39 protein-coding genes are annotated in these 57,671 nt (G+C 56.1%); 23 read left to right on the top strand and 16 right to left on the bottom strand.

The features are described 5' to 3' along the window. Nucleotides 1-68: 68 nt before the first annotated feature. The 3 genes from RE6C_RS14185 to RE6C_RS14175 form a co-directional block, all read right to left on the bottom strand. A complete protein-coding gene (locus RE6C_RS14185; protein ID WP_008657575.1) occupies nt 69-1,748 on the bottom strand; it encodes a GH3 auxin-responsive promoter family protein in 1,680 nt (559 codons plus the stop codon). A gap of 357 nt (nt 1,749-2,105) precedes the next feature. Continuing rightward, entirely contained in the window at nt 2,106-2,477 is a 372-nt protein-coding gene (locus RE6C_RS14180) for a DUF3127 domain-containing protein (protein WP_008657574.1), read from the bottom strand. Between the two features lie 138 nt (nt 2,478-2,615). Beyond that, complete coding sequence (locus RE6C_RS14175) at nt 2,616-4,109, bottom strand: sensor histidine kinase (protein ID WP_236618204.1); 1,494 nt, start codon at nt 4,107-4,109, stop codon at nt 2,616-2,618. Between the two features lie 500 nt (nt 4,110-4,609). Here RE6C_RS14175 and glmS point away from each other — a divergent pair, with 500 nt between their 5' ends. The 18 genes from glmS to RE6C_RS14070 all read left to right on the top strand — a co-directional run bounded on the left by glmS (nt 4,610) and on the right by RE6C_RS14070 (nt 26,976). Then, the gene (glmS, locus tag RE6C_RS14165) at nt 4,610-6,463 is read left to right on the top strand and encodes a glutamine--fructose-6-phosphate transaminase (isomerizing) (RefSeq protein ID WP_008657571.1); all 1,854 of its coding nucleotides are present in this window, start codon (nt 4,610-4,612) and stop codon (nt 6,461-6,463) included. Nucleotides 6,464-6,586: 123 nt separating this feature from the next. Beyond that, nucleotides 6,587-6,784, top strand: coding sequence for a hypothetical protein (locus tag RE6C_RS14160; RefSeq protein ID WP_007328386.1), 198 nt, complete (start codon nt 6,587-6,589; stop codon nt 6,782-6,784). 170 nt (nt 6,785-6,954) lie between these two features. Next, nucleotides 6,955-8,412 (top strand): 3-isopropylmalate dehydratase large subunit, encoded by a 1,458-nt coding sequence (leuC, locus tag RE6C_RS14155; protein WP_008657569.1) that lies wholly within the window; start codon nt 6,955-6,957, stop codon nt 8,410-8,412. A 172-nt stretch (nt 8,413-8,584) separates the two neighbouring features. Then, nucleotides 8,585-9,175, top strand: coding sequence for a 3-isopropylmalate dehydratase small subunit (gene leuD, locus RE6C_RS14150; RefSeq protein WP_008657568.1), 591 nt, complete (start codon nt 8,585-8,587; stop codon nt 9,173-9,175). A gap of 101 nt (nt 9,176-9,276) precedes the next feature. Continuing rightward, nucleotides 9,277-9,882 (top strand): hypothetical protein, encoded by a 606-nt coding sequence (locus tag RE6C_RS14145; protein ID WP_008657567.1) that lies wholly within the window; start codon nt 9,277-9,279, stop codon nt 9,880-9,882. Nucleotides 9,883-9,991: 109 nt separating this feature from the next. Then, nucleotides 9,992-10,897 (top strand): orotidine-5'-phosphate decarboxylase, encoded by a 906-nt coding sequence (gene pyrF, locus RE6C_RS14140; RefSeq protein ID WP_008657566.1) that lies wholly within the window; start codon nt 9,992-9,994, stop codon nt 10,895-10,897. A gap of 467 nt (nt 10,898-11,364) precedes the next feature. Continuing rightward, entirely contained in the window at nt 11,365-12,069 is a 705-nt protein-coding gene (locus RE6C_RS14130) for a cytochrome c3 family protein (protein ID WP_008657564.1), read from the top strand. Nucleotides 12,070-12,139: 70 nt separating this feature from the next. Beyond that, entirely contained in the window at nt 12,140-15,538 is a 3,399-nt protein-coding gene (locus tag RE6C_RS14125; RefSeq protein ID WP_008657563.1) for a TAT-variant-translocated molybdopterin oxidoreductase, read from the top strand. A gap of 61 nt (nt 15,539-15,599) precedes the next feature. Beyond that, complete coding sequence (gene nrfD / locus RE6C_RS14120; protein WP_008657562.1) at nt 15,600-17,021, top strand: NrfD/PsrC family molybdoenzyme membrane anchor subunit; 1,422 nt, start codon at nt 15,600-15,602, stop codon at nt 17,019-17,021. Nucleotides 17,022-17,104: 83 nt separating this feature from the next. Further along, the gene (locus tag RE6C_RS14115; RefSeq protein ID WP_008657560.1) at nt 17,105-18,637 is read left to right on the top strand and encodes a quinol:electron acceptor oxidoreductase subunit ActD; all 1,533 of its coding nucleotides are present in this window, start codon (nt 17,105-17,107) and stop codon (nt 18,635-18,637) included. Between the two features lie 120 nt (nt 18,638-18,757). Further along, the gene (locus tag RE6C_RS14110; RefSeq protein WP_008657558.1) at nt 18,758-19,999 is read left to right on the top strand and encodes a hypothetical protein; all 1,242 of its coding nucleotides are present in this window, start codon (nt 18,758-18,760) and stop codon (nt 19,997-19,999) included. Nucleotides 20,000-20,071: 72 nt separating this feature from the next. Next, nucleotides 20,072-20,368 carry a hypothetical protein gene (locus RE6C_RS14105; RefSeq protein WP_008657557.1) on the top strand — a complete coding sequence of 99 codons (297 nt, stop codon included), beginning with the start codon at nt 20,072-20,074 and terminating at the stop codon, nt 20,366-20,368. A 40-nt stretch (nt 20,369-20,408) separates the two neighbouring features. Next, nucleotides 20,409-21,425, top strand: a complete 1,017-nt coding sequence (locus RE6C_RS14100; RefSeq protein WP_039962081.1) for an SCO family protein — start codon at nt 20,409-20,411, stop codon at nt 21,423-21,425. Between the two features lie 67 nt (nt 21,426-21,492). After that, nucleotides 21,493-22,674, top strand: coding sequence for a cytochrome c oxidase subunit II (locus tag RE6C_RS14095; RefSeq protein ID WP_008657553.1), 1,182 nt, complete (start codon nt 21,493-21,495; stop codon nt 22,672-22,674). 100 nt (nt 22,675-22,774) lie between these two features. After that, nucleotides 22,775-24,517: a cytochrome c oxidase subunit I gene (locus tag RE6C_RS14090; RefSeq protein WP_008657552.1), complete on the top strand. Its 1,743-nt coding sequence runs from the start codon at nt 22,775-22,777 to the stop codon at nt 24,515-24,517. 134 nt (nt 24,518-24,651) lie between these two features. Continuing rightward, nucleotides 24,652-25,944, top strand: a complete 1,293-nt coding sequence (locus tag RE6C_RS14080; RefSeq protein ID WP_008657551.1) for a cytochrome c oxidase subunit 3 — start codon at nt 24,652-24,654, stop codon at nt 25,942-25,944. A gap of 62 nt (nt 25,945-26,006) precedes the next feature. Further along, nucleotides 26,007-26,393 carry a cytochrome C oxidase subunit IV family protein gene (locus tag RE6C_RS14075; RefSeq protein WP_008657549.1) on the top strand — a complete coding sequence of 129 codons (387 nt, stop codon included), beginning with the start codon at nt 26,007-26,009 and terminating at the stop codon, nt 26,391-26,393. 271 nt (nt 26,394-26,664) lie between these two features. Next, nucleotides 26,665-26,976, top strand: a complete 312-nt coding sequence (locus RE6C_RS14070) for a hypothetical protein (RefSeq protein ID WP_052034967.1) — start codon at nt 26,665-26,667, stop codon at nt 26,974-26,976. A gap of 11 nt (nt 26,977-26,987) precedes the next feature. On the opposite strand, the gene kdsB is transcribed toward RE6C_RS14070, so the two are convergent. Further along, nucleotides 26,988-27,740: a 3-deoxy-manno-octulosonate cytidylyltransferase gene (gene kdsB, locus RE6C_RS14065; RefSeq protein WP_008657546.1), complete on the bottom strand. Its 753-nt coding sequence runs from the start codon at nt 27,738-27,740 to the stop codon at nt 26,988-26,990. A gap of 251 nt (nt 27,741-27,991) precedes the next feature. Here kdsB and RE6C_RS14055 point away from each other — a divergent pair, with 251 nt between their 5' ends. Further along, a complete protein-coding gene (locus tag RE6C_RS14055) occupies nt 27,992-29,698 on the top strand; it encodes a permease (RefSeq protein WP_236618202.1) in 1,707 nt (568 codons plus the stop codon). A 51-nt stretch (nt 29,699-29,749) separates the two neighbouring features. Here RE6C_RS14055 and RE6C_RS14050 read toward each other — a convergent pair whose 3' ends face one another. Then, complete coding sequence (locus tag RE6C_RS14050; protein ID WP_236618201.1) at nt 29,750-30,568, bottom strand: protein kinase family protein; 819 nt, start codon at nt 30,566-30,568, stop codon at nt 29,750-29,752. Nucleotides 30,569-31,038: 470 nt separating this feature from the next. Between RE6C_RS14050 and RE6C_RS14045 the strand changes: the two genes are divergently transcribed. Beyond that, the gene (locus tag RE6C_RS14045) at nt 31,039-36,204 is read left to right on the top strand and encodes an Ig-like domain-containing protein (RefSeq protein ID WP_008657542.1); all 5,166 of its coding nucleotides are present in this window, start codon (nt 31,039-31,041) and stop codon (nt 36,202-36,204) included. A 174-nt stretch (nt 36,205-36,378) separates the two neighbouring features. On the opposite strand, the gene RE6C_RS14040 is transcribed toward RE6C_RS14045, so the two are convergent. From RE6C_RS14040 to RE6C_RS14025, 3 genes are all read right to left on the bottom strand, one after another. Then, complete coding sequence (locus tag RE6C_RS14040) at nt 36,379-37,743, bottom strand: DUF11 domain-containing protein (protein ID WP_008657538.1); 1,365 nt, start codon at nt 37,741-37,743, stop codon at nt 36,379-36,381. Next, a complete protein-coding gene (locus tag RE6C_RS14035; RefSeq protein WP_008657537.1) occupies nt 37,740-38,525 on the bottom strand; it encodes a hypothetical protein in 786 nt (261 codons plus the stop codon). Before RE6C_RS14035 ends, RE6C_RS14040 begins: the two co-directional genes overlap by 4 nt. A 261-nt stretch (nt 38,526-38,786) precedes the next feature. Then, complete coding sequence (locus tag RE6C_RS14025; RefSeq protein ID WP_039962080.1) at nt 38,787-40,142, bottom strand: hypothetical protein; 1,356 nt, start codon at nt 40,140-40,142, stop codon at nt 38,787-38,789. A 306-nt stretch (nt 40,143-40,448) separates the two neighbouring features. Here RE6C_RS14025 and RE6C_RS14015 point away from each other — a divergent pair, with 306 nt between their 5' ends. Together RE6C_RS14015 and RE6C_RS14010 are read left to right on the top strand one after the other, a co-directional pair. Continuing rightward, a complete protein-coding gene (locus RE6C_RS14015; RefSeq protein ID WP_039962069.1) occupies nt 40,449-41,681 on the top strand; it encodes a hypothetical protein in 1,233 nt (410 codons plus the stop codon). Continuing rightward, on the top strand, nt 41,681-42,748 hold the full coding sequence (locus tag RE6C_RS14010) for a UbiA family prenyltransferase (protein ID WP_008657526.1): 1,068 nt from the start codon (nt 41,681-41,683) through the stop codon (nt 42,746-42,748). The genes RE6C_RS14015 and RE6C_RS14010 overlap by 1 nt, the downstream gene beginning before the upstream one ends. A 230-nt stretch (nt 42,749-42,978) precedes the next feature. Here the strand turns inward: RE6C_RS14010 and RE6C_RS31685 are convergent, their stop codons facing one another. From RE6C_RS31685 to RE6C_RS13970, 8 genes are all read right to left on the bottom strand, one after another. Next, a complete protein-coding gene (locus RE6C_RS31685) occupies nt 42,979-43,557 on the bottom strand; it encodes a hypothetical protein (RefSeq protein WP_144054770.1) in 579 nt (192 codons plus the stop codon). A gap of 670 nt (nt 43,558-44,227) precedes the next feature. Then, entirely contained in the window at nt 44,228-46,021 is a 1,794-nt protein-coding gene (locus RE6C_RS14000) for a DNA-methyltransferase (RefSeq protein ID WP_236618199.1), read from the bottom strand. Nucleotides 46,022-46,053: 32 nt separating this feature from the next. Continuing rightward, nucleotides 46,054-48,057: a hypothetical protein gene (locus RE6C_RS13995; RefSeq protein ID WP_008657517.1), complete on the bottom strand. Its 2,004-nt coding sequence runs from the start codon at nt 48,055-48,057 to the stop codon at nt 46,054-46,056. Next, nucleotides 48,054-48,575 (bottom strand): RNA polymerase sigma factor, encoded by a 522-nt coding sequence (locus RE6C_RS13990; RefSeq protein ID WP_007328193.1) that lies wholly within the window; start codon nt 48,573-48,575, stop codon nt 48,054-48,056. Before RE6C_RS13990 ends, RE6C_RS13995 begins: the two co-directional genes overlap by 4 nt. A gap of 19 nt (nt 48,576-48,594) precedes the next feature. Further along, nucleotides 48,595-49,863, bottom strand: coding sequence for a DUF1501 domain-containing protein (locus RE6C_RS13985; protein WP_008657513.1), 1,269 nt, complete (start codon nt 49,861-49,863; stop codon nt 48,595-48,597). 116 nt (nt 49,864-49,979) lie between these two features. After that, a complete protein-coding gene (locus tag RE6C_RS13980) occupies nt 49,980-51,590 on the bottom strand; it encodes a DUF1549 domain-containing protein (protein WP_039962078.1) in 1,611 nt (536 codons plus the stop codon). Nucleotides 51,591-52,145: 555 nt separating this feature from the next. After that, entirely contained in the window at nt 52,146-53,180 is a 1,035-nt protein-coding gene (locus RE6C_RS13975) for an SMP-30/gluconolactonase/LRE family protein (RefSeq protein WP_039962077.1), read from the bottom strand. A gap of 164 nt (nt 53,181-53,344) precedes the next feature. Beyond that, complete coding sequence (locus RE6C_RS13970) at nt 53,345-56,035, bottom strand: hypothetical protein (RefSeq protein WP_008657509.1); 2,691 nt, start codon at nt 56,033-56,035, stop codon at nt 53,345-53,347. 262 nt (nt 56,036-56,297) lie between these two features. Between RE6C_RS13970 and purM the strand changes: the two genes are divergently transcribed. Beyond that, nucleotides 56,298-57,377: a phosphoribosylformylglycinamidine cyclo-ligase gene (gene purM / locus RE6C_RS13965; protein WP_008657501.1), complete on the top strand. Its 1,080-nt coding sequence runs from the start codon at nt 56,298-56,300 to the stop codon at nt 57,375-57,377. Nucleotides 57,378-57,671: the final 294 nt, after the last annotated feature.

The raw sequence follows: 57,671 nt of genomic DNA, 5'->3' as shown, positions 1-57,671 counted from the left end.
CGCCGGAACCCAGGTGTCTCGACGCGGCGACATCCCGTGAATTCGGTTGTCATGTCCGGTGCGAACGATCAGCTGGGTGGCGTCGAATCCAGCTTGCTGAGGCTTTGCAAAAAGTTTGGGTCGTTGGTCAAGCACGGGTGCTTGTACTCCTCGAAGTTGCCTCGCTTGGACGTTTTGCTGGCCCTCAGTTTTTCCCATGTTCCCGCGGGAACGCGAGTGACTTGGATTGGTTCGATGCGTCCGCTGGCACACTTGTCCGCGTACTCGCAATTGACTTGTGACAGTTGGTTTTGCAATTCCTGGCCGATGCGTTCGCAAAGGTTTGGCAAAGAAGAGTCGTCGAGCACCAAGTTGTATCGAGGTCGTTCGCCAAGCGTGGGTGCGAGCGTGAAAGTGCAGGAGGGAGCGTTGATGGATTGCAGGGTTTGTTGCATCGCCTGCATGACTTGGTGTTCGCTTAGCTTTTCACCGGTGAAGCTGCAGAAGTTCTTGCCCTTGTTAAGGAACGAGAGCATGGGAGTTTGACCACAGAAACCATCGCATCGAACGAGGTCATGGATGTCATACCGATACAGACCGCTGGCCGTCGTCAGCACGATGAAGTAGTTCTCGCCCTCGGTCAGGTCGGATGCTTCCAGCACGTTGGGTGTGCTGCTATCGCGTTCTGATTCAGGAATGAATTCGAAATGGTGGCTGCTGTAGTCGAGCATGCCGGAGGGTGAGCCGTTTTGCAGCGGCACGGTCATGCGACCTTCGCTGGCCGACAGCCCGTGATCTCGAACGGCGACGTCGCCGTAGTATTCCGGCAACTGATTCAGATAGAGTCCAACCGAGCCTCCGGTCCAAACGGCCAGCAACGTGAGGTCCGGCCAAGCGTCTTTGGGATAGAGGTGACCGGTGCGGTCGACGATTTGCTGCAGTTGTCTAGCGCGGCGGGGGTTGGGACGCAATCGCGATCGAAGTTGTTGGCGGATCGCGTCTGGGATGGGCTGATTGCCTGTGAGTGTCCCGTCATGGATATCACGAATCAAGGTTTCTTTCATTGCGTCGGCGAACTTGGCGACTTCCACCAAAGTGCTGGGGTTCGCCGTCACAATTTTTCCGACACGATCGCAAGCGAGGCTAAGTCGCAAAGCGGTGTAGTGTTTGGCCAAATGTTCCGTGATTTGAATGACGCAGGCGGGCAGCACAAACAGCGAGCCGATGTAGAACGGCCGCGTCTCCGCCGCCAGTCCGCTGATGTTGCCGCAGGGAGCACCCGACGGTGTTTGGGTGACGTTCCAGTGGCTTGAGAACTGCAGTGATTTCATCTGCAGCAGATGTGGGTAGTCGCGGTAAACGCCCGTGCCCCAGTACTGCCAGCCGGCTTTGTATTGGCGATAGAAATCCTCTGTCACCGGAATCATCTTTGGGTGATCGGTCGTCCCGGATGTCGTCGCGAACATGACGACCTTGGTGTTCTCTGGGAACAACGCCGTCGTCTCGCCCTGGATGACTCGGTCGACATAGGGTCGAGCCGCTTCGTAGCCCGCGATTGGAACTCGACGGCGGAAGTCTTCGAGAGTTCGGATTTCGGAAAAGCCGTGGTCGCGTCCGAAGGCGGTGTCCGCGTTCAGGCGGATGCGACACAGCAAGTTTTCTCGCTGAAGTTCGCGAGCCCGTTCCGCATTGGAAAGATAACGTTGCAGTCGACCGATCTTGTATCGCAGCATCGAACGCCGCAGCAGCGTCATTGGATGAGGTGACATGATGAACGGATTCCCTGCGGTTGAATTGAAACAGGCGACTCAGACAAACATCGAGCATCCAACATTCGTTCGGCGTGAAGAATTCAGGGCCGAGGGCGATTCCGTAGAGGGGGGGCCAGCCGAACGCGGTTGCCGCGATGAGCGGACGCGATTGGGCAAGACGAGTCGTCTGGAGACTGTTTTTAGTCCCCCAGATGACTGGTGCCAAGTTGATTGCAGTGCAGTCAATTCGATTTGCGTGCGATCGCGGGGATGCTCGCATTCGGCTCTGAAGCGACCGCCGACGCAAAAAGCCCGCAAACACAATTGTTTTGCGAGCTTTTCGGATCGTTTTCCAGTCGAGAACCAGCAATCGGTTCAGAACGGAGCTTCGTCGTCGACTTCGTTGAAGGCGTCATTGGCCGCGTCCGCGCCTGCTCCCGCGTTTCCGCCGGAAGCACCGACGACTTTGTATGACAAAGCTTCGACGCTGACGAAGTATTTGACTTCGCTTTGCGGATCTCGCTGCCATTTTCGGCCGTTCAACCGGTACGCAACTTCGATTTCGTCGCCCATGTTCATCTCGTCAACGCTGTCGCAAGCGTCGCGGGTGAATTCGATGGGGATGTAGTTGCTGAAGCTACCTTTGTCTTGTTCGAGAACCACCAATCGTTTGCGAAACCCTTTTTGACCGTAGGTCTTGGTTTCTTCGATCACGTTCACAACGCCTCGAACTGTTGAATCACTCATCTAGCTACTCGCCCGCATGTTTCTCGCAAAATCGTCTGCTCCGTCCAAAACCGACGGGAGCAATCACAGCGGCGAAGTGTAAACGTTGATCGCAAACGGCTAAAGGTCCTAAACCGTCACATGAAGCGACGATGAACGTCAGGCCCGCGGTCGCAGAGAGGCGGCTTGGCTTCGAAGGCGAATCGATTGCGCCTTCATTCTCTCGCTCATCCTGCGAAGTTCTTCGTCGAGCCGAGCGGCTGCGACGGGAGAAAACGAGATTTCAGGCGTTCCCAAGCGAACGGAATCGACATCGGGAATGGTTCCGGCAGCCTCCGCGAGTGAGCGGGTGGTCATTGCGTCGATTAACAAACACTGAAGGCTGCGCTCCTGGACCGGCACGATCGACGGTTCGCTCCATTGGAGTTGTGTCGCTGGGGCGACGCGTTGCGACATCATTTCGATTTGTTGCATCCGAGTTGGCATGCTGTGGTGATCCGCATCCAGGGCGCAGACCCAGCTTCTTCGAGAAGTTCGGTAGGCCAGTTCAAATGGGCTGAGGTTGTACTGCAGTGTTTCGTCGAAACGATCAGCCATCTCCATCGTGCATTCGACGTCCGCGGTCACTCGCCCCAGGGCCAAGCGATCGGCGCGGACGGGACGAATGTCATCGGATTGCAATTGGATCTCATGCCAGGACGAAGTGTGCGGCTTGCTTTCAATCCGTACACGATTGCCACCACGAAGTTCGCGTTCGATCGCCTCCGATTCGTCAGATTTCCATTGTTGGATCGTTTGTGGACGTGAACGTGGGCCTCGTCTTTCAGCACGGAATCGTGCGAAACTGGTGGCAATACCGGCCGGAGTTGCCAGCGGCGTCTCGAACACCGCGTCGGTGCCGCTTCCTAGTCGGCTTCGCAGTGTCAGCGTGGAATAGTGCAGCGATGCCATTTGTCGCGAAATCAGCAATCCGAGGCCTTCGCCACCCAGATCGGAAGCGATCCGGTGCGTGCCGCTGAGTTGTTGCAAACGTTGCGGTGAAATTCCTCGACCGCGATCGATCACTGACCAGACCGCGACTCCGCGGCTCAAATCGTCTTCCACCCGGACCAAAATAGGCGAACCAGGCTTGCTGGCGCGTGCCGCGTTGACGATCAGATTGGTGAGCAGACGTGAAAGGATGGTTGAGTCGACCAGCGTGTCAGAAGAGCTCGGTTCAGCACCGTCCCAGTGCAGGTCGATTTGTTTGTCGCTCAGTAGCGAACGGGTGGTCAAAGTCACTGCTTCGCGAATTGCGGTTCGTTTGGTGGCAACGCGGCGGACCCGAGGTGTGCCGGATCGTAAACGTTCAGCTCGAGACAACTCTCCGATCAGCGAATCGATATATTCGCACTGAGTCATCGCTGCTTGTAGAAATTCGACCTGAGACGGAGTCACGTCACCAAGGCTGCCGTCACGAATGACTTCCATCGTGGCCGCGATGCCGGCCAAGGGCGATTTCAGGTCGTGTGCCGTTTCGCTCAGCAATCGGACCGCGGCACCAAGTGGATCGGCTGGTGAATCCATCCCGGTTGCGGGAGCTCTTCGCTGCGGGCGACGAGTGGATCGGCGGGACCGGTCGGTTGTCGGGCGTGATTTGCTGGATTGGGGCATGGTGGCGGTCTTTTGTTCACGGCGGGGCAGTCTTGCGTTTGCAACTAGGCGTATCTCGCTGTGGGGCAGAGAAGACAGTGGCCTGTTAAAGATCGACCGAATTGTCTGGACCGTTCGTCAAATTGACATCAAGTTGCAAGGTGAGACAATTTGCTGAGTGGATTGCACCATCGCGATGTGTTGTTCCCGAAAGAGGCGTTGCCAGGGAAAAAGCTGTTTTGCGAGCCGCATGGCTCCCGCGGATCTGGCAAGATGAATCGATTGATTGGGTTGTTTGCGTTCGATGGAATCATCCAAATCCCTGGCAGCCAAAGGGTTGGATCGAATGTGCCGCAAAAGCCGAATAAAGACCTGTGCCGGTGAATTCTGGCCAAACCAGAGGTTCCGTTCTCGGCGGGCAACGCGAATGCGGCTGGTCGTCTCTTGACGTCGGCCACGGTTGCGCGGGACACAACAAGAATCGTGGACCCCTTTTCTGTCATTCGGTAGCGGCAAGAGTCATGTGTGGAATTGTTGGATACGTCGGTGCGGACCAAGCAGCTGAATTCCTGATCGATGGACTTCGCCGATTGGAATACCGAGGCTACGACAGTGCGGGTGTCGCCATTCACGGCGGCGGCGACATCTCAATCACACGATCGGTCGGTCGGATTCAGGCGTTGGCCGATCGCTTGGGGACGCCAACCGAGGGCACCTTGGGGCTCGGTCACACCCGGTGGGCCACGCACGGTCCGGCCACCGAAGAAAACGCTCACCCGCACATCGGCGGAACCGGCGAAGTCGTGCTGGCCCACAACGGAGTCATCGAGAATTTTCAGGTGCTCAAAGATGAATTGATCGCGAAGGGGTATCAATTCAAATCGGCGACCGATAGCGAAGTGATTGCACACTTGGTCGCGGAAGGTTTGAAGAGCACACCGGCCGATCCGACTCAGCCGAACATGCGCTACGTCACCGCGGTGCAGTGGGCGATCGCTCAGCTGCGCGGCACTTATGGTTTGGCTGTCGCTTTTCGCGAAAAACCGGGGTTGTTGATCGCGGCTCGGTTCGGCAGCCCGTTGGTGTTGGGCGTTGGGCGTGGCGAGTATTTCGTGGCCAGCGACGCATCGCCGATTGCCGGTCGCACTGACCGCATCGTCTATCTCGCCGATCATCAGATCGCCGTCTTGACCGCTGATGGATTCACGGTGCTTCATCGCGACAGCGGCAAGGTGCGAGTGAACATTCAGCCGTTGGCCGAAGACACCGGCGAAGTCAGCATGAACGGCTATGAGCACTACATGCTCAAGGAAATTCATGAGCAGCCTGATTCGCTTCGCAACGCGATGCGTGGCCGTTTGAACGACGAAGATGCGACGGCGGTCTTTGGTGGATTGAACCTGACGCCTCAGCAACTTCGGGGTGTTGAGCGGATCATCTTGACCGGTTGCGGAACCAGTTGGCACTCGGCTCTGGTCGGCGAATACATGATCGAGGAATTCGCACGAATTCCCGTTTGTGTGGAATACGCCAGCGAGCTGCGGTACCGGAACCCGCCAATCGAGAACAACACCTTGGTCTTTGGGATCACCCAGAGTGGCGAGACGGCCGACACGCTCGCGGCTCTGAACGAGACCAAACGGAAGGGGCACCGGACGTTGGCGTTGTGCAACGTCGTCGGCAGTTCAATCGCCCAGGCGGCAGACGGCGGGGTTTACCTTCACGCCGGCCCAGAAATTGGCGTGGCCAGTACCAAGGCATATTCCAGTCAGTGCTGTGTGCTGGCGATGTTGTCGCTCTACTTTGGCCGCATGCGTCACATGAGTTTCGAATCCGGCGGCCGGATCATCGAAGAGTTGCGGCGTTTGCCTGCGGCGGTGGAGCAAGCGTTGACCTGCGATTCTGAAGTTCGCCGGATTGCATCGAAGTATGCGGAAGCCTCCAACGTCTTGTACCTCGGACGCCGTTACAACTTCCCGACGGCCCTCGAGGGGGCTCTGAAGCTGAAAGAAATCAGCTACATCCACGCCGAAGGCTACCCGGCGGCGGAGATGAAACACGGCCCGATCGCGCTGGTGGACAAAGATACCCCCAGCGTTTTCATCATGCCACGCGGAACGACTTACGACAAAGTCATGTCCAACATGGAAGAGGTCAAGGCTCGCGGAGGCCCCGTGATTGCCGTCGCCAGCCACGAAGAGGCTCAGATTCGCCGGATCGCCGACGAGGTCATTATGATTCCGGAAGTCCCCGAATTCCTGCAGCCAATTGTTTCGGCCATTCCTCTTCAATTGCTGTCCTACCATATTGCCGTTTTGAGGGGTTGTGACGTTGATAAGCCCCGTAACTTGGCGAAAAGTGTGACGGTTGAGTAAATTTCACGGTCAAGCGATTTCACATCCCAACTAGGGTTTCACTAACCAGAACATTGCTCCTAGTCTCATTGGCGGCGGTTCTGACTTCATTCCTTTTAACACTTGCAGCGGAGTTCTCCTGAGATGAACGATCGGGGTTTGAGCTACAACTCACGCAAAGCACTCATGGTCCACATTGGCGAAACGGCGGGAGCCGAGATCGCGGATTTGATCAACAATCTCTTGGAAGAGGTGGACGAACTACGCCGAACCAAGGTCAGCATCACGCGAATCGTTCCTGGCCAGCAACCGGTTCAAGAATTCATCGAAGAACCCGTCTGATCCGAAGATCGGCCTCCACAGCGAGGTTGATCCTGGGCAAGGTGGGTGGTGGCCTAGGATCACAACTTCTGTCTCTGCTTTGAGTTGACAGGTTGCCCCTCAGTGTCGACAGTGTCGGGTTCCCGGGATTGAAATCCCAGTTTTCCCCACCCACGCTCGTCTCACGATCCATGTCTGACGCTTCTTCGACCGCTCCCAGCCAGGCGGGAGCCACTTCTCAATCCACCGGCAGCCGAACGTTGCTGGACAAAATTTGGGACCAGCATCTGGTTCACGCTCCCGAGTCCGGGCCCGCGATCATCTACATTGATCTGCACCTGGTCCATGAAGTGACCAGCCCCCAGGCGTTCGAGGGATTGCGGATCAACAACCGCCCCGTTCGTCGTCCCGAACGCACCATCGCGACCCCCGATCACAACGTTCCCACTTCCGATCGCAGTCTGCCAATCGCTGACCCGATCAGCCGCAAACAGATCGAAACGCTGCGAGAGAACTGCAAGGAGTTCGGCGTTCAGCTGTTCGACATCGATGACGTGCGCCAAGGAATCGTGCACGTGATCGGCCCCGAAAACGGTTACACCCAACCGGGCATGACAATCGTTTGTGGCGACTCTCACACCGCAACGCACGGCGCGTTTGGTTCGCTCGCGTTTGGCATCGGGACCAGCGAAGTCGAGCACGTTTTGGCGACGCAAACGCTTCTGCAGTTCAAGCCGAAGACGTTCGAACTTCGCGTCGATGGCGAATTGGCCCGCGGAGTGACCGCGAAGGACATGATCCTGTATCTGATTGGCCAAATCGGAACCGCGGGCGGAACAGGCTACGTCCTTGAGTTCACCGGAGACGCCGTTCGCAACCTGACGATGGAAGAGCGAATGACGGTCTGCAATATGTCGATCGAAGCCGGGGCTCGCGCCGGCATGATCGCTCCCGATCAAACCACGTTCGACTATCTGCGTGGGCGCCCAGAATGCCCCGCTGATTTTGATGCCGCGGTGGAAGCATGGAAGAAACTGCCATCGGACCCCGGTGCGGCTTACGATCGAAGCAATGTCTACAAGGGCTCGGACATCCGGCCTCAGGTGACCTGGGGAACCAACCCGGGTCAGGTTTGCAGTGTCGATTCGGTGGTGCCATCACCGGGTGACAGCACCGACGTCAACGTTCAGAAATCGACCGCTTCGGCGCTTCAGTACATGGATCTGAAGGCCGGCACGCCGATCACCGAAATCGAAATCAATCGAGTGTTCATTGGTTCTTGCACCAACGCCCGCATCGAAGATTTGCGAGCAGCAGCGGCCGTGATCAAGGGGCATCACTGCAGCGAGAAAGTCAACGCGATGATCGTGCCCGGCAGTGGCAGGGTGAAGTTGCAAGCCGAAGAAGAGGGTTTGCACAAGATCTTCACCGATGCGGGTTTCGATTGGCGAGAAGCCGGTTGCAGCATGTGTTTGGCGATGAACCCGGACAAATTGGCTCCGGGCGAACGTTGTGCCAGCACCAGCAATCGCAACTTCGAAGGTCGCCAAGGCAAAGGTGGCCGAACACACTTGGTCAGTCCCGCGATGGCTGCGGCGGCCGCGATCAACGGTCACTTCGTCGACATTCGCGATTGGGATTATCGCTGAGTTGCCAACCGGTGATTCAGCTCGACCATGAGCGGCTAGCGACACACTGCTAGCCTTTTGTTTTCTGTCTTCACGCCGGCACCGGGGCGAGCACCCCGCGGCGACTAAACCATCCCTTCATCGCTAACAGCTAAGAGCCAATCGCTCATAGCTGAAGCCGCAGGCTTCCATCATGCAAAACTTCACCGTACACCAAGGCGTTGTGGCAACGCTGGATCGTGCCAACGTTGACACCGATCAAATCATCCCCAAGCAATTCTTGAAACGCATCGAGCGAACCGGTTTCGGCCAGTTCTTGTTCTTCGACTGGCGATTCTTGGAAGATGGCGAGACCGAGAACCCTGAATTTGAGCTGAATCGCATCAACGTCAAAGGGGCGTCGATCTTGCTCACGCGTCAGAACTTCGGCAGCGGTAGCAGTCGCGAGCACGCCGTTTGGGCGCTCGATGACTATGGTTTTCGTGCCGTGATCGCTCCTTCGTTCGCGGACATCTTTTTCAACAACTGCTTCAAAAACGGCGTTCTGCCGATCGCGTTGTCCGAAGAAGACGTCGAAGAGTTGTTTCAGCGAGCCGAGAAGGGAAATCCCTACCAGTTGACCGTCGATTTGGAAAACCAGGTCATCACAGATGGCCAGGGCTTCGAGCGTTCGTTCGAAGTCGACGAAAGTCGCCGCCACAACATGCTGCACGGTCTCGATGACATCGCGCAAACGTTGTTGCACGAAGAGAAAATCACCGCTTTCGAAGAAGCCCGCGGCTAGGCATCGCCTTATCGATGCGTTGACGCGTTTCTCTCTTTCGCTCTCTCATTCACCTTCGGTAGACCGGAGGCGTTGAGAGTTCGAATCGCGGGAGAACGCAGATGCCTTGGAATGACATGGGAATGGCTCGTGAAGGTTTGTCGTTGATGGCATCCTTCTTTGCCGTCGCGTCGACCTTCTATTTCTGGTTGGTTCGTGCCAATCGCGAACGTGCCAAATTAGCCGCCTGCACCGTCACGGGTCTGCGTGGCACGATGTTGATGGCGATGGAGGACACCGCGACCTATCGGCGGGTGGCGCCTGGCGACAATGAAATCGTGCTGAAGTACTGGCTGAACTTGGCGATCGTGAACAACAGTTCCTTGCCCAACGCATTGTTGGGAATCAAGGTTTGGGTGAAGTTCATTGACGGCCGTTGGCATGCCATGGATGTCGCTTCGGCCGATCCGGAGGCGGATTTGTTCCCGCAGAATGTCGATCCTCTGACCACCGCCGGCATGAAGTTGACGCTGGCAACCAAATGTGAAGGCAGCATCGGCGGCGGTTTTCGCGAACGAGAGTGTGCCGCGGGCGATGCGTTGCCGGAGCTAGTGCCAGTGCGAGTCGAGTTGGAGGCTCTGCAGGGCCAGACCTTTGTTAGCGAATGGCTGGATGACGGGCGGTTGTTGCAGCGTACGACCGAGCAGTCTGGTTTGGCTGCTGCTTGATCGCCTTTGTGCGTCTTGGGTGAAAAGTCGCGGAAGCTGGGCCGACAGTTTGCCCGAAATCCGATAGCATTCCGATTGTTTGGATTCAGACTTCAACGGGGTGTAATTGATGACATTTGCCACGCAGCTCAATGCGGCAATCTTGCGGACCGGATCGGTGACTTGCGTGGGGTTGGACCCGCGATTGGAGCAGCTGCCCAAGCCGCTTCGAGAAAGCGTTTCCGAGAACCGCAAGGATTCCGTCGCGGCTGCCTACACGCAGTTTTGCTGTGAGATCATCGACGCGGTCGCGGGTTTGGTGCCCTGCGTGAAGCCTCAGGCGGCTTTTTTCGAGCAGCTCGGCCCGGCCGGGATGGTTTCGCTCGGCGAAGTCATTGCCCACGCGAATCGAGCCGGATTGATCGTTATCACGGATGGCAAGCGGAACGATATCGGCAGTACCGCAACGGCTTATGCGGACGCTTATTTGGGCAGTGCAGAACCAGAGCGATCGCCATGGGGAAGTGATGCGTTGACGGTCAGTCCCTATTTGGGACGAGACAGCCTGGAACCCTTTGTAGAGGTGTGTGACCGACGAGCGGCGGGCATCTTCGTTCTTGTGAAGACGTCAAATCCCGGCGGCGGCTACCTGCAGGATCTCAGCGTCGATGGAAAGACGATCTATCAGTCCGTGGCTGAGTTGGTCACCGAGCTGAACAAGTCTCGACTGGACGCCGATGGCTACGGGCCGGTTGGTGCGGTCGTGGGAGCGACTTACCCCGAACAGCTAGTTGAGCTGCGAAAAGCGATGCCGCATAGCATTCTGTTGGTGCCCGGGTTTGGGGCTCAGGGCGGATCGGCCGACGATGTGCGTGCGGCGATGGATTCCAATGGGGCCGGGGCAGTCGTGAACAGTTCGCGGCACATCATCTTCGCTCATAAACGGGAAGAGTTCTCGGTCGCTGCGGACGAAAGCAATTGGCAGGACGCGGTCCGAGCGGCAACCGTTCAGATGAATGAACAGCTGAAGGGCTAGGGGGGGAGACGCCGGGCGCCCCTGTTCGGCGAGAAGTTGGCTCCATCGCAGGGATAAGGGGCTCCTGCGTTCACCTCGTGCAGCGATGCTGCTCATCAATTCTGCGTAGCGGAAAGGCTGTCTCTGCGAGTTCCCGAGATTGCCTCATTGCCCCAGGTTTCGGTTTGGATGCTTGCGGAGAGTGCTGCGCAGATGCGTAGACGGGTGAGTCGGGCAGTCAATGGCCGATATTGTCGACCGAGGTTCGGTTTTTTGTGCGACACAATGTCGCTGATCGTTCGCTGGCCTTGCCCTCGCAGGTGTTTCCGACTGATAATCCCGGCCCGCGCTCGGAAGAGTTGCGCGGATGCTCTATTACTTTTTCTTGTCTCGTCAACGTTGCTCGGTCGTGTTGCACTCGGGGTGATCCCTCAGGTGAGAAATGCGGTTCGGGTTTGGTTTCCGTTGGCGTGTGATTTGGATCGATCATGAAACGTTTTTTGTTTCCACGTTGGGTCAATCCCTTCTTGGGCGTTCTAGGACTGGCCATTGTTGGCGGAGGCGTGTACGCCGCTGCCATGGGTGGATTGGTCACGGACCCTCAGACTCTCAACGTGGGCTATCAACCGACTCAACCGGTCCCATTTAGTCACGCGATTCACGCGGGACAGTTGAAAATGGATTGTCGGTATTGCCATAACACCGTTTTTGATGCCGCCCACGCTGCTGTGCCTCCAACGGCAACCTGCGTGAACTGTCACTCGCCTGCCGCTGAGAACGGTCAAACCGCTTTGGGTGCGGTTCACACCGACAAAGCCAGCTTGGCACCAATCCATGAAAGCTGGAAAACCGGCCGCAGCGTTGCTTGGAAGCGAATTCACAACCTGCCTGAATTCGTTTACTTCAATCACGCCGCACACGTGAATTCTGGCGTCAGTTGCGTTTCCTGCCACGGACGCATCGACCAAATGGAAGTCGTGTACCAACACGAGCAACTGTCGATGGCATGGTGTATCACTTGTCACCGCAACCCGAACGAACACCTGCGCCCGGTTGAGTTTGTCACGAAGCTCGATTGGAAAGCGGAAGACCACGATTGGGGTGAATTCGCCAACCAGGAAGAATTCGCGAAAGCCCATCGAGAAGAACACAACATCAATCCACAAGTCCATTGTGCGGTTTGTCACCGATAGTCCATCGAGAACAACTGGCCCGCTGAATTCGGCTGACTCACCGCAAACTGAACTGAGAAGACTTTCCTCCATGACCACTTCGACCCAAGACGCCGGTTTCGATTCCTCCGAAGCCTCCTCCTCGTCCGCTGCTGGCAAACCGCAGTACTGGCGAAGCTTGTCGGAATATCGTCAAGACGACAAGTTCGTCAACGATTTTCTGCATCGCGAATTTCCGGTCGCGGCGTCGGAATTCCCCGAGGGTGTGTCGCGTCGTCGATGGATGCAAATCATGGGTGCTTCGCTGGCCATGGCCGGCGCAGCTGGGTGTCGTTATCCAGAAGAACTGATTGCGCCATTTGTGCTGCGTCCCGCTGATCGGGTTCCAGGCGAAACGTATCAAGCAGCAACCAATTTCGAACTCGCCGGTGAGGTCCAGCATCTGCTGATCACTTGCGTTGACGGTCGCCCGATCAAAGCCGAGCCCAATACGACTCACCCCGCAGGCGGCGGAGCTGGAACTTACGCGCAAGCATGCGTCCTCGGGTTGTACGATCCGGATCGAGCCCGCGGCGAAGCCGGTGTGCCGATTCAGTTCGACAAAACTGAAAAGCGTCGCATCGAAACCGACTGGGACTCGTTTGCAAACTACGGTCAAGCGTTGCTGCGTTCGGTTGGCGATGGCCAGTCGGTCGCCGTGATGATGTCGCCAACGACCTCGCCCACCACGTTGCGAATGATCGGTGAGTTGCAAAAGAAATTGCCCGCCGCATCGGTTTGCGTCTACGACCCGATCGATGGTGGCTTGATGAACGAAGCCACCCAGCGTGTCTTCGGCAAACCAGCTGCTCAGAAGTTTGATTTCACCGAAGCGGAAGTCATCGTTTCGTTCCAGTCGGATTTCCTGGGCAATGATGCTGGAAGTCAAAACAATTCACGCACGTTCGCGGCCAAACGCGATCCGATGCAGGAAGAAACGAAGGGCGAGATGAGTCGTCTGTACGTCGCCGAAGGCGGGTACACGACCACCGGAGCCGCCGCCGATGTTCGCATCGCGATTCGTCCCAGCCAGATGAAGGCTGTGTTGGCGGAGCTCGGACGCCGTGTTGAAAAGGTGAAAGCCGGCGAAACACTGGGCGAACAGTACGACCTTGAAAACCTTCCCGAAGACGGTGCTGCGTACAACGAAATCGACGCCGCGGCTCGATTGGATCGATTCCTGAACGCAGCCGCAGCCGACTTGGCCGCCGCTGGCGACAAGGGAGTCGTGGTTGTCGGCGAAACATTGGGTGCCGACGCGATCGTCGCGGGCATCGATATGAACTCAAAACTCGGTTCGCTGAGTTCGATCCAAACCTTCCGTCCGATTGCCGGATCGGAACTGAAGAATCAGATCTCGCTCAAAGACGCGTATGGTCGAATCAACAGCGGCGATTTGAGCACGGTCCTGTTTGTTGACACGAACGTCGTTCATACCGCTCCTGGTGATTTGAACTTCGCCAAGGCTCTTGAGCGAGTCGAACACTCGATTTACTTGGGCATTTACGACGATGAGACCGCTGAGAAGTGCGGTTGGTCGTTGCCGATGAGCCACCCTCTGGAATCCTGGGGTGACTGCGTCGGAATCGATGGTCACTACGGCATTTGCCAACCACAAATCATGCCACTTCTCGGTGGTCGCTCCGTCGCAGAAGTCCTCGCGTTGATGCTGGGCCAAGAAGTGACCGACGGTGAGAAACTGGTCCGCCGCACCGCGGATTCGGTTTCCGGATCGGCTATCAGCGATCGTCAATGGCGAAAGCTGTTGCACGACGGTTTCTCAGAAGACGTCGTTGTTTCCGCTGAAGAAGTTTCCGCTGGCGACGTTTCGGTCGAGCTGCCAGGTGAACTTCCTGAGATCACACTGGACGTCGATCAAGACGACATCGAAGTGATCTTCACCGCATCGGAAGCTCTCTACGACGGGCGTTTCGCAAACAACGGTTGGTTGCAAGAACTGCCACAAGCCCTGACCAAGTTGGTTTGGGACAACGCGGCGGTCATGAGCCCTCGTACCGCGAAGAGTTTGGGAGTCAAACACGGTTTGATGGTCGCGATTCGTCGAGACGATGCTTCCGTTGAATTGCCCGTTTACGAAATGCCTGGCTGTGCACCCGGCGTGATCACCACCCAGATCGGCTACGGCCGGACTCGCGTGGGTGCCGTTGGCGGTTCGGACGAAATGGGAGTCGACCCAGTCGGCGTCAACGTTTCGCCAGTCCGGTTGACGGACTCGATGTTGTACGCTCACCCCGTCGAAGCTCGTCCTCGATACACCGAGTATGAATTGGTCACGACCCAGGATCACTGGGCGATTGATGAGCTTGGACGTGACGAAGCTGAAACCCGCAGTTTCAGCCTGATTCGCGAAGGCACCTTGGAGCTGCTCAAGAAGCTGCCTGAATTCACGGAAGCCAAGGGACCCCACGTCCCGAAAGTTGGCGAAGAAGGTTCGCTTTGGAAAGAACCGATCAACACGATCGAAGAAACCAAAGAAAAGATTCCCCAGTGGGGCATGTCGATTGACTTGACCAAGTGCTTGGGCTGCAACGGTTGCGTGATTGCGTGCCAAAGCGAAAACAATGTGCCAATCGTTGGAAAGGAACAAGTCGGCAACAGTCGTGAGATGCACTGGTTGCGGATTGACCGTTATTTCCAAGGCGATCCAGACGTCGCAGATGTCGTCCAAGAACCCGTCGCTTGTATGCATTGCGAAACCGCACCTTGCGAACAGGTTTGCCCTGTCGCGGCGACGGTTCACACCGACGAAGGTCTCAACGCGATGACCTACAACCGATGCATCGGGACTCGGTACTGCGGGAACAACTGTCCCTATAAGGTTCGCCGATTCAACTACTTCAATTACAACAAAGAAGTTGGTGTTGGCTACGGTATCGATGCTTACCCCGGATCAATCGAAAACGCCAACCGCAAATTGCAACAATTGGTGCTCAACCCCGATGTCACCGTTCGCGGTCGTGGGGTCATGGAAAAGTGCACCTACTGTGTTCAACGCATCGAGCACGCCAAGATCGATGCTCGCAAGGATGGCGGCCGTCCGGTTCGCGATGGCGAGATCGTCACCGCTTGCCAAGCTGCTTGCCCAACCAACGCGATCGAATTTGGCAACGTTGGGGATCCGGAATCCGCTGTTTCAATCGCAAAGGACGACCCTCGCAGTTATGGCATGTTGAGCCAGCTCAACGTCAAACCGCGAACGACTTACAAGGCTCGAATTCGCAACACTCCTTTCGCGTTGATGACTCGTTCGCAAATTGACGATTTGTCGCTCGAGAAACCGCATCACGGCCATGGCGAGCATGGTCACGATGCTCACGGCAGCGACGATCACGGCCATGGCGAAGGCGAACACGGTCATGACGATCACGCTCATGGCGAAGAAGAGCACACCAGGAACATGACTCGTCCGTTCCAGTTGCCAATCGTCTAGGGATTCACTCCCTGCCCCGCATTCCTACTCCGAAATCAACCCTCCTTTTTCAGCCCTTTCCATGTCTCTCGCAATCCCAAACGGACTGGATAATTCGAACGATCGGCCCGGTCAGCGTGCACCGCTGGTCCTAGGCGATACGAATTATCACTCGATCACCGAAGCGGTCTGCAAGATCGCCGAGCAACCGCCGTCTCGCGCGTGGGTGATCGGGTTTTTGGTATCCGTCCACTTGGCGACCATGTTGGGTTTGTGCATCGCATACCTGATTTACACCGGGGTTGGTGTTTGGGGTAACCGAGCGCCGATTTTCTGGGGTTGGCCGATTGTCAACTTCGTGTTCTGGGTCGGTATCGGTCACGCTGGAACGCTGATCAGTGCGATTTTGTATTTGTTCCGACAAGAGTGGCGAACAAGTATCAACCGGACCGCCGAGGCCATGACGATTTTCGCCGTTGTTTGTGCGGGCACGTTCCCGGGCATTCACGTCGGTCGAGCTTGGCTCGCATTTTGGTTGGCCCCTTACCCCAGTTTGAACCTTTGGATGTGGCCTCAATTCCGAAGTCCACTTTTGTGGGACGTTTTCGCGGTTTCGACCTACGCGACCGTTTCGTTGTTGTTTTGGTACATGGGGATGGTTCCCGACTTGGCAACCTTCCGTGACCGCAGCAAAAATCCTTTCCGACGTGCTGCCTACGGTGTTCTTGCACTCGGATGGAGTGGATCGTCGCGGCACTGGATGCGATACGAGAAGGCTTACGCCTTGCTCGCCGCTTTCGCTGCTCCGCTGGTTTTGTCGGTGCACACGATCGTGTCCTTTGACTTCGCGGTTTCGCAAGTTCCTGGCTGGCACACGACGATCTTCCCACCGTACTTCGTTGCCGGGGCTATCTTTTCCGGCTTCGCGATGGTGATCACGCTGATGGTCCCTGCTCGCTCGATCTTCAATATCGAAAAGTTGATCACGATCCGGCACTTGGAAAACATGTGCAAGATCATCCTGACGACCGGACTGATCGTCGGTTTGGCGTACGGAACCGAATTCTTCATCGCTTGGTTTGGCCAAGTCCCTGAGGAAAAATTCGCGTTCGTCAACCGAGCCTTCGGCCCCTACTGGTGGGCTTACTGGACGATGATCGCCTGCAACGTGATCTCGCCCAATATCTTTTGGTCGAAGAAGGCACGGACAACGCCTTGGATCATGTTCGTAGTCTCGATTTTCGTGAACATCGGGATGTGGTTCGAACGCTTCGTCATCACGATCACGAGTCTTTCGCGTGACTACTTGCCAAGTGCTTGGGCTTACTTCAGCCCAACGTGGGTCGATTGGTGCATGTTGATTGGCTCGTTTGGATTGTTCTTCACCCTGTTCCTGTTGTTCTGCCGATTGATGCCGATCGTCAACATGGCAGAAACCAAGGCGACACTCGCTAAAGAATTGCACATGGCTCATGCCGACCATTCGCACGAGGGCGACCACTGAGTTTGTTAGCCGCGTTCTCGCGGTCGACGCCTCTTTGACGTGCTGAATCCTGATCACTGAAAACTGTTCATTGAAATTTTCCCATGACTGAATCCCAACCCAAACCGCAGACGGTCGCCGACGACAAAAAGGTCCACGGTGTCGTCGCTGAATTCACGGATGTCGATTCGCTGTTGGCAGCCTGTCGTCGTGTTCGCGACGCGGGCTACACCAAGGCGGATGCGTTCACGCCGTTCCCGGTTCACGGGATCGACACGGCGCTGGGGATCAAACCAACCATTTTGCCGTGGATTGCTTTAGCGGCTGGTTTGAGCGGTACCACGATCGCACTGTTGATGCAGATCAGCTTGAATGGTCAAACCGACTTGTTCGAAGGCATTCAGTACCCATACATCATCTCGGGCAAGCCCTTCATCTCGTTGCCGGCCTTTATCCCGGTCACCTTTGAGTTGACGATTCTGCTCGCATCGTTCGGAACGTTCTTCGGCATGTGGGCGTTGAATGGCTTGCCGCGGTTCAGCAACCCGATGTTCACCAGTCCACGTTTTGATCGTGTGACCGACGACACGTTCTTCCTGTTCCTGGATGCCAAAGATTCGCGATTCGACGAAGCCGGAGCGAAAGCGTTGCTGGGTGAACTCGGTGGCGAATATGTCGAGCCGGTATTGGAAGACGATTCGTCCAAGGTCATTCCAAAGGGATTGTTGATCGCGTTGGCGACAGTAATTTGCCTTTCTTCGATTCCTGCACTGGCTGTATTGCGGATGCGGGTGACTAAAAGTAGTTCGCCTCGTTTCCACATCTTCCCCGACATGGACTTCTCGCCTTCGAAAGACGCGCAGCAAACGACGACTTTGTTTGCGGATGGTCGTGCGATGCGTCCTGATGTTCCGGGAACGGTTCGCCGTGGCGAGATGGATTGGGACTTGAACTTCAAGACCGGCATCGACATGGATAAATTGGCCAGCATCGATCCACCTCGAGCGGCCCAGTTGGTTGCCATGCAATCCGACGTCGCCGTGGATGGAGAAGACGAAGTGGTTTCAGAAGCCGGTGCCGACGAACCAGCGGAAGAACAGGACGGTGAAGCAGCCGAGGCATCCGAGCCAACTGCGGAAACGAGTGCGGCTCCCGTCACCGCTGACAACACACCTTGGTTGAGCGAGAACCCGCTTGAGCTGAGCGAAGAAGCTTTGGCTCGCGGCCAACAGCAATTCAATATTTACTGCTCGGTTTGCCACGGCATGAACGGTCGAGGAAACGGATTGGTCAATCGTCGTGCTCAGAAGATCTTGGCGACGACCTGGACGCCACCATCGAACATGCACGACCCGACGCTGTACTCGGACGTTTACCCCGACGGCAAGTTGTTCAGCACGATCACCAACGGTGTTCGCAAAATGCCGGGTTACGCGTCGCAAATCAAGGCGAAGGACCGCTGGGCAATCGTCGCGTACGTGCGAGCATTGCAGGTTAGTCAAAACGCATCGTTGGAAGACGTTCCTGAATCCGAACGAACAAAAATTGAAAGAGAACAGGCCGAAGTTCAGGCTCAATTGAAAGCCGCCGCGGAAGCCGAAGCAGCCAAGGCGGCAGAAGCCGCCAGTGCCGAGTAGTTGTTCCTGTGGTCGGCTGGCGGGGCACCGCTTTTGCCGAGAACAAAGAACGCCCGACGCCGGACAATCCGGCAACGAAAACAGTCATTTCATCACTTAGTCTCAGCCCTCACATTTCCCATGTCACATAAAGCGGTCGCTATCAAGCCTGCCGATGACCCGGCATTCCAACTTCCCGCCTCTTTGGCCGGGTTGTCGCTGCCCATGATCATCGGTGGCATCGTGGCACTGGTCGGCGGTGCGTTCTTCTCCAACTCTGCCATTGGCGGCCGATTTGGGATGTCATCGTACTTGGTGGCTTACATGTACTGTCTGACCCTCGCGATTGGGTCGCTGTTCTTCGTCTTGATCCAGCACCTCACGCGTGCGGGTTGGAGCGTTGTGGTTCGACGAGTTGCTGAGCTGATGATGATCATGGTCATCCCACTCGCTTTGTTGTTCATTCCCATCGCGGTCTCGGCATACACCGGTTCGCTGTACGCTTGGTCTGTCGAGGGATACCAAGCCGACCATGGAATTCCGGATGCAATTTGGAAAGAGAAATCGCTCTGGTTGAACCCGAATTGGTTTGTTTTTCGTTCGCTGATTTATTTGACCGTTTGGTGTGGAATCGCTGCGTGGTATTACCGCGGTAGCCAACGACAGGATGAAACCGGCGAAATCACGATTACCGAAAAGTTGCAGGCTCGCAGCGGTCCCGCTGTCATCGCATTCGCGTTTTGCACGTCATTTGCTGCTTTCGATTGGGTGATGAGCCTCGCTCCGATGTGGTTTTCGACCATGTTCGGCGTTTACATCTTCACCGGCAGCATTTTGTCCGCTCACTGTGCGATCTGCCTGTTCAGCTTTTTGCTGCAACGTGCTGGTGCGATGCGAGACGAAGTCACCGTGGAACACTATCACGACTTGGGCAAACTGATCTTCGGATTCATTTGCTTCTGGGGATACATCTCCTTCAGCCAATACATGCTGATCTGGTACGCCAACATTCCTGAAGAAACGCACTGGTTCTACACCCGTTCGACCGATGGATGGTTCAACGTTTCGGTCCTGCTGATGGTCCTTCACTGGGGCCTACCATTTGCCGGCACGATGAGCCGCCACGTTCGTCGCCGCCCTTGGTTGATCACAAGCTGGGCCGCTTACATTCTGGTTTTGCACCTGATTGATCTGTATTGGATCATCATGCCCGAAGCTGGCGTGGGGCTGGGCGGCGCAACCGGGATCATCGCGACGTTGGTCTGCGTGATCGGAATGGTCGCATTGATGTTGGGCCTGATGCTCAAATTGGCCGCCGGAACTCGTGTTGTTGCAGTTCGCGACCCTCGATTGGGTGAGTCGCTGGCATTCGAAAATTTCTAAACCGTTCTGCGTTTTGCGGCAATTTGCCGCTGGTCGGACACCACCCATCTCCTTTCTACTGAATCCTTACTCATGGCAGCCTACGACGACCTCAATGTCAAACGAATCGCGGTCATTAGCGTGATCTCGATCTTGGTCACTGCGGTTACCGTGTTAGCGGTCCAGGTCCTGTATTTCGCGATGGCAGACATTGTCGATGGACGAAAGGTTCAATCGGCTTCGTACACGCGGCAAAATGCGGTGCTGGCGGAGCAATCCGACGAAATTTCGCGTTATGGCGTGGATCCAGATACCGGGAATGTGACTATCCCCGTTGAAGACGCGATGAAAAAAATGGTCAAGGAAGCTGGCTCGCACGACGAAGCCTGAGATTTCCGATCCTCCCACCGTTCACTTGAAAACCACTTTGATGAAAACGCACTTCACCAGCCGAACGACCAGCCACTTGCCAGCGGCAAGTTGGATGCTCGGCGTTGCTTGGGTGGTGCTTTTGGTCGGTGGTGAATCGAAAACCTGGGCTCAACCCAGCACACGTGCGGACGACCAAGGTGCCGATGTTCTGTTGAACGACGGTATTCCGAAGGGAGTCGAGAACGTGACGGTCGAACAGCGTTTGGGCAACCAATTGCCCGGCGATATGAAGCTGATCGACTCGAAGGGACGCAAGTTGACGCTCAGTCACTACTTGGATGGAGAACGGCCATTGATTTTGACGCTGAACTACAGCAATTGCCCGATGCTTTGCAATGTTCAGCTCAACCAGTTGGCGCAGTCCCTCGACAAGATGGACGATTTGAAGATCGGTGAGGACTTCCAGTTGCTCAGCGTTAGCATTGATCCGACTGAAACCGATTTACGCCTTCGCGAAACCAAGCAGCGTTACGTTGAACAAGTGCCATCGCATTCGAAAGCCGATGAGGGATGGTCGTTCACGCGTACCACCCAAGCCAATGTGAAACGATTGGCCAAGGAAGTTGGTTTCTCGTACAAGTACAACCCTCGCACCAAAGAATACGCACACCCGGCGATGCTGGCGTTCGTCTCACCTGACGGTGTGATCACTCGGTACTCACTCGGCGTTGCGTTCCCACCTGATCAAATGAAGTTGGCATTGGTCGAGGCTGGCCAAGGCAACGTTGGTGACATCGTCGATCAGTTTGTGCTGTGGTGTTACAGCTACGACCCAAACGAAAACAGCTATGTGCCACAAGCTTGGAAGATGATGCGAGCGGGCGGCCTGATCACCATCACGTTGCTGGGACTTGCTCTGTTGCCTTACTGGCTGGGCCGGAAAGGTTCGCCATCGAATGCAGCTGGCGAAGAAACACACGACGGAAACGTCAGCTCGACCGCCGGTTCCGATGATGCGTCGGGATCAGCACCTTTGAAACCAACGCAGTGGCATTTGTCCGGAAATGCCGACTGACCATCGCTTGCGAATTTCGCGACACCAGACAACCGAATCCACTGCGACCTGAAAATCATTCACTCAAATGTTTCCTGCAATCGAATCGCTCGCTATGACGTTTCCAACTTTGTTGGCTGACACGAACGCGGACTTTTGGTTTCCCATCCAAGGTTCATCGTTCGCCGAAGAAGTTGATTGGGTTTACGACCTGATCCTATACATCAGCTTGGCATTCTTCGTGCCAATGATGGCGTTCATGGTTTGGTGCCTGTTCAAGTACATCAAGGCTCGCGGAACGAAGGCGGAAAGCCAAATTTCGCACCACACCACGCTGGAGCTGACTTGGTCGATCGGTCCTTCGGTGTTGTTGGTTTGGATGTTTGTCCAAGGCTCGATTTCGTTTTTGGACATGCGGACACCGCCGGAAGGTTCCTACGACATCGGCGTCCAAGCCTTCAAATGGGGGTGGACGATGGATTACGGGAACGGCACGTTCCATCCTGAATTGCACATCGTCAAGGATGAGCCGACCAAGCTTTCGATGCGAAGCACGGACGTCATTCACAGCCTGTTTGTCCCTGCGTTCCGGGCGAAGAAAGACATCGTGCCAGGCCGGTACAACTACATGTGGTTCAAACCCACAGTTGCCAGCGAAAAGATCAGCGACGAGGCACTCGCCAAGCTGAAAAAGCAAAACGAAGGAACCACCTGGGATTACGACAAAGTCCACACGATCCAGACCGAGGATGGCGAGCGAGAGCTACAAGTTACCCCAGAGGGTTACACGTTCTTCGATTTGTACTGCACCGAGTACTGCGGTAAGAACCACTCGGAAATGCAAACGGTTGTCGTGGTTCACGAAACACAAGCTGAACTCGAGGCATGGATCAAAGCGAACAGCAGTCGCGGTCCTATTCCGATGGAAGAGTGGGGCGAGTTGCTCTACGCCCGCCGCGGTTGCTCCGGCTGTCACTCCGTCGATGGATCGAAATTGGTTGGACCATCGTTCTTGGATCTTTACGGCAGCCAGCACGCGTTGACGACTGGCGAGAACCAGCTCGTGGACGAGAACTACGTTCGCGAATCGATCATTGCTCCTAAGGCGAAGGTGGTGGCTGGGTATCAGCCCGTCATGCCGAGCTACAAGGGGCAGCTTAGCGACGACGATATTGATTCGATTATCGCTTACCTAAAATCGATCAGCTCAAACGCGCCGACACAACCGGCGGGTGCCGAGGCTGAATCGGAAGAAGAATCGGCGGAATAATTCGTTTAGAAAAGCGGGCTGATTCGGTAAACTGACTGAAAGCCTTGTCAAAAGCACACAATCACCGACACGTTTTACGGTCTCCAGAAGGGACGCCAATATGTCCAACGCAACACTCCCAGCGGGCGCTCGCGACCCCGGTTATCCAACCGAACGCGAAAACTACCTGACCAACTCCTCGGGCATCCTCAGCTGGATGTTCACGCTGGATCACAAACGCATCGGTTTGATGTATTTGATCGGCGTGATGAGTGCATTCGCTGTCGGTGGTTTGCTCGCGCTTGCCATTCGTTTGCACTTGCTGGATCCAAACGGTTGGATGTTCTCGGGTGCTGAAGCGAACAATATCTATAACCAAGTGTTCACCCTTCACGGGGCGATCATGGTTTTCTTGTTCATCATTCCGAGTATCCCAGCGGCATTGGGGAACTTTCTTGTTCCGGTGATGTTGGGGGCAAAGGATGTTGGCTTCCCCCGGCTGAACCTGAGTAGTTTTTACTTGTGGGTTTTCGGAGCTTTGTTCTTCGTCACCGCGCTTTTCAGCAGCGGCTTGGACACCGGTTGGACGTTCTACACGCCCTACAGCACGACCACTGACACGTCGGTGATTTTGGCGACCTTGGGTGCGTTCATCCTGGGCTTCAGCTCGATCTTTACCGGATTGAACTTCATCGTGACGATCAACACCATGCGTCCCCCAGGGATGACTTGGTTCAAGATGCCTTTGTTCCTGTGGGCAACCTACGCGACCAGCATCATCCAAGTCTTGGCCACACCAGTGCTCGGTATCACGTTGCTGTTGTTGATCGCCGAACGCACGATGCACATTGGGATCTTTGATCCGGAGTTCAACGGTGACCCGGTCACTTACCAGCACTTTTTCTGGTTCTACAGCCACCCCGCTGTGTACATCATGATTTTGCCAGCCTTCGGCATCATCAGTGAGCTGATCAGCGTCCACAGTCACAAACACATCTTTGGCTATCGCTTCATCGCCTATTCCTCGATCGCGATCGCTCTGCTGGGCTTTTTGGTTTGGGGACACCACATGTTCACCGCGGGCATGAGCTCGCTGACGACCATTGTGTTCTCTGCGTTGACGTTCACCGTGTCGGTGCCGTCGGCGATCAAAGTGTTCAACTGGTTGGCGACGATGTACAAGGGCTCGATCAGCCTGACGACGCCGATGTGCTATGCGATTTCGTTCATCTTCTTGTTCACGATCGGTGGTTTGACCGGGTTGTTCCTCGGAACGCTCGCGACTGACTTGCACCTTCACGACACGTACTTTGTGGTCGCTCACTTCCACTATGTGATGGTCGGTGGAACGTTGATCGCTTTCCTCGGTGGCGTGTTCCACTGGTGGCCGAAGATGGTCGGGAAGCTTTATAATGAAACTCACGGCCGAATCGCCGCGTTATTGGTGTTCCTCGGATTCAATGGCACATTCTTGCCACAGTTCGTTTTGGGTAGTCGCGGGATGCCTCGTCGCTACGCCACCTACGATCCGGAATTCGCTTTCTTGCATCAACTGAGCACATTCGGTGCGTTGTTGCTCGGCGTTGGGCTGCTCTATGCTTTTGTCGTGCTGATGGTCTCCCTGGTCAAAGGCCGACGCGCACCTGCCAATCCATGGGGTGGCGTGACTTTGGAATGGCAATGCACTAGTCCTCCACCGTATTACAACTTCGAGCGTCCGCCGGTTGTTGGCGACCCCTATGATTTCCACAATCTGGAATGGGACGCCGAGAACGAGCGTTACGTGACAACGGAGCCAGAACGCAAACTGGTTCCTGAATCGACGCCCGAAGAGGTTCCCGTCCACGCTGGCGGCCAGAAGTAGTTCAAATTTGCCCTGCGTCGAATTGTCCATCTACTTGGATCGTGCGGCGTTCGGTTGCAGTTGTTATAAATCCCGCGGCATCCTTTTGGTGCCGCTTTCCGTTTTGAACCAGTCCACACGTCGGCCCACCGCTCATGGCAACGATCGACTCAGTAACCACTTCCACCGATGCTCACGCGGATGATTCGCATGGGCACGATCACGATCACCCATCATGGTTGGCGCACCATTTCGATACCCCCGAGCAGCAATTTGACAGTGGCAAGCTAGGGATCTGGCTTTTTCTGGTCACCGAAATTTTGTTCTTCAGTGGGATGTTCTGTGCCTACGCGATCTTTCGGATGCTTCGCCCGGAAGTCTTCGAGGGATGCAGTCAGTTCCTTAATACGAAATTGGGTGCGATCAACACCGGCGTTCTGCTGTTCAGTTCGCTGACGATGGCGTGGGCCGTTCGATGCTCGCAAACGGAAGAGCACAAGAAGTTGGTCGCGTTGATTGCGACGACGCTCTCCTGTGCGATGGTCTTCTTGGGTGTGAAGTCGATCGAGTACTCTCACAAATGGGGAATGGGTCTGCTTCCTCCTGGCTCGTACTTCTATAGTGCCGCCAATGAACATCCGACCGCACAACAGCTGGTTGAAATTCACGGCTTTTCGGAGTCGATGGCTTACTTCCTGACGAACAGCTTGTACTTCATTTGCGCCCCATTTGCTTTGGTTGCCGTTGCTGTACTCGTATGGCTAATTGTGGCCAAAGTTTCGGGCAACGCGTTTCAATATGCTTGTGCAAAGCCTTTGTTGGTAGTTGCCTTGAGCTTCTTTGGCGGCGTTGGGCTGGGCATGATTCTGGAATCAGGTGGTGAGCACCACGAAGGCGAACATGTTGCAGCGGCCGGAGATCATTCTGACGCGGAGCATGGCGAACACTCAGGCGATGATCACGGAGACAGCGGTCACTCGCACTCGATTGCTTCGGACCACTCAGAGGCATCGGCTGACGAAGATGGGGCGACGATGGTGGAATCACCGTTGGGTGATGACTACGCCGCAGTGAAGTTGTTGGCCGAAAACGAAACCAACACGGGGCTGAAAGACTTGGTTGCGGCAGAGCGAACGCAGCAGTCGATCGCGACTGGCAAAGTGCTGACTGATCCTGCAGCCAGCGACGTAGGTATCTCAACCGTTGAAAGCGAGGTGAACACACCCCGTCAGGCCGGTGTTTTCTTCGGTATCTATTACTGCATGACCGGTGTTCACGCGATTCACATTCTGGCCGGGATTGGAGTTCTGGTCTGGCTGTTGATTCGTGCGGTTCGTCAGGATTTCAATCGTCAGTACTTTGGCCCGGTAGACTACGTCGGTCTGTACTGGCACTTGGTTGACTTGATTTGGATTTACCTGTTCCCGCTGTTGTATTTGATTCGCTGATACGTTCGCCGATTCGTTTTTCCGCACACTCTCTCAAATTACGACCCCTCGAAAGTTGCAATATGTCTGATCACGGACATTCCACCGCTGACTCGCACGACGGCCATGCTGAGGGCGACTTCGCTCACCCATTGCCATTGCCGATGTTGTTCGGCGTTTTTGGTGCATTGGTGTTTTTGACGATCGTCACTGTTGCCCAAGCGAATTACGACTTGGGAAGTTTCGACATCGCGGTGGTGATGTTCATTGCAACGATCAAAGCGGTCCTGGTCGGATTGTTCTTCATGCACTTGGCGTTCGACAAGCCTTTCAACTTGATCGTATTCCTTTCATCGTTTGTTTTCGTAGCGTTATTTGTGATTATCACGCTGAGCGATGCGAACATGACCTCTGAAGCGTTTGAGAACAATCCAAATGATGCTCCTCCGGCAGCAGCAGCCGAGATGTAACGAGGACGAGATGTAGCTAGGCAACGTTGATTTGAGTTGCAAAGGCGACGCTGCACATCCTGTACGCCCGGCATCCATTGCCGGGTTTTTTCTTGGCTGAACCGGCGTGGCCACTCAGCCGTGTTGGCTGGATTCGCCCAGTTTTCAGAGTGTGTAAGGCGCAGCTGCAAGAAATTTGATCGAATGCTTGACCTAATCAGCGCAAACTGTTTTCCTGACGTATGTTTGCAGGTTCAGACATTCCCTCAGGAGAAAAACAGCGATGCGTTCTATGTCCGGTTCTGTATTGGCTTTGTTGGTAGCAGTCAGTTTTGGAGCCTCCGTGGTGAGCGGTCCCGCCGATGTCGCCGCGGAAGATTGGAGTCCCGTTGTTGTGCCGACCGGCGAATACCGAGCTCAGATCCAGGCGACACCCATCACGGAACGTCCCGGACGTTTGTTCCACGTGTATGGGAACACGGTTCGCTGGGTTGATAGTGCTGAGCAGACTCCACTTACATATCGCCCGCTTCGCCGCGTCGTGATCGGCACTGACGGGAGTCCGTCTGGAACCAGTCGCATCCTTCCGTTCGGCCGCCGATAGGCCGCGATCGTTCACTGAGACTCGATTCGCGAGGTGAAGGCACGGAAGTCTTCGAGCGTATCGATTCCCGGAGCGGCTGCTTCGACCGGTGCGACGACAATCGTTTTGCCGGCTTCGATGGCTCGGAGTTGCTCGAGTTTCTCAATTTGCTCGAGTCGACCGGGCGGCTGAGTGGCGAACCAAAGCAAAAATTCGCGACGATAGGCATACAGTCCGATGTGCTGCCAGTAGTTGGGCGGTTCCGCATTGAGCAGGGTATCCGTCAAACCATCGCGTGGGTGCGGAACGGCGGCGCGACTGAAGGTGATCGCTCGGTGGTCGTCGCCTAAAACGGCTTTGACACAATTGGGGTCTTCGACTCGTTCTCGATCGTTGATGGCACAAGCCGCGGTGGCGATGTCGGCTTCTGGGTGCTGCAATAAGAGCTTTGCCACCGCATCAATCGTCTTGGGGTCGATCTCAGGTTCGTCGCCTTGAACGTTGATGAAGATGCTGATGTCTTCGTGCATCAGAGCGACTTCAGCGATTCGATCCGTTCCGCTTTGGCAGTCGGCGCTGGTCAACCGGGCTTGTCCGCCGAACGAGTCGACTTCGGCCGCGAGTCGTGGATCATCGACCGCAACGATCACTTCTTCCGCGACGGACGATTTCAGAGCGGCTTCGTAGGTGTGCTGGAGCACTGATTTGCCACCCGCTTGCAACAACAGTTTTTGACTGAGGCGAGAGGAGGCCAAGCGAGCTGGAATGACGATCATGCACTTCATGGAGCTTCCGTTGGCTTATCGGATGGGATGGTGTCAGTTGATCGGCGCAATTGGCGGAAGACAATCCCGGTTCGTGGTCGTGGAGACGAAGCTGTTTCCAGATTCAAACACCATTGGATCGGCAACAAGGATCGATTCAAAGACGCACGGGGCTGAATATCGCAGCATGGCTCCACGCCGTTTGGAATCCGGTTAGAACTATTGCACCGTCAGCGAGACAACCGGCTCCATTCGTCAACAACAGGTTTTTCATGTCTGGTGCAGAGCAAACAACAGGCCAGAACTCTCGAGGGGTGTGGTGGGCGACGTCGGGAGACATCAATGCCTTCTTTGGGTTGATGCTCGACAACGTGGCGGGGTTGTTGCTGATGACGGCGTTGTTGGCCGGGTTTGGTCTGCCAGCTGAGTTCACCGTGACGCACATGGTTCCTGGAACGGCGCTCGGTGTGATGCTGGGCGACATCGCGTTCTTCTTCATTGCCCTGCGAATGGGGCGTCAGCAGAACCGGGATGATGTGACGGCGATGCCGTTGGGTTTGGACACGCCCTCGACCTTCGGAATGATTTTGCTGGTGTTGGGGCCCGCTTTTTTGGCGGCGCGAGCCGGTGGAATGACCGAATTGGAAGCCGCTCGTCATACCTGGCACATCGGGATTTGGTGCACGGTGATGTGTGGGGTTTTGAAACTGATCTTGGCACCGTTCGGACAAGTCGTTCGCGATGCGATCCCGCGGGCGGGCCTTCTGGGGTCGTTGGCTGCGATTGCGTTGGTGTTGATCAGTTTTTTTCCGCTGACGCATATTTTGGGTTCACCGCTTCCCGGGTTGTTGGCTCTCGTCATGGTTCTTGGGACGTTGATCGCTCACGTTCCATTGCCCGGTCGAACTCCCGGGACGCTTGGTGCGTTGATTGTTGCCGGCGGCGTTTACTACTTACTGTGTTGGATTGATGTCGCCGGTTATGAGTTTCCAACGACACAGCCAACGGTATGGTTTCCGACTGACTGGATGGAGTCTTGGCGAGGGACTTGGTGGGGAGCTTTTCCCGATGCGGTTCCTTTCCTTCCATTCGTATTGCCATTCGCTTTAGCAACGGTGGTGGGCGGAATTGACTGCACTGAATCAGCGGCATCGGCCGGCGATGAGTACGACGCAAGAACTGTTCTCGGAGTCGAAGCTGTCGCGACCTTTTTGGCTGGATTGTCGGGCGGTGTCATTCAAACAACGCCCTACATCGGACACCCGGCGTACAAGGCCATGGGCGGTCGCGCCGCTTACACTTTGGCGACGGCGTTGTTGGTTGGATCAGCCGGTGTTGTCGGATACTTCGCCTTGCTGAACGCTTGGATACCCGCGCCGGCGGTCTATCCCATTTTGGTTTTTGTGGGATTGGAGATTACTTCGCAGACATTCATGGCGACACCTCGAAAACACTATGCGGCGGTCGTGATCGCTTGCCTGCCCGCACTCGCATATCTGGCTATGAGTTTGCCTGACCGAATTTTTGGCGACTCGTTGATGATCCAAGGCGGGTACACGATGGCTTCGCTCGAAGGCGGGCCATTGAAGCACGATTTGCAAACATTGCGGATGCTCAGCAACGGCTTCATCGTGACCGGTTTGCTGTGGTCGTGGATGCTCGCATCGATGATTGATCGCAAGCTGATCCTGGCCGGCGTCGTGATGCTGGGCGCTGCGATGCTTACTTGCTTTGGAGTGGTGCATTCGCCAATCGAAGGCAATCGCTTGTTCGTGCCGTTCCTCTTTGACGAAACAAGCTCACTGGGATTGCCGGCTCAGTATGTTCCCGCTGTGATGGAATACGTGGCGGGGTACGCGGTCACTGGTGCGTTCTTGATTGCGTGGTCAATCTTCTTGCCGAAGATCGCCGCAGACGAGGTTGACGCAACGAACGAGCATCACGGACCTGAAAGTCAATCCGGACCTGCATCCGTTTGAGCCCCGGTCAGCGAGCTAGCTTGTTGGCTGATGCGTAGTGGCTGCGTGCAGTTAGGCAGCGCGACGAGTGGTTTGGCCTTCGGGGACGATGTGGCATCCGAGGGTGTCTATTTCGAGCTTGAGCAAACGCGAAACGACTTGGCGAGTGCTGGGGCGTTCGAGCGGGTCGGGCGAGATCATCTGTTCGATCAATTCCGCGACCGGTTCCACACTGCGGGAGTGAGTCGGTTCGGTCGACGCCAGAGTTTCCAACAGGATTCGACCGAGCGAATGGATGTCCATGGCGGCCAGTGCAGCGGTGTTTCCAGCGGCGAGTTCGGGGGCTGCGTATTCGGCGGTGCCACGGAAAAGTGGTGGCATGGGTGAATGAACTCGAGCGGCGTTGCCCAAGTCGATCAGGGTCACGTGACCTTGGGAATCGACCAAGACGTTGTCTGGCGTGATGTCGCCGTGAATCCAACCATTTTGATGCAGAGCTTCCGTTGCTTGCGCAAGTTGTCTGGTCCACCACAGAGCGACGGGCAGAGCAAATTGGGAAATTTGTGAAATGCGATTTTTCAGATTCACAGCGTCCAGACGCGGCATCACGACGTAGGGAGATGTTCCGCCAGCGGATTCATCCAGGATTGGGACGAGGTTGGGGTGTTTGACGCTGGATGATGCGATGATCTGGTTGAACCGCCGGGTGGACTGGACCGCTGGGACGCCCTGGTTTTCGGTGGCGGCGACTGTTTTTAGGATGTAGTCCCAACGGGGGCTGTCGGCTGCGTCGGCGGGTTGGGCGAGGAACAGCTCAGTCCCGTTGCCTTTTGCGAGGGAACGTCCAACTCGCCAAATCCCCAGAATTCGTTGAGAAAACGGGCTGTTCATGGAGCAGGTGGGCGTCTCGGCGGCTGAAGTTGGCTTTGATGACGCGCGGGATTTGCCAAACATGAGCGATCCAAACAGGAGGCGAAGAGGTCTGGGAGCGGACGAACGGATTTGTCCGGAACCGAGAGAGACATCGACTAGGTCGATGGTTCCGGTCGAATCGGCTCCCGGCGACCGGAAAAGTCCGCCAATTCGGTACGACTGACGCCCTATTCGCGTGATTCAGAGGTTCCAATGGGTGATGGTTGTGCGGGTTATGAGAAGTGGATGATTCCTTCGGGGAACTTTGTCGATCGTGTTGACGTCACAAAGTAGGCATTTCGTTGACACCGCATCGCCCCTAACTAGACTCGCTGTCGCGGTTTGCTGTTTGTGGCCACTTCCGCACCGTCGCGAAACGTCGAGAGACGTGTGACAGCACTGCTTCCCCTTTTCTGGTCCCCAGGGGCCCATCCTGCCAGAGACCCTCGATGATTCATCGTCAGCCTTCTCAACCGTCGTCGGATTGGACTTCTCAAGCCGCTACGGAGCGAAATCCTTCCGATTCCAATGCGGGCAAAGGACGCTCGAAACGCCGTAGTGACCGGCGCAGTAAACGAACACAGAAACGCCGTTTGATGATGGAAGGGTTGGAATCACGCCAACTCCTGGCCGCCGGCGGCGTTTTCCCCAGTACCCCGGCGTTGGATGAATACGAAGGTCCACGAAACGTTGGAACCGTCGCTTCGTTCCCTGTCACGGAAGTGGAGTCTCGCGGCGAGTTTGGCGAGAACGACTTTGCCAACGCGAACGACTCTCAATTCTTGCCGCTTGGAAACGCAGCTGGAAAGAGGGACACGATTGACGTCACGGGAACGGCAGGGTTCACATCCGCATCGTCGACAAGTTTCGAGACAGATATCGATGTCTATCGCTTTGATCTCGAAGCGGGCGACATTCTTGATATCGCCACACTAGGCGGGACGACATCGTTCACCGTCTACGGCCAAGCCCGCTTGGATTCGAGTGGCAATGCGATTACCTATCCGGGTGAAGTCTCTGTGTTTGGTAGTCGAGCCAGTATCTGGTACGGAGCCGACACACCGGAAGATACTTACCCCTCGAACTCGCCTCTGCAGACTCTTGGCAACGCACACTTTGCACAAGTGATTCCGCAGACCGGTACGTACTACGTTGAAGTTGCGGCCCAGTCGACCAATGTCGATTACACCCTGGGGCTTCGTACCTATCGTCCAGTGACAGAGAGTTTGCCAGTTGGCCAGGCTCAGAAGTTGTACCTGGACTTCGATGGTGGTTCATTCAATATCGACCGCTTCAACATTATTGCTGGTGGTGACGGTAACCTTCCAATTGGCGGTGTGTATCGCGTCCCAAGTCTGCAGCAAACCCTGTTCGGTCAAGGGATCCAAGTCAATGCAGCTGAATATGAGAACTTGATCCGCAGCATCGTTGCCAACGTTGAATCACACTTCAACGCGGTCGGGTCCGATGGATTCAATGGCGACTTCGACTCAACCGGAGCCCCTGGTGATTTCGGCATTGAAATCCTTAACAGCTTTGATCACGACGATCCCGGTAGCGATCCAAATGTGACTCGTTTGGCCATCGGTGGTACCGAAGCGATCTTCAACTTCGTGCTTCCCGTGAACGGGGTCGCGGAATCAGTTGACATCGGTAACTTTGACCTCCGCGAAACGGGCGTCTTGTTGCTAGACAACCTGCGAGCAACAGCCAACTTGTTCCAGCGTAGTCCTGCACTGAGTGAGTTCGACGCGTTTGCTGCATCGATTGCTGCTACGGCGAGCCACGAAGCTGGTCACTTGTTTGGTTTGCGTCACACCGACAATGCAAACTTCACCGCTAACTTGATGGACTCGGGCGGTAACCTGCAAACGGTCCTGGACAGTCGAGTTGGTACGGGGCCTGACCAAATTCTTGGTACGACTGACGACGTCCAAGTGAAATTTGCCACAGATGTCTTCGCTCCTGCCGAAGGAATCTTTGGTGTGAACTACACCGGACATGCGGCAGCATTCTCGCTGGCAACAGGTACGGTTGGTTCGACTGCAACCGGTCGAATCTTCAACGACGTCAATGGAAACGGCACGTTCACGGGCGACTCAGGTCTCGGTGGTGTGACGGTGTTCTTGGACGTCAATGGCGATGGCGTGTTGAGTCCATCCGATCCTTCGACGGTTACGGCCGCGGACGGTACTTACAGCTTGTTCGGTGCATCGGGCACCTACAACGTTGTCGCGATGACTCCTTCCAACTTTGTGGCCACGACTCCGGTCAGTCGTTCGGTGACATTGGGTAGCAGCAGCACCCTGCCAAGCTTTGGTTTCCGTCAGTTGCTTTCGGATGTGACCGGTCGGAAGTTTGAAGACCTGAATGAAAACGGCGTCTACGATCCAGGTGAACCTGGTGTCGCGGGTGCTTTCATCTATGCCGACTTGGACGGCGATGATCGACCTGACCTTGGTGAGCCATCGGCGATCACCGACGAGAACGGTCTGTATACACTCGATTTGCCAGATGTGAACTACTCCTATGCGATTCGCGAAGTCGCGGAGCCTGGATTCGAAGCAACCGTTCCATTGTCTGGCGAATACACCGTTACACCCGGTAGCGGACCAGCAGAGAATTTCAACTTCGGTGGCCGATCGTCTCGCGATTTTGGTGACGCTCCGGATTCGTACGGAACGCTCAGTGCATCCAATGGTGCCAGCCACGGGATCCTCAGTGGTCTTACCCTCGGTGCCACGGTGGATCGCGAAAGCGATGGGCAACCAACTGCCGATGCCACCGGTGATGGTGCCGACGAAGATGGTATCCAGTTCACCGCACCGTTGGTGCCTGGGACGACCAGTTCGATCCAAGTCACTGTTAACAACACAACCGGCGGACAGGCTTACCTGCAAGGTTGGATCGACGTCGATGGTAGTGGCACATTCGATTCGGATGAACGTTACATCTCGAACCAAGCCCTTACGACTGGTGTCAATTCGGTTGCGTTGACGCTGCCTAGCTTCACCTTGCCGGTCAGCGGCTTGTTGGACACGTTTGCTCGTTTCCGTCTGAGCCAAGACACCAATATCTCGGCCACCGGATTTGTTGATGCGGGTGAAGTGGAAGACTATGCCGTTCGACTTCTGAACAACGGTGACTTGGCCAACGACGACAGCGTCTCGGTGCCTCGCAACAGCCAAGGTTTCCCAGTCGATGTGTTGGCGAACGATTTCAACTCGGCATCCAACCCGCTGACCATCACCACCCAAGGAACGGCCGCTACACGAGGTGTTGTAACGATTAGTTCGGGCGGGGCCGGTCAACAACGATTGCTGTACACGCCGCCAAACAACTTTGTCGGTCAAGACTTCATCCAGTACCGTGTCATCGACACGCAAGGCAACGTGGCAACGGCCACTGTCAGCGTCAATGTGACCTTCCAAACGGAAGATCCAATCGCTTTGGATGACATCTATCGCATCCCAGCGAACGCGAACAGTAGTGGTGGATTCCCACTGAACGTTTTGGACAACGACATCGCTTCGGACGCTCCTGGTGGACTGACGCTGGCGTCGGTCACGAACGGTTCCGCCGGCGGAACGGTTGTGTTGACCCAGAACAACCAATCGGTGCGTTACACGCCTCCCGCTGGTTTCACTGGATCAGAGCAGTTCATGTACACGGTTCAAGACAGCGAGAACAATTTCTCGACTGCCACCGTGACGGTTTCGATCAATCCGGATGCGGATGCGGATGATCAAGCATCCTTCACCCTGGAAATCTTGGACGCGGTCAACGACACACCACGTCCAACCTTGCAACAAGGTGACATCTTCCGATTGCGTGTCAGCGTCGATGACCTGCGGAATCTCTCCACGTTGGCACCGCAGGGTGTCGCCTCGGCATTCCTGGATGTGTTGTACTCCAGTGAACTGGTGACGACCGTCGACACCAACACGAGCGATGCATTCCCATTCGACATCACGTTTGGTCCGAAATTCGAATCTTCGAGCTTCCAGCTTGGCAACACGCTGACACCTGGTTTGCTCGATGAGATTGGTGCTTCGCAGTCCATCTCGAACCTGGAATCCGTCAATGGACCCAATGATGTTGCTTCGCACGTTGGACCAGAAGAACTCTTCACGGTCACGCTTCAGGCAATCGGTTCAGGGATCGCGATCTTCCAAGCAGATCCTGCTGACGCGACTGTGAGTGAAACGGTCCTCATCGAAGAGGACACGGCACTCACCTTTGATCAGATTCGATACGGTTCGGTCGAAGTTGCGATTGCTCCCGCGGGACCAGACTTCCCATCGGCATTGGATGATTCGTTCCCTCAAGGCGTCGACAGCAATGGTTCGTCCATCACGAGCACCAGCGAATCGACACTCGATGTGCTCGACAATGATTTGTTGGGCACCAACGGCGAAGTTATCTCGTTTGAAATCAACCAAGGTGCTGCCAACGGGGTCGCAATCGTCCGCGACAACGGCACGCCAGGCGATCTGTCCGATGATTACATCGGGTACACCGCCGACATCGGTTTCAGCGGCTTTGATTCGTTCACTTATGTGACGACGGTTTCCAGCCCAACGTTTGGAATCGTCACGAGCATCGCTGAAGTGACTTTGGTCGTCGGAGCCAACCAAAACCCATTGGCTGAATTCGACTTTGAATTGGTCGACGAATCAGGGAACCCAATTTCCAGTGTCTCGATTGGTCAACGCTTTGGTGTTCGAATCGTTGCGGATGACTTGACGCAATTCGATCCTTATCCCGTCTTCGCTGGCTTCTTGGACGTTCTGTATGACGCGGGACGCGTCGTTCCATCGGACACGATCACGAACGATAGTTTTGATTTCGATGTTGAGTTCGCAGACGAGTTCAACGAATCGAAGGCTGTTGGCGTCAACACGCGAGCAGGTTTGATCGACGAATTTGGAACGCTGCGAAGCGATACCGGACAACCCATGTCCGGCGTCAGTCCTTTGTTGGCAACGTTGTACTTCGAAGCAATTGCTCCGGGTACCGCGACCATCACAGGCTCGCCAGCGGATCGTTTCCCATTCCAAGACACTTTGTTGGATGACCGTGACGAACGAGTCGATCCATCGCAGATCATTTACGACTCGCTGTCGTTCACGGTCACCGGCAATGGTGAGCCACTGCAGAACACCAACCTGCCTGCTGACGTGAACGGTGACAACCTTGTCACCGCTATTGACGCCCTGTTGGTGATCAACGAATTGTCGCGATTGGACGCCGCTGCTGCTGGTGAACCTGGATCCGCCAACACGCCGCTGTTCTATCACGACGTCAACGGTGACAATCGTGTGAGTGCTCTCGATGCATTGCGAGTAATCAACTACCTCAACGATGCTTCCGCTGGCGAAGCGGTTGCACCGGCTGGTGAGCCTCTGTCCAACGGTATTCAGACGCTTGCAAGTGACGTGTCCGACCAAGCGATTGGTGATTTGGCTTCAGAAGGCAAAGTCACAGGCGGAGCAGTTGCTTCGGCCGATGCATCTGCCAACGGAGCGGTTGTTACCGACGACTCGGACACCGATTCAGAAGACGATGATCTGCTCGACTTGTTGGCCGACGATGTCGCTGGTCTTTGGAACTAACTTCGACTCGAAGTTCCAACGCTAAATACAAAGAGCGTGGCGAAGCAGTTGCTTCGTCACGCTCTTTTTTTGTTTCAACGTTGTCTCAGGAACCCGATGGTTTTGTTTGAGGCGAAACGACATCCGATCCTTCGGGATCGCGATGCCGCCTTGCTCGCCTCAACCTGATCCAACTCATCGAACCTTGCATTGGAATTCGATCGTCACCGTTTCGCCGACGGCGAGTTCCTCTGTGAGTTTCCAGATCAGTTGATCCGATCCAGCTTGGTTCGGTTGGATGCTGAAGTCCGCGTCCATCGTTGCTGATTCCGAATCAGCGATGTATTCCAATCGCGTGGTCAAGTTGTCCGTCACAACGACGCCATTGACTGGCGAGTCACCCACATTTTGCAGTCGCAGTGCGAAGGTGACGGTCTCGCCAATTGGAGCGTGCTGTTTGTCGGCCAGCTTGATCAGGTTGACGCGTCCAGCTTCGGGGAAGTCGTAAACGACCACCGCATCGACCTTTTGGTCACGTGTCAACGTTGGTGGTTTCAAGTCTTGGATTTCGACTTCCACCGATTCGTCGATCGACCAAGCGATGGCTGCGTTGGCGAAGCGTTCAACGAGAGCCAGTTGCGACTCATCCAATTCAGACAAGCTGAGTCGGCGGATGTTGGTCAGCAACGCGAGGACGTCTTCGGCGACTTCGATCTGTTGGACGTTTTCGACAGGCACACCGCGGTTGCGATCTCGCATCGCATCGACACGTCGTGTCAGTTCGCTGCGAGCGATCTTGGTGGTATCGGTCATGACCAATCCAGGTTGGTCCAGGTCGATTCCAAGCGGGCCGACAGGTTGAAACGTTCCGCCCACCGTGATCGAGCGATCGTTTTCGATGGCTCCTGTGATGCGTCGCACCGACGCGAATCGAGGCGAGTAGAGACAAACCCGGTTGGAGGCCGAGAATTCGATGTCACCGGCTTCCGTCGTGTAATGCGTTACTGTGTCCTCGGGCTGAAGGCCGGCGATGACATCGCCACGCGTCAATCGAGCTTGCGGATCGTGATCGCCGCCGTCGCAAAGGAATTCCTGCGGGTCGACGCCCCATGGTGCTCGCATCATTGGAGCGGCTGGCATCGGCTGGCAAGCAACGCAATCGCCAGACATGCCGGCGGCCGAACCGCATTGACCGGCGCAGGCGGTGTTTCCGCAACCGCATGCGGCACGATCTCGAAAGCCAACTTGTGCGATCGCTGGTTGATTGATCGTTGCGTTTGCACCGGGAACATTCGATGTCACTGACGTTGACCCGTACAGCGACGCAACATCCAATGCCGGCTGAGTCGCACCCGTCGGCGATTGAGCGATTTGATGAGCGGGCGAGTTCGTTGGCACTGGTTGAGACGTGAGCGATTTGGTCGGTGACGCGACCGGAGTGGCGCATCCACTGAACAACAAAGCGACGACTCCAGTTGCAAACCAAGCCAAGCACAGACGTGCGTGGTTCGTTGCTTGAGACTGACTCGCGAGTTCGGAAAGGTGAGCAGGTTGCATCATGATTCCGGCTTGAAGATAGGGGCCCACGTGGGATAGCCAAAGAAAAACTGTGGTGCCAGTTCATGAGAACGCGGCGGGGCGAGCGAGCCGATTCGCAGGATCGCGACGACTCGGCCGAGGCGATCAGCCACTTGCAGTGGGTCTTGGAACTGCGACACATCGATTGGCGTTTCGCCACCCGTGTCGCTGTCTGTTGTGGGTTCTTGAGCGAGTGGTACGGCGGTTTGTGGATCTTCGAGGTAGATCACACGTGTGACCAGTTGCCCGTCGAGAGCCGCCTGCAGGTCTTCTTCGTCGATCGTGACGATGATTGGATAACGCGTTGCCAGTCCCGGTGGTGGATAGGTCCGATCGACCATTTCCAACGTGGGGAACAACTCGGCTCCTTCTGCCCCGCGGATGCCGCTGATTTGAAAGCGGTAGACTTGGCCAACCAACAGCCCTGCCATCAATCCAGGTTCAGGATCTTGAAAGCTGCCCATTTGAGGCAAGGCAAATCGAACGCCCTGAGGGCCTCGGATTTGGACAGGTTGATAGTAGGGAGCTTGCACTCCCATCGCCGCCGTGCCGCCTGGTCCGGCCATCTGGCGAGTCGCAGCGATCGCACCCGGTGGCATTGCACCGTTGAACAAACGATGTTGTCCGTTGGACGAAAGATACTGCGACGGGTCCGCAGCCGTGGATGCGGTGCTCGTTGCCAACACGCAGGCAATCGCGAGCGACGGCAGAGCCCATCCGGCGTTCAGCAATTTGCTGGGCGGAGTAATGCGTGCGATTGCCATGAGTCTCAATCCGGTTGCGATATTCGTTCTCGGGCAGCTACGTAACATGCTCGTGGCAGTTTTCGTCTTTGCTCTGGGCATGCTTGATCTTTGCTCTGAGCAGGTTTTATCGTTGCTCTGGGCAGGTTTGATCTTTGCTCTGGGCAGTGACGATGCGGCGTTTTGCCGAGACAAAACACCGCGTCGTGGTTCAGAGCAGCCAGGCTCGGGAGCCTGACTGCGTTCGGTTTGTCACCGACTTTCCAATTCGAGCGTTACTGATTAGTAGACGCCTTGGCTGGCCTTGTCGTAGTGAGGTCGGCCATTTGGAATGCCTGGGTTGATGTTCTGCTCGGTGATCCGAACACGGCTGACCGGGTTGGGGTAGCTCATGCCAGGTTGTTGGCGAACATCGATTTTCATCTTCTCAACAGGTCGTGGCATGTTCATGTGAGTGTGGTTGCGAATCACATGCTTCTGCAAACCGGCTGGAGCACCCAATGGAATGTGAGGTGGTCCAGGCAATCCGATCGGCGTGCCGGTGTGTGGCATTCCGTACTGAGGAGCGTTGACACCAGCGATCATGCCGGGCAATCCCATCGGTGTGCCAGACTTGCCAGCACTTGGTCCACCGCATCCATCGGTCATCGCTGGAGCGAAAGGAGCAGGCAGGCCAGCGATAGGAGGACCCATCATGCCGCCCATTGCCATTCCGCCGTTGCCGCCAGCCATCTCGATGTCTTTGTCACCCAAGCGGATGATGGCCAAGATGCTACCGCGACGGTCAGCTTCGACGATTGGGTCGATGCCTGGATCGAGGCGAGTGCTGACGAGTGTGTCGATACCGGCCAAGGCAGGACCTTGGAACTCGGGATCTGGTAGGTAGATGACTTTGGTGACGAAGTTACCGGTCAAGACTTGGTCGAAGTCTTCTTCGGTGAACTGGATCGGCACCGAGTTGTGAGCCAAGTAAGCACCGGTCCGTGGGTTGGCGTAGGCCAATTCAACGGTTGGGTACAGTTCCACACCGGGACGGCTAGGAATGTTGGTCAACTTCAAGCGATACAGACCGCCTTGTGGGAAGTTCTGACGAGCGGGAACCACCATGGGTTCGCTGTCGAACATGCCGGCACCGGATTGGTCATAGCGAACTTGCATGCCATCTGGATTGCCGAACGTGACCTGAGCAGTCGAAACCATCCCAGGCATCATGCCGGGTGGTGGCATCATTGCCACGCCGCCGCCAGGAGGAATGTTGGATCCGCCACTGAGACATCCGCCGCCACCGCAGCTGCCGCCGCATCCGCAATCGCCACCGGCGAGTTGACGGAAACCGACTTGCTGAATTTCGGGGTTGTTCTGTCCTGCCTTGACGATGCTCGAAGGCACTTCGCCGAGGACGCCGTCGATGGCTCCCTCAGTGATCATGCCTTCTGTGTCTGCTGCAGCAGCAGGAGCGTTGGCTCCCATCATGCCGTAGGCCTGTGGTCCCAACACACCGGGGCCGGGGCCTCCGACGCCTGGGCCAGGTTGCATCATCCGCTGTTCCGGAGGCAGGTTGTGGCGAACCGGCACACATCCGGTGGCGAGGATCGCCGTGGCCGCCGCAAGCGCCAAATGAGTGACGATTCGTTTCATCTTTTCCCCCGTCTTGGGTCGCTGGGTTCTTCCCCCAACACTCGCGATGAATCGGACAAGTCGACAATCGACTCGTTCGCGTTTCACGCGGCGTGGAACAAGAACTGGTTGTGATTCAATCGTTGAATCAAATCAAAATGGAAAGTCAGTGGTGTTCAGTTGTGACCAGATCTGGCTGGACGCGAAGCGGGAAAACGACCTAGGATCGGCCATCCTTCCCCGCGACTGTTCGGTCAGGATCAGTCACTGCTCAGCTCATCGGCACGTGAGGGGGCATTTCTTTGGCAAAATCGTCATAACCTCCCCATGAAGATTCACCCGCATGACTGTCTTGACTGGTTGGACCTGCATGGCCGGTGCGGTTCCGGGATGCAGCGCTGGTGGGCCATGAACCGCAATTCACCCCGCAAAACATTGGGAAAACTGATTCTTTGTGTGGCCATTTGCATGCTTTCCGGAGGTCTCGCGAAGGTCGCGTCGGACGAAATTCAATCATCTGCATCAAATTCGATTCAGCCCAAAACAAATGGTCCGGCTGACCGGTTGATCACTCAGACGGTCCAGCGAATTGCGATGGGCCCCGCTTTTGATGCAAAGGTTCGCCAAAGGGTTTGGGTCAGCGGTCGCGAAATCTTGGGAGTCGGGACGTATGAGCAAGCCGGCCAGGGAAGCGGGCAATTCAATTTGCAAGTCACGATGCTGGACGGCGACGGCAAACACACGCTGCAACAAGTCAGCGATGGCCGGCTGGCTTGGACGCGAGAACAAATCGGCGAGCAGATCTCTCTACGCCGTGTCGACGTTGGACGCTTGGACCAGTGGGTCAACGACTCACTCGCATCGCTGTTTGGACGCGGTTCGCAAAATTCACGTTCACCCGCGACGCTGAAACCCAGCGTGCGAGTGGGTGCCTGGACAGAAATGATGGACACGATCGCGAGTGAGCATGATCTGACGTTGCAGTCCGGACAGCTCGAAGGCCGAGACGTTTGGATTGTCAAAGGGACGTTGCGTGACGATGTCCGGGCACAGCGGCTACAAGAGTTTGGAACGACGACTTGGCCCGAGCTTTGTCCCACCCAGGTCGTCGTGCTGATCGCGCGAAGCAACGACCCTGAATCCGATTTTGGCAAAGGACTGCCTTTGCGAATCGAGTATTGGGGAGACCCCGTGCGTCAGCAGGCAACCGACCAGCAAAATGCCCAACAAAACGGACAGGCATCTGATAACGCCGATGCCGCCAACGGTGGTGATGCCAGTGCCAGTGATGCCAGTGCCAGTGAAGCCAGTGCCAGTGAAGCCAGTGTGGTTGACGGTTCCACCACCCAGCCGCGAACATCCAACGAGCGAATGCTGAATTGTCCTTTGATCAGTTTGATTGAGCTGTATTCGTTGCGTCCGATTTCGCCACCGCCGATCGGGCGTTTTCGTTTTGAAAACCAAGACCTTGACGTTGATTTCTCCAACGAAACCGATCGCTATCTGTCCCGCTACGGAATCGCGATCACGGAACGTCAAAGTCGACTGCTTCGTCGCTAATGAACTCCAACAACCCACGCACATCGCTTCCGTCTGAGACAACGTTGACCTCACGCTTGTTTTCTTGGGCAAAGCTCGTTCGACTGCCCAACGGATTCACAGTCGTCGCCGATGTGTCAGCCTCGTTCTTGCTGGTGCTTGGTGCCAGCGGTTGGTTGCGATCCGGAGATGCCACAGCCGGTTCGGTTTGGCCTTCAATGGCTTTGGTGGTTGCATCAGGCGTTGCGTTGTATTGGGGCGGCATGGTTCTCAACGATGTTTTTGACATCCGAGCTGATCGCCGTGCCCGCAGTGAACGACCGCTCCCACGCCGCGAAATTCGACTGGCCGATGCACGGTTGGTCGGTTGGACCTTGCTCGTCATTGGGATCATTCTCGCGTCATTGGTCGGCGTGGTTTCTGGTGTGATCGCCATGCTCTTGAGCGTTTGCATTGTGGCTTATGACGGTCCATTCAAACGAACTCGCATCGCGTCAGTGTTGATGGGTGGATGTCGCGTTCTGAGCTCCTTGCTGGGTTCCACTGCGGCACATTCAGTCATCCCCGCCGAGCAGTGGCAGGGACGCGTTTCCGTCCTGGGCGAACCCGTTTGGATGCACATCACACCCGTCACGTTCGCCTTCGCGATCGGTATGGGACTGTACATCACCGGCGTCACCACGTTCGCGCGTCGCGAAGCGATTGGTGACCGCAGCATGCATTTGCCGCTGGGTTGGTTTGGGATGACCTTAGGCGGAGTCGTGCTGGCTCTCGCCCCACGCGTCGCAGGTGTCTTCTCTGGCGCCGACGTGCCAGTCGATTGGACGCGAGGTTGGCAAATTGACCCGGCTGTCATTTTTCCGGCGACGATCGCACTCATGGTTGTCCCGACGCTTGCGAGAGGTTGGACGGCGTGGCAATCACCGTCGCCCAAACGCATTCAGTTGACGATCAAGTCCGCGATCATGGCCATCATTCCACTGATGGCCGCGATCACGATGCTCGGTGCCGGAGCCATCCCATCGCTCTGCGTCTTCGCATTGATGATCCCATCGATGTGGCTCGCCCGCCGCTTCCGAGTGACCTGATGGGCGCCTGGCACCTTGAGGGCCAATTACCTGTTCCCGTTTTGACTGCAATCACCCGATCAAAACCACTGCACCGCAAAACATCGTTGGATTGTCCGTGCAATGCAGGCAGAATCGCATGTCGTCTTGCAGGTTGTGAACTCGAAGCCATTTTAGATTGGCACCTGAAGCCGGTGTACGTCAACAAGGCTCCAAAGCAATTCTCACGAATCCCGACGACTCCCGGGCAACTACTGAATTCGTTCAAAACCGGTCGGTAACACTTTGTATTCTACCGGCGTTCCATTCGGTAGATTGCAGCTAACTCGATATTGATGGGGAGGGGGGCCTTGTATTGATGCCCCACTGAAATTTTTGATCGTCACGTGGTCAACGATAGAAAACGATTTGATATCAACAATGAACAAAACGGATTTGGCTTCTTCTAAGAGAGCTTGGGATTCCCTAAAAGAAATCGGTTCGCGCTCTTCATATTCCCGCTTTTGACTATACCAGAGCAGTTTTATGTCTGGCGATTCCGCCAAATCAATCGCCTTGCAATTCAGTGATCCTACTGGTGTCATGTCTAGAAAATTGAAAACGTCGTTGTTGGTTCCGGACAAAGCCAATCGACAAAGCACGCTGGTGCCGAGCCGGGAATGAGCCAAGTTCTCATTTCGACTTTCAACCAAGCATTCGTAGGACTCGACAGTTCCCGCTAATTTAGCAGCCTCAGATTTCAACAAGAGGTTTTCACGATGCGATCGAACAAGAAAAGCGGAGGCAATCGTAGCGATAGCTAGAAGTAAAGCTATTGTGACATTTTTCATTCGTTCGTTGTAGCAACCTAAGTGGGGTGCGATCTCCAAGTCAAAAGTAACGGGCCGCAATGAACTGAGGCTTGGTTTGACGCTCTCGTTTTCACAGGAAGAGGTGCCAGCCCGGCGTACCTCTTACTTCGATTGAACCACTGAATCTGATGTCGATTTGTGGGCTGGGCCATCAAAGCCGACTGCGCTACGCCGATTGCATTTGAGACACTGCGAACGCTTGCGTTGAAGCAGGTCGGCAGGAGCCTTTCGGCATTTGGACTGTTTCGGTAAACGTCGTTGCTCCCACGTACAACCGGGGCTAACGCCCAAACGGCTCACATGATTATGCCCGGTCATTCCTGCCGACCTGCTTAGCGGCCTGTTGATTTAATCTTAACCCGAAGCGTTACCGCTTGTCGATTGAGTCGTCAACGAGGTTTTAACGCGTGTAGGAGAGGCACTCTTGCCCGTCAAAGTTGCGGATGTCGGACGAGAGTGGCCACACTACAGCAATATCGACAAGCCGGGTAACGAAGAATCGCGTGCCATTCCAACCAGCGGAGGTTGCATAGCGTGATCGCAAGTTCACCGGCAGGAAGCCATCACAATGTTCAACTCGCAGAAACGCAGATTCCCGTTCCTACTGAACCAAGACAATGTCTGAACAATCTCACGTCCTGGACCGTTGTCACTGAATTTCGAAAAGATCCTTCCATAAGGAAACGAGGTTCCGTGAGGTTGCCGGATTTTCTTGCAGCCATTGGCACATCGCGAGGCGTCGTTCGGGGCCCGTCGCGTCCTGGATCAATGCGGTGCGGACTTTGGGTTGGCCACCGGCCTCGTTACGCCAAAAGCGTTCTGCCGATTCGCTGGCGAGCTGGTCGCCAAAACGAACGGAGAAGTCGGACGTTTCGCCCACGAACAACACGGAATCGTCCTGGGCGAGCACCTGGTACAGGCCGCCTTTCGCGGAGCCGGTTTTGGAACTCGGGCCGGATGTGGTCGTCCACTTCTTGGCTGCTGAGAACTTTGGGGACGATCGCTCAGGTTCGTCCGCGCCGGGTTGATGCTCACGCGCAACGTTGGCCCATGATCGCAGTTGGGTCGCACACCAACGAAGTGTCAATGGATCGGCGTCAGCCGCATGCATCACTGCTTCTCGATCAAATTCTGATAGCAGCTTGGGATCGGTGAAGATATCGTCCAAGCTGTGTTCGGGATAACGTTGCACCAGGGTCGCCCACGCCAATTCAGCGGCGTAGCTGAACCGTTCCAGTGTGGTCGTCGGGATCGTCGTGGGACGCTCGGTGTGAATGCCTTCGGCGGTGAGTGAACCGGACGCGCGAAGTTCGATCAGTCGCTGGCGTAGGGACGCAGCGGGCTCGCGTTCGGAGATCCGGCGACAGGCGGATTCCAGGCGCTCGCTGAGGACCGGATCGAGCAACACTCGATCAACGGAGTGGCCATCATGGATTTCGCGGAAGGCGTTGATCAATTCGCCATCGGTCATGGAACGCAGGGTTTCAAACTGGAATTCCAACTGAGGTCCCACTTGTTGGGTTGCCCAGCGTTGTCGTTCCTCTTCGCGAGCGAGTTTCTCCGCTTTTGTTTCGTTCTTCTTGCCGTTGGTGGCGGGGGCACTACGAAGAGGGTCTGCGGCACCTGTCAGCGGATCGCCAACGCGAATTTGTTCGAGCCGTTCGGTTCCGAGCGAAACGTATTCTTCGCTCATCTCAAAGCTGATGAATTCGCGACCGAGCTTTTTGGCAACGGCGACGGTGGTGGCACTGCCGCTGAAGGGATCCAGCACTTTGTCGCCGGGGTCGCTGCAGGCTCGGATGATGCGGCCGAGCAACTGTTCGGGCATTTGGCATCCGTGGAATCCAGCTCGCTCTTTGAACGTGCCCGCGACTCGGGGAAAGTACCAGATGTCTTCGTCGGCCGTGAAGCCGTAGGGCAGGTCCTGAGGTCGCAGAATCCAGGTGTCGTCGGGCATGCGACCTTTGCTGTTGGCTCGGCGGTCGTTGTAGACCAATTGCCGGGCCGAAGGCACACGCACGGCTGGATCGTCCGCGTTGAACTTGAAGTGCTTTGCGTCTTTGACGAAATGAAACAGGTGAGCGTGCGAACGTGTGAATTTGTATTTGCAGTGCACGCCAAAGGTGTAGTACCAGATGACCCAGCTTCGGCATTGGAAGCCGATCTGTTGTGCGAGCACCTTCAGCTCGGCGGCGTACTCGTCGCCGATCGCCAACCAGAAGGCTCCGTCATCGGCGAGGACGCGGTGCACGCCGCGAATCCAGCTCTCGGACCACTGGATGTATTCATCGGATTCCAGCGAGTCGTCGTAGACGTCGTAGGTGTATCCGATGTTAAAAGGCGGGTCCGCAAACACCAAATCGATGCAGCCGGCTGGCAATTCAGCCATGCCCTCAACGCAATCTGAAACGTGGATTTGTCCGAACGCAGGGGGAGTCTTCAAAACATTCGGATCCATTCACGGGCCACAAACAATCAACTGTTGGGCCGGATGATCCACCATAAACGTTCGAAGATCAACGCCTCATCGTCGCCAGACGCGAGAGCTTGGTGTGCCAATTCACGCTGGGCGGTGTTGAGTTTCAATTGACCCGCCAAATGGGCGACGTGGTCCAATCGGCTGTCAAAGTCCGGCAACCGGGAAATCCAGGCCGGAACGATCATTGACGATCGCATTGGGTAACCAGTCGAAGCGACCACGGTTTTGCGATCTCGGTTCTTGTCAGGACGGCGGTCGCCCGATCCGGATGCGGATCCGTCGGTGGTCATTTCACTGCCGAGTGGCTGAGCCAGCAGTGCATCGCGACCGCTGCCGGCGGGCCAATTCGGTTTGGCGTCCAGTTGAGCGACCTGCAATCGACGTTGGACGGATTCAGGCCGACGAAACGGCGATCGAGCCGCCATCGCGTGGACAGCGGAAACGGCGTTGGACCACTGCTCATCGTCCGCGACCACAATGCCCTGTGGCGACATCGCCTCGGGTACCGAGCGAGTCATCACGGCATCGGACAGCAGGATCGAAAGGCAACGCAGGACGTCGAAATCACTGGCAATCAAATCATCGACCAAAGGACGCAGCGTCTCGGGCGGCACAGAGGCTGCCGACGCAACGGACAGATCAAACGGGCTGGTCGTGGACGGGGAATCATGGACCATCGTGAACAACGTGGACACGATGCCCTTCGCTAGCTCACGCGAACCGACTAAATCTTTGGACCAGGCCTTCGATTGTTCTTCGGTAGGAGGACTGGCCAATTGACGGCGACCATCCAACGTGTCGTAAAACAAATCTTTCCCGGCACGCGAAGGATTCAACAACGGTGCCAATCCAGCAGCGACGGACCAGTAATCGGCTTGAGTCGGAACCTCATCGCCCGCGTTGGGAACATCGTGGCAACGTTGGCAACGCAAGTCTTGGTGATTCGTCAAAGCGGCTGTCTTGACCGTGACTTCGTGCAAGTCCGCCGGTTGCAGCATGCGAATCCAAGGCGTCGCAGCGGATGTCTTGGAGTCGGAGGCTTGATCGCCAGCCTTTGGCGTCGTTTGCGAAGGACGCATCCACGATGCGATCAATCGGTCCGCGCCTGTTCCTGACTTCAGCACTTCGCTGAGTGACTTGGTAGCGTTTTCGTTCTGTGAGTTCTTTCCAAGGAACGAGGCCAGCAGACGGTTGGAGATCGCTTGTCTGTTGGAAGGCTTTTGGATGGCAACTCGAATGGCTGCGGCGTCGCCGATTGCATCGGCAGGAACTTCGATTCCCAAACGATCGGCAAGCTCTTGTCGGATCGATTCGTTGTCTCGCGATGGAGTCGGGCTGATCCCGAGCCGCTTCCAGTGCGATTGCCAACGCGTATCAACCGTTTTGGAAACCAAGGTGATCGGCGGAGGCGAACCTGAATTGCGATCGTGTTGGATCGTTGGTTGATCCAGCGATTCCGGCGAGGCATCTGTCAGGGAACCAGGATCGTCGGCGTTGTTGCTCGACGGATTGCCGGCCAATTCAATTGGTTGACGACGTTCTCGAGGAGCCGATTTGGGTTGTGGCGAGGTGCCGTTGCCCTCATTCTCGACGAGTGGAGCTGGTCCCGGAACCGTGGGAGCGTTTTGGGCAGCTTCTTCTGCCTGAGCTTGCAACGCCAAATCGGATCGATACTTCAACCCAACGGCGATTCCCACACTCAGCAACAACGCGGCGGCGGTTCCGATCAGGAGCGTGACGATTGATAGCTTGGAGGTGTACTTCGATGGTTGCGAAGTCGCACTGACGGATCCGTTCTTGGATCCGGTGCGTTTGGTGTGCGAGCCTTCGTCTTCATCCGCCAAACGTTGCAGAATGATTCCGGTTTGATCGGGAGGTGTTGGACCACCGAATGCTTCCTGCAATAACAGGTCCAACATGGCGTCATCACGCAACGAGTCGGAACCCTGGTTCTCAGGTCCTTCGTTGTGCGGATCAGCGGGAGATGGATTGGTATTCATGACGGTTGGGTTATAGCGCGGAGTTTTTCTTCCACGCAATCTCGAAGTTGTGCTTTCGCTCGCTGCATCAGGTTTCGGGCCCCGTGGTCGGAGATGCCGAGGTTTTCCCCGATTTTCACTCGCGGTGTGTTGTGAACGAAACGCATCGCCAAGGCGTCACGAGCACGTTCGGTCAGGCTCTCCATGCATTCTCGGAGGGCTTCGACGGTTTCATTGCCCGTCAAATCCTTGCCCGCCCAACGTTGCCAACTCTCGTCCAGCAACTCAGGTGAATCAGAAAGGTGGATCCGTCCAAACTTTCGGTGATAGGAAACGAGGAGGTTGTAGGCCGTCCGTCGCAGGTATTCTGAGGTGGCTTCGTCTGAATGTTGAACGAAGTTGTCTCGTCGAAGTACACGCAGAAACGTCTCCTGCGTCAAATCGTCCGCCGTGGCGGCGTCACATCCGAGCAGTCGCAAATACCGCCAAATTCCATCTTGGTGGCGGACAACCAATTCAGCTGGTGAAAGTTCACTCACACATCCATTGGCCTGGGTCTCAGGCCACCAATTCACGAATGAGCTTTCCGCCGCCAGCAATTTTCATCGGTCGTCCGTTGTTACTGGTGAAGGTGGTTTCGGTTGAAATTCCCAAGCCTTTGCAGACCGTCGTCATCAGATCTTCGCTGCTATAGGGTTCCGTCTCAACCGCAGTTCCGTCGAAATTGGTCTCTCCAACGGCCAAACCGCCCTTGATTCCCGCTCCACCAACGACGCAGGACCACGCCCGAGCAAAGTGATCTCGACCCGCGTTGGCGTTGATTCGAGGTGTTCGGCCGAATTCGCCCATCCACATCACGACGGTGTCCTGCAGCAATTCTCGCTGTGCCAGATCCTCGACCAGAGCACTCATGGCTCGGTCCAGGTTGGGCAACTTGGTGTCCTTCAGCGTTGCGTGAATGTTGTTGTGCATGTCCCAGCCGCCCAGATCGACTTCGATGAACGGCACCCCAGCTTCGACCAAACGACGCGCCAGCAGACAGCCTTGGCCGAAGTTATCCGTGCCGTAGCGTTCTTTGACTTCGTCGGGCTCTTTCTCGACACGGAACGCTTCCATTTGCTCGCTGGTCATCAGGTCCAGCGTTTTGCCCAACACCTTCGCGTGTTCAGCAGCGGGCGTGTCGCGGGTCCGCTTGGCAAATCCGCTCTCGATCATGTTCAGTGCCGCCATGCGTTGCAGCAGTCGTTGATCGTCCAAGTTCATTTTCAAGTTGCGAACGCGACCGTTGCTGGTGACGGAAAACGGCGACCAAGCCATCCCCAGGAAACCAGGTCCGGCGCCCGCACCGCCGACCGAAACGAACGGAGGAATTTCCAACTCGGGGCGTTGCTCAATCAGTTCGTGAGCGATCACGCTGCCGTAGCTGGGGTGTTCGATGTTGGGGTTGGGAACGTAACCCGTGTGCATGTAGTAACTGCCGCGACTGTGGTCGGCTTCGCGAGTCGACATGCTGCGAACGACCGACAGGTGCTTCATTTGTTGAGCGACCATCGGCATGTGCTCACAGATCTGAGCGTTGCCCGTCGTTGAGATCGGACGGAATGGACCGCCGGTCGGAGCACCGGGTTTCAGATCCCAAATGTCGATCGTTGCCGGACCGCCACCCATCCAAAGTAAAATGGCCGACTTGCGATTGCGTCGCATCTCATCGGCTTGCGCGGCGATGTTGCCACCTAGAGTCCACGCGGCAGCAGCTGCGGCAGATGACCCTGCCAAGTGGCTCATGAAGTGGCGACGCGTCATGCCGTTTGGTGTGGAAAGATCCATGGTGAACTCCGGGAAAGAAAAGGTGGTCGGTTTGAGGCGGTGGATGAACCGCCGCGGGTTTGTTTTGAGAAGAGACTCGCCGAGGTGACGGGGCTCGAGGTCGATTCAACGCAGCGTCAATGCTGCATAATGAATTCGTTGCTGTTCAGGATCGCCCACCACATGTCTTGCAACATCTCGGGCTCGTTGCCTTTGCGGGCGACCAGCAGCTTGCTGGCGATCGACACTTCGTTCTTGGTCGGACGACGTGCCAAACCGCTAAGGAACAATCGCGTCACGCGATCTTTGGGTGAACGACCGGTTTGGCTGAGCTGATCGAGGAACGATCCCGCTTCCAGGCTGATCGCGTTCTTAGTGAGGTCACCGTTGAACAACATCAACGCTTGTGGAATTGAACCGTTGAACGTGGTCGTTTCGGTTCCCTCGTCGTTTCCAAAGGCGACGACGAACTGTGATAACCAACGACGACGTTCGGCTTCTTGTTGTTCGTAGCTGCCTTTGGACTGCGCGTTGCTGGCGGTGACCATCGACGCGTAGAGCTGTTCAGCACTCATCTGACGCAAATAGAACCGTGAGAATTTCGGGGACTCACCGATCGTTGGATCGTCGATCTCGTTGCTGGCACTCAGCGTGGATGCCAATTGGTAAGGACGGCTGAGCGTGATCCAGGTGATCAGCTTCTTCAGGTCATAACTGTTGGCTCGGAATTCTTTGCCAAGGTTTTCCAGCAACTCAGGATGCGACGATGGGTTGTGTGGCCCCAAGTCATCGATCGGACGAGTGAATCCATAGCCGAGGAACATCGACCACATTCGGTTGACGATCATCTTGTCCAAGTACTCGCTTTGCAGCATCAGTCGTCCGAGTTCTTCTCGGCGGTTGACGTCTTCGACAAAGCCACTTTTTTCGATTTCGGTGCCATCGGTGAAGACCGGGTAAGCGACCTTCTGCAAACCGTTTCGCAGTTCGTAAAACACGAGCGCGTCTTCGGGGTCGTTGGCTTCACCGGCAAAGTCTTGGCTGACCAGTTCGGCCGACTCGATGTCTCGCGTTCCGTCAACGAACCGGCGCAGAGCACGGGTTTGGCGGAAGAACGCGTTGAACTCCCAAAACTTCTGTTGCTTCCACTGGTTGAACGGGTGGTTGTGGCACTGGGTGCACTGGACTTGTTGTCCCAAGAAAATCCGCGAAACGCTGCTGGTTGCGAGCGTGCCTTTTTCGGCGTTGACTTTGTCGACCAGGAAATTGACCGCTCCGTTGAAGTTGGCGTTGCCAGGTGTCGTGGAACCTTCGGCCGTCACCAACTCATACATCATTTGGTCATAAGTTTTGTTTCCCGCGAAGCTGTCGCGAAGATACTTCTGCATGCCGGTTCGGTTGGTCAAATCTCGACGGTCCGTGCCGCCACTGCGACCAATCAACAGGTTGGTCCAAACGGTCGACCAATGGTTCGCATATTCTTCGGTGTAGCGGTCGTCGTTGAGCAAACGGTCGACCAAGTTGGCTCGTTTATTCGAATCGCGATCGCTCACGAATTCGGACAATTCTTCGAGCGATGGGATTCGCCCGATGACATCCAAATACACCCTGCGGCACCAAGTCGCGTCGTCGACTTCCGCAGCAGGGCGGATCGAGAAATCTCGCCATACCTGTTCGATCGAGTCGTTGATCATCGCCACCTGAGGTGGGGCCGCTGGACCGGCGGCATTCACGGCGGGAGCCGTCATCGCCGATAGACACGCGAAGAATCCCGCGAACAGTAACCCTTTGCAGGGCAGCCCGTTGAAAGGCAGAACGAGTGATTTCATGAAGACGCTCGAGAATCGAAGAAAAGATTGGACCAATCTGCCGGCCGAAAAAGCAAACCGGGGAGTGGTCAGACACCAATCGCTGCTGGATGCCGCCAGGTGGAATCACCGGCTCAGTGCGTTCCGCAAACGGCAGTGCGTTCTGGGCCAGTAAAGATAGAACGAATGCGTTCTAACGATGTACCCACCGGCGTTGAGCGTGTTGTCGACCACCACTCATCTTAATCCAATCGGGCTCCGAACCGGGCCGAACTCGTCTGGGGGACGGAGAAAACGCGGTTCTGGACGTGTTGGCGTGGCCGGATGTTTCGATTTTCCGGGGGGAGCGACTGCCACGTTGGCGGAGTGGCGATCAGCCGGTCCGCCTCGATCTCTTCGCGATTTCATGATGAACATCTTCGCTCGCGAACGGAATCTTGAAGGAGTCGGCGAGCGAAGTCTGCTTATATGTTCATGATCGCTGTCGCGATTCGCTCAGTTTGAAATGCGAATTCGGCAGAGCTTGTCATCGGCGGTCATGTACAGCCACTTTTCGTCGCTGTCGAAAGTGCAATTGCTGGTGCGTCCGCCAGTGATGATTCGTCCCAGCAATTTGCCTTCCGGAGTCATCACATAGATTCCACCGGGGCCGCTGGCGAACAAAGTTCCGTCACTGTGAATCGCCATCCCATCGGGAAGGCCAGGGAACTCTTTCATCGCTTCGCTCGCGTTGCCAAGTACACGGCGCTGACCCAGCGTTCCGTCCGACTTCAGTGGGAACGCCATCCAAATCGGTTCTTGAGGATCGCTCTGGGCGACATACAGCGTCTGCTCATCTGGTGACAATCCGATGCCGTTGGGGCGAGCGATGGAATCCGTCAGCAGAGTCATGTCGCCCGTTTTGGTGACCCGGTACACACCGCAGAAATCAAGTTCACGTCGCTTGTCTTCTGCTCGCTCGGGCAATCCATAAGGCGGGTCGGTGAAGTACAGGTTGCCATCCTGGTCAAACACCAAGTCGTTGGGGCTGTTGAGTCGTTTGCCTTGATAGTTGTCGACGATTGTTCGTTTGCCACCATCGGTGGTCAGAACCGACACGCGGCGGTCACCATGTTCGCACATCACCAAGCGACCTTTCGCGTCCAGCATCAATCCGTTGCTGCCGGGTTCCAAACCATAGTACGTGTTGCCGGTGTAACCACTGGGTTGCAAGAACAGCTCAATGCCTTTGTTTTCACTCCAACGGAAAATGCTGTTGCGAGGAATGTCACTGAACAACAAGGAGCCTTCCCCGCCGTCTTCTTTTGCGGGAACCCAAACGGGGCCTTCGGTCCAAGTGAAGCCAGCGGCAAGCACTTCGATCTTGGTGCCCTTCGCGATGTATTGATCGAGCGAGTCATCCAGACGTTCGACGTTGCCGATGGTCGATGGCGTTTGAGCAATCGCACCGCAGCAGGTCATCAAGGACATCAGGGAAGCAGCCATCGCGGCGAACGCGACGCGACGATGACAAAGCGAAAATGACTTCATGTTGGGGATCTCGATTGGGAGGCGGGGATGGAAGGATGGGTGGCGAAGCATCTTATCCACGACGCCGGCGCGATACAAATTTTGCGATCGAGTCAGCGCAGACGCGAGGCATCCGTCATGCACTCGCGGGTTCGAACCTTCGCGAACTTATTACGAGGGCATCACTATTCGGCGGTGTACCGGATGTCGCCTCGGCGCAATCGAGCTTGCCACTTTTTGATGTCGCTGTTTCGACGAGCCACGTTTTCTTGGTCGGGACGATATCCCAGCGTTTCACCCACGATGTCTCGCAAGTTTTCAATCGCCAACACTCGGACTGACATCGAGCTTGAATTCAAATACTCGATCAGCTTCGCGTCCGCACCCGCTTCGAGTTGATCGTTGTTGTAGCCAACCAATAGTTCAAACAGGATTTCGTCGTCTGCTTGTTCGGCCTGTTGAATGGCGTCGTCGATTGCTTTCGCGGCCTGAGCATCCGATGCCATGTGCTGGCGGAGTTGTCGAAAGTGCTCGGTGAAGTACAACCGGTGCCGCGGCGTGCTGAGGATACCCGTCGCACCGAAGTAAACATCGGCTCGACCGATCAGCAGCAATGTTTGTGCGGCCAAGGCAGATACTTCGACGCGGCGAAACGCCATCGCTTCACGCAATTCTTTCTCGAGTTCTTTGTCGTCGAACGAACCGTCACGGCTGACGAATTCAAGCAATCCTTCGCGGGCGGAGGTGACCAACAAGTCCGCTTTTTCGGGAGGGTCGATCCAGTTGGGCAATCGTTCCACGTCGCTCACCTCGGCGGCCGATTTGCCCCGTCCTCGCCATTGTTGCCCGGACTCAAGCGTCACTGGCTCAGTGCTGGCTTCTGCGTCGTTTTCTCCTTCCAGCGGTTGCTCCTTCAGTTCGACGGTGCCTTGGACCGCAATGACTCGGTAAATGGGCATTCGGTTGGCCGGCACGCGTGGGTCCATTCCCAGCGGTCGAAGATGAGTCACTTCGATTGCCAAGACCGTTTGCGACTCAGGCATGGTCATCTCGATTGTGCGAGGTCCCAATTCCCAAACCGCCGTCACGTTCTCTTGCGTCGATGCCAACAGCAATCGGCCGTCATGCAATCGTGTGATGGTCTTCGCAAGCGTGGCCGCTTCGGGGGCGGCGTCTTCTTCCATTTCTTCGGATTCGGTTGCTTCTTCCGATGCAGCGGGCTGCGTCGCTGGCACTTGCGAGATCGACAATCGTGTCGGTCCAGCGAGTGTCCATTCGAGACCTTGGTCGCCCGCCAGGATTGGGCGGTACAACGATGGGGCCAAGACGGTTTGACCGGCCGATACGAATCGCAGGCGGTCGTCCGCTGGAGCGTCAGCATTTTCTTCTGCGCTGTCATCAGCTGCTTTCTTCTCGGCAGGCCATAGGCGACGCCAGCCGGCCGTATTTGCCGAAGTGGTTTCCTCATCGTTTTCGGCTGCGTCGGCTTGCGGGTCTTGCGCCAACACGACGGCTTGCTCGTTCACCAAATAAGCCACCTGCGTTCCGTCGGCAACGCTTTCGGATGCCGGCGATTCCGGCGGGCTGACTTCTTCGATGGCCGCGACCGATTCGGTTGGCGTTGTTTCAGGTGGAGTCATGCCAGGCGGGATCGGCGGAGCCGCATCGACCGCTTCAGGCATATCCGCGATGGCAGCGTCCGCCACGTCTTCTGCTGTTGTTGGTGTTTCGTTCGAAGTGGGGCCGGCGGGTTCGGTCTTCGGCTCGGGTTCTGTCGTTGCGGGAGTCTCCGTTTCCGTCATGGGAGCATCGCCAGTCGAGGTTTCTGGATCGAGAGATGCTGCCGTGTCGGTGTTGTCTGAACCGGCATCGGGTTCTTTGGTGGTGCTCGGTTTTGGAGTCGCTGATTCGGGAGCTGTCGGCGAGGTCGCTTGTTGGTTCTTAGGTTCGGGCGTTGGAGCCGTCGGCGTTTCGTCCAAGTCAGTGTTGTTGACGGTTTCGTCGTTCAACTTGTCTCGATCCGCGATTTGACGGTCGCTCAGCGGAGCGAAGATCTTGCCGAGTGCAAACAACAGGACGGCAACCAAGGCCAACGAAACCAACCAAGGTGTGATTCGTGACGGACGCACCATGCCGCCATAACCATCCTCTCGCATCATCGCTCGCGTGGTCCGAGCCACCAACTCGGCTTCGGATCGCGACGAGGAGGGCGTTGCGGAATGACCGACCGGGTTGCGAAGCCGAGTGGGAGCATCGGCCACACCGGAATCGCTCGGGCCGACCGGAGAGATTGGTTGTCCCGAATGCGTGTCGTCTTGCCCGATGGTGACCGCATCGACGGAAGCCACTTCGCCGGGGACTTCCGTCGCACCTTTTTCGTCGCCGGGAATGTCCAGCGAAGAATAGGAAGCCGTTTCCGCACTCGCGATCGTCTTGGATGGACTCGCGTCGGGGGCTCGCTCGATTTGTTGTTCCATGTTGCGGAGCGCCTCGCTGGAGGGCAACGCATAGATCCGTTCCTTCAACCCATCGCCGACTCGTGCGGGTTGGCCCAACACCATCGTCAAAATTTGGTGGCACGCTGCGGCTTCAGCCAGCGTCGTGTCGGATTCCAAGCACACTCGTTCGACCTCGGCGATTTGTTCCGCCGACAGAGTGCTGTCCAGGTACTCGCTGATGACGTTGGCGTTTTCCAGTGGGCCGACCGCATCCGGTGACATGGCCCCCAAATCAGGGTGGTCCATCGCGGCTTGGATTCGTGCGACCAGCGACGTGGCGTAGCTGCTTTCGTCAATTTTCTGCTTCAACAACTTCTCGTCTTGGTCGTCGAGCATGTCGTCGAGGTAGGCCAGCAAGGTTCGAAGGGTCAAACGCATCGGACAATTCCGGTGAAAAAAGCGGGCCGGCGGAGCGGCAGATATCAGTCAAAACAAGCGATTCGGTCGAAAGACACCGCGATCGAGATGTCCTCCACCCTTGTTAGTGACGTCGCGGCAGCGAATCCGTGCAAGGAAATCCGAAAATCAGGCAGGAATCCGATCGAGACACGCGAATTCGGGGCCCGGTCTCGTCATTTCGAGGTTCGCCGGTCATGATTGGGCGTTTCCAAGCCCGTCCTCCCCGTCAAATTTCTCGTTCATGGCTTCGACCTACAAAGACGCCGGCGTCGATCTGGATGTCTACGCTGAATCGATGAGCCGCTTGCCTCGGCTGATGCACCGCACGTTCAGCCCCCGCGTCATGCCCAGTGACGGTGGTTTTGCCGGACTGTTTCGCTTGGACTTTCCCGGCAAACTGTTCGCTCGCAACTACGAAGAACCGGTCCTGGTCAGCGGCACCGATGGGGTCGGGACCAAGCTGAAAATCGCTCAGACGATGAACCAGCACGAAACGGTCGGCATCGATTTGGTCGCCATGTGCGTCAACGATTTGATCTGCACCGGTGCCGAGCCTCTGTTTTTCCTCGATTATGTGGCGATGGGGCGAGACGACCCCGCACGTTTGGAACGCATCGTCCAAGGCATCAGCGATGGCTGCGTCGACGGCGACCTGGCACTGCTGGGCGGCGAAACCGCGATCATGCCCGACATGTATGGCACCGACGACTACGACTTGGCTGGATTCGCAGTGGGCGTCGTCGAACGCAAGCGATTGGTTGATGGGCATCTGATTGCTCCCGGCGACGTCGTGTTGGGACTGCAAGCGTCTGGACTGCACAGCAACGGTTTTTCACTGGTTCGAAAGATCATCGCCGATCATGGGCATCAATGGAGCGATGTGATCGACGAACTGAACCAAGACACGAAGTCTCCTGAAACGCTGGCACAAGTCTGCCTGCGTCCGACGAAGATCTATGTTTCGGCAATTCGTTCGATCCAGTCGCACTACCGAGTCAAGCAAGTCCTGCATGGCATCGCCCACATCACCGGCGGCGGCATCGAGGAAAACCTGGACCGAATTTTGCCACCGGGCGTGAATGCGGAAATCGATCCAAACGCTTGGACTCCCAATCCGATCTTCCAGTGGCTGCAACAAACCGGCGACGTGGCAACGTCGGAAATGCGACGCGTCTTCAATATGGGCATCGGCATGGCTGTGGTGATCAACGAGTACTATGCCGCCAGTGTCGCCAGCCAAGTGGCCAAGGCCGGCATTGAATGCTCACCCATCGGCCGAATTGTCGAAGGGTCTTCCAAGGTGGTGTACAAGGACGCCTGAGCGAAAGTTACCCGCCGTCCTATCTGCACCTCGCGAGGCCGGCCTTCGCGAGTTGGGTGGACCGCTAGCGGGCTGTTGATTCAATGAGCCGTATCTCGTTAGCGGCGGCTGATCCGGCGCCCGCCGGGACTAACGCTGGGCTGTCCGATCTTTGGTATTGATACCGGAATTGGCATAGATTCTTGAGACGGTTTCTGTCTTCGGTCACCTCTCCCCCGGCGCAGCCGGGGGAGAGCGACCGTAATGAATCTGGCAAGTGTGAGCGATCAAAAATCTTAAATTTTTTGATTCCAC

It is taken from the genome of Rhodopirellula europaea 6C (assembly GCF_000338295.1).
GTDB lineage: Bacteria > Planctomycetota > Planctomycetia > Pirellulales > Pirellulaceae > Rhodopirellula > Rhodopirellula europaea.
This window is presented reverse-complemented; position numbering and strand designations above follow the sequence as displayed.

What these genes read in the sequence shown, in the direction of transcription:
- RE6C_RS14185 (WP_008657575.1), bottom strand. Translation starts at nt 1,748, where the DNA reads ATGTCACCTCATCCAATGACGCTGCTGCGGCGTTCGATGCTGCGATAC.
- RE6C_RS14180 (WP_008657574.1), bottom strand. Translation starts at nt 2,477, where the DNA reads ATGAGTGATTCAACAGTTCGAGGCGTTGTGAACGTGATCGAAGAAACC.
- RE6C_RS14175 (WP_236618204.1), bottom strand. Translation starts at nt 4,109, where the DNA reads ATGCCCCAATCCAGCAAATCACGCCCGACAACCGACCGGTCCCGCCGA.
- glmS (WP_008657571.1), top strand. Translation starts at nt 4,610, where the DNA reads ATGTGTGGAATTGTTGGATACGTCGGTGCGGACCAAGCAGCTGAATTC.
- RE6C_RS14160 (WP_007328386.1), top strand. Translation starts at nt 6,587, where the DNA reads ATGAACGATCGGGGTTTGAGCTACAACTCACGCAAAGCACTCATGGTC.
- leuC (WP_008657569.1), top strand. Translation starts at nt 6,955, where the DNA reads ATGTCTGACGCTTCTTCGACCGCTCCCAGCCAGGCGGGAGCCACTTCT.
- leuD (WP_008657568.1), top strand. Translation starts at nt 8,585, where the DNA reads ATGCAAAACTTCACCGTACACCAAGGCGTTGTGGCAACGCTGGATCGT.
- RE6C_RS14145 (WP_008657567.1), top strand. Translation starts at nt 9,277, where the DNA reads ATGCCTTGGAATGACATGGGAATGGCTCGTGAAGGTTTGTCGTTGATG.
- pyrF (WP_008657566.1), top strand. Translation starts at nt 9,992, where the DNA reads ATGACATTTGCCACGCAGCTCAATGCGGCAATCTTGCGGACCGGATCG.
- RE6C_RS14130 (WP_008657564.1), top strand. Translation starts at nt 11,365, where the DNA reads ATGAAACGTTTTTTGTTTCCACGTTGGGTCAATCCCTTCTTGGGCGTT.
- RE6C_RS14125 (WP_008657563.1), top strand. Translation starts at nt 12,140, where the DNA reads ATGACCACTTCGACCCAAGACGCCGGTTTCGATTCCTCCGAAGCCTCC.
- nrfD (WP_008657562.1), top strand. Translation starts at nt 15,600, where the DNA reads ATGTCTCTCGCAATCCCAAACGGACTGGATAATTCGAACGATCGGCCC.
- RE6C_RS14115 (WP_008657560.1), top strand. Translation starts at nt 17,105, where the DNA reads ATGACTGAATCCCAACCCAAACCGCAGACGGTCGCCGACGACAAAAAG.
- RE6C_RS14110 (WP_008657558.1), top strand. Translation starts at nt 18,758, where the DNA reads ATGTCACATAAAGCGGTCGCTATCAAGCCTGCCGATGACCCGGCATTC.
- RE6C_RS14105 (WP_008657557.1), top strand. Translation starts at nt 20,072, where the DNA reads ATGGCAGCCTACGACGACCTCAATGTCAAACGAATCGCGGTCATTAGC.
- RE6C_RS14100 (WP_039962081.1), top strand. Translation starts at nt 20,409, where the DNA reads ATGAAAACGCACTTCACCAGCCGAACGACCAGCCACTTGCCAGCGGCA.
- RE6C_RS14095 (WP_008657553.1), top strand. Translation starts at nt 21,493, where the DNA reads ATGTTTCCTGCAATCGAATCGCTCGCTATGACGTTTCCAACTTTGTTG.
- RE6C_RS14090 (WP_008657552.1), top strand. Translation starts at nt 22,775, where the DNA reads ATGTCCAACGCAACACTCCCAGCGGGCGCTCGCGACCCCGGTTATCCA.
- RE6C_RS14080 (WP_008657551.1), top strand. Translation starts at nt 24,652, where the DNA reads ATGGCAACGATCGACTCAGTAACCACTTCCACCGATGCTCACGCGGAT.
- RE6C_RS14075 (WP_008657549.1), top strand. Translation starts at nt 26,007, where the DNA reads ATGTCTGATCACGGACATTCCACCGCTGACTCGCACGACGGCCATGCT.
- RE6C_RS14070 (WP_052034967.1), top strand. Translation starts at nt 26,665, where the DNA reads ATGTCCGGTTCTGTATTGGCTTTGTTGGTAGCAGTCAGTTTTGGAGCC.
- kdsB (WP_008657546.1), bottom strand. Translation starts at nt 27,740, where the DNA reads ATGAAGTGCATGATCGTCATTCCAGCTCGCTTGGCCTCCTCTCGCCTC.
- RE6C_RS14055 (WP_236618202.1), top strand. Translation starts at nt 27,992, where the DNA reads ATGTCTGGTGCAGAGCAAACAACAGGCCAGAACTCTCGAGGGGTGTGG.
- RE6C_RS14050 (WP_236618201.1), bottom strand. Translation starts at nt 30,568, where the DNA reads ATGAACAGCCCGTTTTCTCAACGAATTCTGGGGATTTGGCGAGTTGGA.
- RE6C_RS14045 (WP_008657542.1), top strand. Translation starts at nt 31,039, where the DNA reads ATGATTCATCGTCAGCCTTCTCAACCGTCGTCGGATTGGACTTCTCAA.
- RE6C_RS14040 (WP_008657538.1), bottom strand. Translation starts at nt 37,743, where the DNA reads ATGATGCAACCTGCTCACCTTTCCGAACTCGCGAGTCAGTCTCAAGCA.
- RE6C_RS14035 (WP_008657537.1), bottom strand. Translation starts at nt 38,525, where the DNA reads ATGGCAATCGCACGCATTACTCCGCCCAGCAAATTGCTGAACGCCGGA.
- RE6C_RS14025 (WP_039962080.1), bottom strand. Translation starts at nt 40,142, where the DNA reads ATGAAACGAATCGTCACTCATTTGGCGCTTGCGGCGGCCACGGCGATC.
- RE6C_RS14015 (WP_039962069.1), top strand. Translation starts at nt 40,449, where the DNA reads ATGAAGATTCACCCGCATGACTGTCTTGACTGGTTGGACCTGCATGGC.
- RE6C_RS14010 (WP_008657526.1), top strand. Translation starts at nt 41,681, where the DNA reads ATGAACTCCAACAACCCACGCACATCGCTTCCGTCTGAGACAACGTTG.
- RE6C_RS31685 (WP_144054770.1), bottom strand. Translation starts at nt 43,557, where the DNA reads ATGAAAAATGTCACAATAGCTTTACTTCTAGCTATCGCTACGATTGCC.
- RE6C_RS13995 (WP_008657517.1), bottom strand. Translation starts at nt 48,057, where the DNA reads ATGAATACCAATCCATCTCCCGCTGATCCGCACAACGAAGGACCTGAG.
- RE6C_RS13985 (WP_008657513.1), bottom strand. Translation starts at nt 49,863, where the DNA reads ATGGATCTTTCCACACCAAACGGCATGACGCGTCGCCACTTCATGAGC.
- RE6C_RS13980 (WP_039962078.1), bottom strand. Translation starts at nt 51,590, where the DNA reads ATGACGGCTCCCGCCGTGAATGCCGCCGGTCCAGCGGCCCCACCTCAG.
- RE6C_RS13975 (WP_039962077.1), bottom strand. Translation starts at nt 53,180, where the DNA reads ATGAAGTCATTTTCGCTTTGTCATCGTCGCGTCGCGTTCGCCGCGATG.
- RE6C_RS13970 (WP_008657509.1), bottom strand. Translation starts at nt 56,035, where the DNA reads ATGCGTTTGACCCTTCGAACCTTGCTGGCCTACCTCGACGACATGCTC.
- purM (WP_008657501.1), top strand. Translation starts at nt 56,298, where the DNA reads ATGGCTTCGACCTACAAAGACGCCGGCGTCGATCTGGATGTCTACGCT.